Origin of the sequence: Saccharothrix sabaoui (assembly GCF_051756985.1) — a bacterium.
In the GTDB taxonomy this organism is placed as follows: domain Bacteria; phylum Actinomycetota; class Actinomycetes; order Mycobacteriales; family Pseudonocardiaceae; genus Actinosynnema.
Genome location: NZ_JBPKJK010000050.1, coordinates 1 through 55,367 on the forward strand (window position 1 = coordinate 1; position 55,367 = coordinate 55,367).

Consider the following 55,367-nt stretch of genomic DNA (forward strand, 5'->3'; position numbering starts at 1 on the left):
GAGGCTTTCACCTCACACGCTTTCGAGGCGTGCTCCTTCGGCCGCTCGGACACGCCACCGCCGAGAACAATACAAGACCGCGGACCGTGCCCCAAACGGGGGGTCCGCAGCGCTCCTGCCTGCGGGAACGGGGCCGTGGCGGCGAGGGGCCGGCTCAGCGGTCGGCGAAGAACGACTCCATCAGGGCGGCGCACCTCGCCTCCAGGACGCCGCCGACGACCTCGGGGCGGTGGTTGAGCCTGCGGTCGCGCACGACGTCCCACAGGGAGCCCGCCGCGCCCGTGCGCGGCTCCCAGGCGCCGAACACGACGCGCGACACGCGGGCCAGGACCAGGGCGCCCGCGCACATCGTGCACGGCTCCACGGTCACCGCGAGGGTGCAGCCGAGCAGGCGCCAGCCGTCGCCGAGGACGGCGGCGGCGGCGCGCAGGGCCAGCACCTCGGCGTGGGCGGTCGGGTCGCCCAGCGCCTCGCGGGCGTTGCAGGCACGCGCCAGTTCGCGACCGTCCGGGCCGTACACGACGGCGCCGATGGGGATGTCGCCCGTCGCGGGCGCCTCGGCGGCGACCGCCAGGGCGGCCTCCACGGCGGCCTCGTCGAACGGGGTGTGCGCGGTCACGCCTGGATGGTGTCCAGGAGCTTGGTGAACTCGTCGCCGAAGCCGCAGCGCTGCGCGATCATCTGCAGCTGCTCGTCCGGGTACAGGTCGACCTCGTCCACGATCACCTGGAGCTCGTGCTGGGGCATCCCGACGTCGGCGAGCACCGCGAGGTCGCCCTCCGGCCACAGCTCCTCGTCCTCCTCGTCCGGGGGGTCGACCCGGAGGAGGTCGAGGACGTCCGCCGCGATGTCGTAGTCCAGGGCGGCGGCCGCGTCCGACAGCAGCAGCGAGACGCCGCCCGGGACGGGGCGCAGGACGATGAAGAACTCGTCGTCCACGGCCAGCAGCCCGAACACGGCACCTGTCGAGCGCAGTTGGCGCAGTTCCGTGATCGCCGCGTCGAGCTCCGACAGCGCCGAGCTGTCCATCCTGCTGCACCGCCAACGGCCGTCCTCCCGGACAACCGCGACAGCGAAGCCGTTGACCGGCTCCTGGTGTGCCATGTGCACACCGTAGGGCCAGGCGCACGCACCCGGTAGCACGGGGGCCTCGGCCGCGGGCGGCCGGGTGCGCGCGGTGCCACCATCGTGGGATGAGCACAACTCCACCCATCGCCAGGACGACCTCTTCCGATCCCCGGTTCACCGGGTTGGTGGAGGCCGCGCGCTCGTTGCAGCCCAGGACGGTGGCGTTGCGGCGGCAGGTGCACCGGCACCCCGAGCAGGGCCTGGCCCTGCCCGCGACCCAGTCCGCGGTGCGGCACGCGCTGGCCGGCCTGCCGCTGGAGGTCACCACGGGCCGGTCGTGCAGCTCGGTCACGGCGGTGCTGCGCGGCGACCGGCCCGGCCCGACGGTGCTGCTGCGCGGCGACATGGACGCACTGCCCCTGCGGGAGGAGACGGGCCTGCCGTACGCCTCCGAGGTCGACGGTGCCATGCACGCCTGCGGGCACGACACCCACGTGGCGATGCTGGCCTCCGCCGCGCGGCTGCTGTCCGCGCGGCGCGACGCGCTGGCCGGGCAGGTGGTGTTCATGTTCCAGCCCGGTGAGGAGGGCCACCACGGCGCGCGGCACATGCTGGACGAGGGCGTGCTGGACGCCGCGGGCACGCGGGTGGAGAAGGCGTTCGCCCTGCACATCAGCTCGACGTTGCAGTCCGGCGTCGTCGTCTCCCGCCCCGGCCCGACGATGGCCTCGGCGGACACCTTCCACGTCACCGTGACCGGGCGGGGCGGGCACGGCGGCATGCCGCACGACGCGATCGACCCCGTGCCGGCCGCCGCCGCGCTGGTCGGCGCGCTCCAGGCGCTCGTGGCGCGGCGGATCAGCGTGCACCAGCCGGCCGTGGTCACGGTCGCCCGGGTCGTCGCGGGGACGACCACGAACATCATCCCGGAGACCGCCCTGGTGGAGGGCACGATCCGGACGCTGTCGGAGGACACGAGGGCGTTCGTGGGCCGCGAGCTGCCCGAGGTGGCCCGGCACGTGGCGGCCGCGCACGGCTGCACGGCCGAGGTGACCGTCGTGCCCGGCTACCCGGTCACGGTCAACGACGCCGAGGTGGGCCCGCACGTCCTGGACGTCACGACGGCGGCGCTCGGCGCGCGCTGGGCCGCGCCCATGGAGGACCCGCTGATGGGCGCGGAGGACTTCTCCTACGTCCTCCAGGAGGTGCCGGGGGCCATCTCGTTCCTGGGCGCCTGCCCGCGCGGGGTCGCGCTGGAGCACGCGGAGGCCAACCACTCCAGCCGCGTGCTGTTCGACGAGGCGGCGATGGAGCACGGGGTGGTCGTGTACTCGGCGTTCGCCCTCGACGCGCTCCGGTAGGGGGAGCGCGGGCAGGCGGGGCGCGGGCAGGCGGGGCGTGGTGTCCATGCCACGACCGTGCCGGAGGTCCGCGGGTGGCGCCACGGCCGGTACGCCACCTGTGGACAACTCCCGCGGGCCGTCGGCGGAGGGGTCGCGGGCCGATCGCCGGCAGGATGTGCGCCGTGCGAAACGTGTGCGTGGTCGGGCTGGGCTTGATCGGTGGTTCGGTGCTGCGCGCGGCGGCCGCCGCCGGGCGCGTGACCTGGGGCGCGACCGCCTCGGCCGACGACGCCGAGGCCGCGCGGGCGGACGGGTTCGACGTGCTGGGGCTCGCCGGCGCCCTCGACCGCGCACGCGAGCACGACGCGCTCGTCGTCGTCGCCGTTCCGCTGCCGGCTGTGGAGAACGTGCTGCGGGCGCTCCCGGAGGGGGTCCGGCTCACCGACGTGGTCAGCGTCAAGGGACCGGTCGCCGACCTCGTCGCCCGGGTCGCGCCGCACGCCCGGTACGTCGGCGGGCACCCGATGGCGGGCACCAGCGCGTCCGGCTGGGCGGCGGGCGACGCGGGGCTGTTCCGGGGCGCCGCGTGGGTGGTCGCCGCCGAGGACGGCGCGGACCCGGACGTGGTCGCCGACGTCACCGGGCTGGCCCTGGCCACCGGGGCGCACGTGGTGCCGACGTCGGCGGCCGAGCACGACGCCGCCGTGGCCCGGATCTCGCACCTGCCGCACGTGCTCGCCGCCGTGCTGGCCAGCGTCGGCGCGGACGGCGGACCGCTGGCCCTCTCCCTGGCGGCGGGTTCGTTCGGCGACGGCACGCGGGTCGCGGGCAGCCGGCCCGAGCTGGTCCGGGCGATGTGCGAGGGCAACCGGGGGGCGCTGCTGGTGGCCGTCGACGACGCCCTGGGCAGGCTCGGCGCGGCGCGCGGCAGCCTGGCCTCCACCGGCGGCCTGGCCAAGACCATCGAGGCCGGTCACACCGCGCGCCGGGTCCTCGACGACCGGCCGGAGCCGACCGGCGCGACGACCGTCGACCTGACCTCGCCCGGCGCCCTGGCGGCCCTGCGCGACCTGGGCGCGCGCGGCGGGCGGGTCGTCGGGTTGGACGGCACGACCGCGCACGCGCGCACCCCGTAGGAGCGGGCGGTGGGGCGCGGCAGGCTGATCGCCGTCGTCGGCGGCCTGGCCCTCGTGGTCGGGGCGGTCGCGGTGCTGCGCGCCGAGTCCGCTCCCCCGCCGCCGCCCGCCTTCGACCGCGTGCTGGACGACCGCGTCGAGCACCTCCCGGACGACCTGCCGCTCCGGACGCCCACCGACCTGGTGCTCACCGCGGTGGACGCGACGAGCCTGCGGGTGGCCTGGACGCCGGGCGACCGGCTGGGGCGCGGCGGGTTCGCGGTCTCCTGGAACGGCCTGGAGCGCCTGGTCCAGGGCACCGAGACGGAGCTGGTCGGGCTCGACGCGGATGCCGAGGTGGCCGTCGAGGTGCGCGCCCTGGACAGGATGGGCAACCGCTCCGGGCCCGCGACCGCGCGGGCGGTGCCGGGGTCGGCGCACGACGAGACCGCGCACGAGCCCCTGGTCGCGCCGGTCGACGTGTTCGACGGCCCGGCGGCGCTGGACCCGCGCCGCTGGCGGGTGTTCGACGGCGGGGTCGACTGCCTGAGCCTGGGTCCGCTCAACGGCCCGAGGCTGGAGGTCACCTGCGCCGAGCTGGACCTCCAGTCCAACGTGCCGGTGCGGCTCGGCGCCCCGGCCGGGGACGGCGCGGTGGGCCGGGTCGTGCTCACCTCGGACGGCCCGGTGGGTGAGCCGGGCGAGGCCGGCGAGCTGCTGGTGGCGCTGCTGCCCGCGCCGTTCCAGGACCTCGGGCACCTCGCCGAGCCCTACCCGCCCGGCTCGGTGGTCCTGCGCGTCACACCGCTCGGGGCGGCGTTCGCGGTGGGCGCGGGCGTGCCGGCGACGCAGCGGGTGGTGCCGGTCGGGACCGCGCCGAAGGCCCCCACGCCGGGTGTCCGGCACCGCTGGGAGCTGCGCGTGCTGCCCGACGCCGTGGTGGCGCTGCGCGACGGCGAGGTGGTGGCCGCAGCTTCGGTGGCGGTGCCGTGGACGGTGGTCGCGCCCCGGCTGGCGTTCCGGCACGCGCGGCACACGCGCGTCGACTCGTTCGGCGTCGGCGTCGGCGGTGTCGGTGGCGGTGTCGGTGGTGGCGTGCCGGGTAGCCCGTCCCCCGCCTCCGTGGTGCAGCTCGGGCCGGCCGCGCCGGAGGGCGACGCGGTGTCCCCGGGCAACGTCGCCACGCAGCGGCTGGAGCGCGCCTCGTCGGTGCGCGTGGTGGCCGAGGTGGTCGCCGGGCGGGACGGGCCGGTCACCGTGGAGCTGGGGTCGCGGAGCGCGACCGCCTCGTCCGCGCCGGGGGTGGGCGGGGACGGGGCCACGCTCGTCTACGCCGACTTCCCGCTGCCCTGGCCCGAGCGGAACCCGCGGGTGCGGCTGCGCGCGCCGGGCGGCATCACGGTCTCCTCCGCGCACCTCGTCGTCGCCGACGACCCGGACGCGGACCGACCGCTGCCCCGGCTCGTCGACCGCGGCGCGCCCCCGGCGGAGGTGCCGAGGCCGTCGCTGTCGGTCGTGCACGAGTCCGGCCCGCCCGACCGGGTCCCGTCCGGCGGCGCGGTGCGGGTGGTGGTCGACCTGGTCGAACCGCGGGGCCGCGAGGTCGCCGCCGTGCGGGGCCTGGAGCTGGACCTCGACGGCGAACGGGTCGTCGCGCTGCCCACGAACGGGTCGGCGGGCGGGCGGCACGAGTTCACCGTCGACCTCGCCGACGTGCCCAGCGGCGGGCACGCGGTGGCGGTGCGCGTGCTCCCGGTGGACGAGGGGCGCGGCGTGCGGTCGGCGGAGCGGTCGTTCGAGATCCGGCCCCTGTAGGTCTCGGCTCCGCAACGACCTGGTGACCCCGATCACCGGGCCGCCTAGCTTGGCGCCATGGACCGTCGCCGGATCGCGCTCGTCGCCGCGGGTGTGGTGCTGTTCGCCGGGGTGGTCGCGGTGCTGCGGACCACCGACGACGGGGGGTCGCCCGGGGCGACGGCCACGTCCGCGCCGCCCCCGACCTCGCTCGCGCCGTTCGCCGCGGACGGCGTGCTGGTGCCCGACCCCGGCGACCCGCCCGCCACGCCCACCGCGCTGACCGTGTCGTCCGGGCCGCGGCGGTTGCAGCTGAGGTGGAGCGGCGACGCGCCCGGCTACGAGGTGCGGTGGGGTGACGGGCGGGCGAAGTTCGTCACCGACCTCGTGACGCAGCTCGACGGGCTGACCGACGGGGAGGAGTACCGGGTCGAGGTGTTCGCGGTGGACGCGCACGGCCGGCGCTCGGCGCCCGCGCGGTCCTCCGGCACGCCGCGCGGCACGGTCGACGACCACGAGCTGGTGGACCGGTTCGACCAGCCGGACGCGCCCGACCCGACGCGGTGGCGGCTGGCGTCGCGCGGCAACTGCGCGCGGGCCACGCCCGGCCGGGGCGACGACGGGCAGCGGCTGGTGGTGAGCAGCAACTGCGCCGCGTCGCCCGCCACGCTGCGGTCGCGGACCCCGTTCCGGCTCGACGACGGCTCCGGGCGGCTGGTCGTGGAGACCGACGCGCCCGGCCCCGACGGCGAGCTGCTGCTCGACCTCGTGCCCGGCCCGGTGTCGCTGGTCAGCGGGGACGTCCTGCCGCCGGGCGCGGTGCGGCTGCGGGTGGCGACCGGCAACGGCTCGACGTCCGTGCGGGTGCTCACCGCCGACGGCGCGGCGACGACCGCGGTCCGCGAGGTGCCCGCCCTGGAGGCCGGGATCAGCCACCGGTGGGAGCTCGGGCTGGGGCGCGGCGGCACGCGGGTCGTGCTGGACGGCGTCGAGGTCGCGACCAGCCCGGCCGTGCCGACCTGGACCGAGGCGACGGCGCTGGTGTCCGTGTCCGGGCCGACCGGGCAGCGGGCGGCGTTCAGCCTGGTCGCGTTCGACGCGGCCCCGGCGTCCCCGCCGCCGCTGGTGCCGGGACCGCGGGTGGAGGTCGTGGTCGCGGCCGAGGCGCCCACGACCTGGTCGCAGGCCGCGCTGCCCGGTGTGACGGGCGGTCAGCTGCGGATGGCGGTGCTGCACTCCGACGAGTCGCCGCAGGCGCCGCGGCTCACCCTGTCGGTGGCGGGCGTGGCGGTACCGCTGCGCCCCGCCGTGGAGGGCGCGCCGTGGCGGCCGGGCGTGGCCTACGCGGTCGTCGCCGACCTGCCGGCGGAGGCGTTGAGGGGGACCGGCGGCGAGCTGTACGCGACCCTGGTGACCGCGACGCGGATGCAGGTGTCGCACGTCGACCTGGAGCTGACCGGCACCGCGACCGGCGCGCCGCCGACCACCGGGTCGCTGCCCCTGGCCAGGCTGGAGCTCAAGCCGGCCCGCGTCACCGGCACCGTGCTCGACGCGAGCGGCACGGTCGTGCCCGAGGGCGCGGCGGTGCGGCGCGGGCGGCTGGTGCTCGACCTGCTGCTGTCGGGCCGGCCCGGTGAGCCGCTGGCCGGCCTGGCCGGGTTCAGCGTGCGCGTCGACGACGAGCGGGTGGCCGTGGTGCCCACCGCCGCCGACGGACCCGGGATCGCCGGGGAGTACCGGTTCGCGCTGAACACGAGCAGGTTGTCGCTCGGGCCGCACATGATCGAGGTGCGGCTGTTCGGCACCGCCACCGGGACCAACCCCACCTCGGCGTTCATCCCCTTCTTCCTCGGCCAGTGAGAGTATTGGGTGCATGCCGCGCCCACTGCTGCTCGACGCCGCCCGCACCCCGTTCGGCCGTTACCGCGGCGGGTTGTCCGGCGTCCGGGTGGACGACCTCGCCGCGCTGCCGATCGTCGAGCTGCTGCGGCGGCACCCGGCCGTGGACCCGGCGCGGATCGACGACGTGCTGCTGGGCAACACCAACGGGGCCGGCGAGGAGAACCGGAACGTCGGGCGGATGGCCGCGCTGCTGGCCGGGCTGCCGACGTCCGTGCCGGGGGTGACCGTCAACCGGCTGTGCGCCTCCGGCGGCGAGGCGATCGTGCAGGCCGCGCGGGCGCTGGCGCTCGGTGACGCGTCGCTGCTGGTGGCGGGCGGCGTGGAGGGGATGACGCGGGCCCCGTTCGTGGTGCCGCGACCGGACCGGCCGTTCCCCGACCGGCTCGAACCCGTGTCGACGGTGCTGGGCTGGCGGCTGGTGAACCCGCGGATGAGGGCCGAGTGGACCGTGCCGCTGGGGCGGGCGGCCGAGGACGTCGCCGCGGGGCTCGGCATCACGCGCGAGCAGATGGACGCCTTCGCGCTGCGGTCGCACCGGCGGGCCTCGGCGGCGTGGGACGCGGGGGTGCACGACGGGTTCGTGTTCCCGGTGCGGCTGCCCGACGACCCGCCCGTGCGGCGCGACGAGTCCGTGCGGCCGGAGACCACGGCGGACCGGCTGGCGAAGCTGAAGCCCGCGTTCTCCGAGGACGGGCCGGTGACGGCGGGCAACTCGTCGCCGCTCGGCGACGGCGCGGCGGCCGTGCTCATGGGCACCGAGGACGTGGCGGCGGAGCTGGGCGTCGAGCCGCTGGGCGAGTTCCTGGGTTCGGCGGTGACCGCGGACGACCCCCGGCACTTCACCGTGGCCCCGGTCGCGGCGGTCCGCAAGCTGCTGGGGCGGCTGCGGGTCGCGGCGGCCGAGGTCGATTTGTGGGAGGTCAACGAGGCGTTCGCGGCGATGGCGCTGTCCGTGCTGCACCACCTGCCCGAGGTGGACCCGGAGAAGGTGAACGTGCACGGCGGGGCGATCGCGTACGGCCACCCGCTGGGCGCCTCCCTGCCGCGGGTCGTGGTCGACCTGTGCCGCCACCTGCGGGCGCGCGGCGGTGGTCTCGGCGTGGCGGCGGCGTGCGTGGGGGTGGGTCAGGGCATGGCGATCGCGGTGCGCGTGTAGATCACCTGGTCGAGGGACGGCGTCGGCGGCGGCGGGTTGGTAGGTTCTTCCTCAGCCGAGGCCGCTAGGCCGAGGAAGTGAGCCCTGGTAGGCCCGTCGGACGGCGGGAGCCAGGGCTTCGCGCTGTGACGACCGCGCGAACGGCTCCCACCACCCACGACGCGGACTCGCCGCGCGCACCCGTGCCCTCGCGAAGAGGGCCGACGTCGACGAGCCCGCCCGTGGAGTCGTCGACACGAGCAGGTGGTCGGCGCGGCGGGACTCGTCCACGAAGACGTGTGTGCTCACCCGACCATCGTTGCGCCACCCGCGCACGCGCAAGCGATTGCGCACCCGATGTGGTGATCAGGACCGGGGAACGGGACCGCTGGTCAGATCCGGTACGAGATGCGCGGGTAGTCGACGACCAGGCCCGCCCGGTCGACCGTGATGTCCTGCTGGAACTCGCCGTGCGTGAAGGACACCACCGAGCGGTCCTCGCCGATCGACACCGTGCGGTAGGTCTGGCGCACCAGCTGGACCGACAGGTCGGGCAGCGTCACGTAGACCACCGGGACCTCGTGCTCGCCCTCCTCCGCCTGGAGGTTGAGGCGGCGGATCGGGATCGCGTTGAACAGGACCGCGAACTGCACGTCCACGTCCACCGCGCCCTCGAAGTCGGCCTGCTCGGCGCCCTGGCCGTGGTCGACCAGCCAGCCGCCCTCGGACGAGCGGCTGATCGAGACGTGCCGCTCCTCGGACACCGTCGCGGTGCGCAGCAGGACCCGCTTCACGGCGCCGGTCTCGCCGACCGACACCTCGTACGAGCCGCTGAACTGCTCGGCCGGACCGGCGGTGACCAGGCGGCCCGAGGCGCGGAGCTTGCACTCCGAGAGGAGCAGGCGCACCTGCTCCAGCCTGGGCACGTCGTAGCCCTGCCAGGTCGTCATGTGTGCGGCAGGAGAACGGGTCTCACCGGTCGTGGCGGCCCGCTCAGCCGTGTTGGACGAGTTCACGCTCCACCCGGAAGGATGTCCTTGGCCTTCTCGGCCACCGATTTGACCTGGTCCTCGTGGCCGAACCTGCCGGCGATGAACCCGGCGGCCTGGTCGATGCCCGCGTCCACCGCCCCGTGGTTCTGCTCCAGCAGCTCGGACGCCTTGTTCTTGATCTCGTCGAAGTTCATGGTGCTCCTTCGCACTCCAGTCGCAGGCTACCCGAACCGCCCCCGCGGCCCCAGCGGCAAACGGCACGGCCCCCTCGGTGAGCACCGAGGGGGCCGTTCCGGGAGGTGCTCGTCAGGCGGTGCGCTTGCGGCGCACGACCAGCAGGGCGGCCGCACCGGCGCCCAGCAGGCCGATGCCGATCAGCAGCGGCACGAAGATCGACGCGCCGGTGTTGGCCAGGTCGTCGTCGCTGCCGCCGCCGGACGCCACGGCCGTGGTCGTGGTGGTCGGCGCGGTGGTGGTCGTGGTCTCGGTGGTCGTGGTGGTGGTCGGCGCGGCGGTCGTGGTGGTCACGACGACGCCCTCGACCCACTTGGCCTTCGCCTCGGTCTCGACCTGGACCTCGGTCGGCTTGGCGACCACGACGGACTGGGTCTTGAGGTTCGGGTCGACCGACACGAACAGGCGACCGTGCTGGAGCTGGGCGTTCGCCTTGACGGAGACCTTGGCCTCACCGGGCTCGACGCCCTGGTCGACCTTGACGAAGAACTCGACGACCTTCGTCTCGGCCTGCGCCGTGAAACCGCCGTCGGCGGGCTTCAGCGGGGTGCCGTCCTTGTCGGTGAGCGTGACGCCCTGCGGGAGGTCGGCCTCCAGCACGACGGACTCGGCGGTGGTGGCGATGCTGAACGGGCCGATCAGCTCGCCCGCCTTGCCGGCCAGCTCCTCCGGCGTGATCTCCAGGGTCGGCGTGGGCTGCTGCTCGATGCCCGAGTTCTTCGCGCCGATCAGGTACTCGTAGACCGCGCGGACGTCCTCGTCGACCTCGGCGTCGCCGTGCTTGGTCGCGGCCTCGCCGGGCTTCAGCTCGGCGCCGTCGCTGAGGTTCCAGATCGCGGCCTGGGTGCCGGCGATGGCCTCGCGCTCGTCGATGTCGCGGCCGGTGGCCTCGGACAGCACCGAGGTCTCGCGCAGCGGGTAGCTGTTGTGCAGGACCCAGTTGATCTTCGACGCGTTCTGCTCGAACTTCGTCTCGGGGTTCGGGTGCTGGTCCCACGGCACCTCGTGCAGCGGCGTGCCGTCCTGGAGCGTGGTCGGCAGCTCGACGCAGTACGCCTTGACGACGGTCTTCTCACCGTTCTCGATGACGTAGAGCGGGATGAGGTTCGCGTCGAACCACTCGCGCTCCTCGTCCTTGAGGCCCAGCTCGATGCCCTCTTCGTGGTACTTGCCGAAGTCCGGGTCGTCGCGCTCGACCGGGACGATCTTCACCGGGTCCGCGACGGCGGGGAGCGCGGCGGTCAACATGACCAGCGAGGCGCCGAGGACCGCGGCCCCGAGGCGCTTGGGAGTCAACCGGGATGCCATGTGTCTCCTTGAGGCTCGCGAGGGTAGCCCGTTGGTGTGGTTCAAGGCGGCGGCTGCCGAACCGGTGGAACGCCTCCGCACGGGGTTCCGACACCGGATCGACAGAATCGCCGGAACACTATCCGATCGGGCGTCACTCGTTCAGGCAAGGGTTTAGCCCTGTCGGACAAGGCTCCCACCAGCGCGAACAGTACCGGCACTTCCACTGTGGATGATCCACGGGTTCGACACCGCGTCGAGAACCGCTGCGGAAGTCCGTTTCGGGACAAGGCGAAACGCCCTGGAGCACCCCTGTGGACAACTCGGTTTCCGCAGTTCAGCGGATGCGTCCACAGAAGACGCGGGATTCCCCGGATTCCCGTTTCGACGCCACACCGTTGCCGAACGGTGATCTAGGCGACCAGGGCGGCGGCCGGCGCGACCGGCCGGATGTCCCCCACGCGCAAGGACGTCCCGGGCAGGCACAGGTCCTTCGCCGCCGGCGGCTCGCCGGTCAGCATCCACCGCACCAGGGCGGCGAGCTGGAACGAGATCAGCGGCGGCACGGCGTCGCCCAGGTGCCGGTAGGCGTTGCCGATGACCGACACGTCGAACCGGAACTTGCGCGGGAACCCCTGGAGCAGGGCCATCTCCCGCACGGTGCACAGCCGGTGCTGCTCGGGGTGGGCGTACCGCCCGTTGCCGACGTGCCCGCACTCGCGCTTGATCGTGCGCGCGGGCTCGTCCCACCACATGCGCCCGTACACGTCGGGGTGCGACCCCCACTTGCCCTCTTCGATGATCTTGCGCTGCGCCGGGTTCAGCAGCAGCTCGGCGGCCGAGCCGACGAGGTCGCCCCACGACCCGCCGTCCGCCGGGATGGCCCGCATCCGGTCCAGCGACCGGTCCCGGCGGAACGACGGCGACACGTGCACCTCGTCCTCCGGGTGCGCCTCGCCCGCCTCGACGAACGGCAGCTTGCCGATCGCCCGCCGCACGGTCACCGCGCCCGGCTTGACCTCGAACCCGGCCCACAGGTCCTCCAGCGTGCGCAGCGCCACGCCCTTGTCGACCGCGACGACCATGGCGCGCTCGCGCAGCTGGGGCAGCCCGAACCGGGACAGCATGTGGGTGGACGCGTCGACCTCGTAGCCCAGCTCCAGCAGCTGCTCGGCCAGCCCGTCGAGGTGGTGGCGCTGCTTGCCCTTCACCAGCTCGCGGGCGTTCTCCAGCAGCAGCACGCGCGGCCGGAACTCGGCCACGTACGCCGCGACCCGGCCGACGAGCGAGTTGCGCGGGTCGTCGCGCAGGTGGTTGTTCGGCGAGATGCGGGTGAACCCGGAGCACGGCGGGCAGGCCACGAGCACGTCCAGCTCGCCGCGGGCCAGGCCCCAGACCTGCCGCAGCACGGACGGGTCGAGCCGGCCGAGGTCCACCTGGAGCGGGTCGACGCCGATGTTGTCCCGGTAGATCCCGTTGCAGCGCAACGACCCGAGCCGGGACGACGGCTTGCCGATCTGCGCGTCCGCCGCGCCGACGATGGTGAAGTCGCGGTGCGCCTGGAAGCCCAGGCTCATGCCACCGGCACCGGAGAACAGGTCGACGACCTTGAAGCGGGGTCCGCGCACCAGGTGATCGTACGGTGACGGGGTGGTTCACCCGCGAGTGATCCCGGCGGTACCAGGTTCGCGAAATCGCGTAGCTTGCGCGGCATGGAGCTCCCACCTGCCTGGCAACGGCCGGACCCGTTGCGCGGTCTGGAAGACGTGCCGTGGTCCGTCCTGTCCCACGGCACGGGTGTCGACGAGCTGCTGCGCAACGCCGCGGACGGTGAGCGGGCCGTGCGCGAGGCGGCGTGCAGGGAACTGGTCGAGCGGCTGCTCGTCGAGGACACGGTGTCCGAGGCGAGCGCCTGGGCCGTGCCGTTCCTGGTCGAGATGGGTGCGAGCTACCGGGTGCCCGCGACGAGCCGCGATCGGGTGATCTTCTTGCTGGCGGCGCTGGCCCTGGCGAGCGCCGGGTTCACCGACGACGGCAAGCGCACCCGCCGCCGCTGGAACGCCTCGGGCCGCGAGCTGCCCCGGCTGCCGCCGGACTGGATCACGCAGACGCGCTACGAGGTGGCCAAGGGCGCGCCCAAGGTGTTCGAGACGCTGGGGGGCGCGGAGGTGGCGTGCTCGATGGCGCTGGCCATCGCGGTGCCGGAGGTCGTGCCCGCGCACGTGGTGGAGGTGGCGGAGGCCATCGCGTCCGACGACCGCTCACCGCGGCTGCTCGCGCAGGCGGCCCGGGTGGCGCGGCACGTGGTGAGCGGGGAACCCGTGACGCCGCTGCTGCTGCGCACGACCGCGCAGGGCCACATGGAGCTGCTGCGCGCCTACCGGACCAAGAGCTACCCGCCCAACCAGCCGTTCGAGGTGACCCTCCAGCTCATGGGGTACCGGTACGCCTTCCTGGCCGCGTACGGCGACCAGGAAGGCGTCACGACTACGCCGTGACGGCGTCGAGCTCCACCACGGGGGCGGCCGGCTGCTCGTCGTCGACCGGCACGGCCGGCTCCAGCGGGCCGAGCGCCGTGCCCCACTCCTGGTCGGCGAGCGCGAACGCGGCCACCGTCAGCGCCACCACCGGGCGGCCCGGCGGCAGCTGCTCGGCCGCGAAGTCCAGCTCCAGCCGCGCGCCCAGCGGCGACGGGCGCAGCCGCAGCACGCCGTGCGGCGCCTCGTCGGGGTGCGCGAACCGGCACGACCACTCGGTGAACACGATCGGGCGTTCCACGACCTCGTCCTGGTCGACCGCGCGCACGTTCGCGCCGACCGTCCCGTGCCGGTAGCCGTCGGCCGCGCCGACCAGCAGCTCCTCGAACTCGATGGACGACACGCCCAGGTCGTGCCCGGCGACCAGGGCGACCTGCACGAGCGACAGCGGCAGCTGCGGCAGCGCGTCCTCGAAGCACACCATCGCCCCGCCGTAGCGGGTGTTGATCTCGGTCGGCAGGAAGCCGTCGGCGGTGGCGATGCCGTCCAGGGTGAACGTGCCGCGGTAGTCGACGGTCTCGCGCAGCCGCTCGCCGACGCGGCGGGCCAGGTTGCGCATCTCCTCGCGGATGCGGGTGGGCGGGTCGTAGTACGACGCGCAGCCCGCGTAGAGGAACCGGGCCTGGCCGGCGCGGCGCGGCACGACCATCTCGATCGGCCGCAGCACCGCCGTGCCGTCGGGGAACACGATGCCGTGCACGCTGACCGGGATGCCCTCCAGGAACGGCATCACGCGGACGAAGTGGCACTTGGGGGCGAACTTCTCGAACGCCTCCAGCGCCTCGGCGCGGTCGCGGACGCGGCGCACGAAGTTCGCGCCGCCGTTGATCGCCGGGCCGTCGCCGGACCACACGACGCCCGCGCCGCGGTCCAGCTCCAGCGTGGCCGCCCACAGGGCCTCGAAGTCGAGGTCGAGCACGACGGCGGGCGCGCGGGGCGCGGACAGCTCGTCCCACAGCGCGTCGATCGTCGTCTTGTTCTCCAGTTCCACCCATTCGGGGCGGCGGGCGTTGAGCACGGGCCGGCCCGCGAACTCCGGGGTGTGCACGTACGGGGTGCTGATCACCAGCGCCTCGCCGCGCGGGTCGAAGTCGGAGAGGACCTCGCGGACCATCCGGTTGGGCGAGGTCAGCAGCCGGGTGAGCCGGTTCTGCTCGACCGCGACGAAGCCGCCCGCGATGCCGAGCGGCACCCAGCGCGCCACCTCGGAGTCGTGCAGGGGGGCGTGGTCGTCCGTCGACAGCACGAGCGTGTGACGAGCGCCGAGCTGGTGCAGCTCGCTCGCGCGTCTGCTCAGCCGGCTGCCGCCCGCGAGCACGACCAAGCGGTCGCCGAACAGGGTGCCGAGGCGCTCGTGGAGCGCGGAAAGGACGTGATCCATCGCCGAGAACTCGCTTTATGAGAAGCAGACGAGACGACCGGCGAGCGCCGGGTGCCACGCACTGTAGAGGCACCCGGCGGGAACGGCCCAGCACGGTCCGGCAACGACCGGATGAAAGCTTCCGATGGGTTCAGGCGGTGGCGCGCGAGATCATCGAGCGGCGTCGCGGAGCACCTGGTCGACCCGGCCCAGGAAGGCGCGGGCGCCCGGCGGCGCGGGGAACGGGAGGGTCAGGCCGACCAGCGTGTCGTCCAGCGACGACGGGGCCGCGGCGACGATCAGCGCGGCGGTCTCGAGGAAGTGCTGCCGCTTCGCCTCGCGCACGGCGTACTCCGCGAGCACGACCTCGATGCTCGTGTGCATGGCTGGGTACGGGTAACTCACATGGGGAGTATCGGCCCCACCGGTCCACACCTTTAGGGTCAATTTCCACCTGACCCGTGACCGTCGACGGAGCAGCCCCGTGCTGGGATGACACCCGTGCGGGTGCTGGTCACAGGATCTTCGGGGTATGTCGGACGGGTGGTCGCGGCGGAGCTGCGGACCGCCGGCCACGACTGCGTGCCGTTCGCGGGCGACGTGCGGACGGGGTCCGCGGCCGGGGTGGACGCCGTCGTGCACCTCGCCGGGCTGGCCCGCGTGCGCGAGTCGTTCGACGACCCGTCGCGGTACTTCGACGTGAACGTCGGCGGGACGGTGGCCCTGCTGCGCTCCGCCTCGCCGGGGACGCGGTTCGTGCTGGCGTCCACGGCCGCGGTGTACGGCGGGGGCGGGGGCGGCGTGCTGACCGAGGACTCCCCGCGCGCGCCCGCGAACCCGTACTCGGCGTCGAAGGCCGCCGCGGAGGACGCGGTGACGTGGACCGCGCGGTCCGGCCGGGTGTCCGCGGTGGTGCTGCGGCTGTTCAACGTCGCGGGCGGCGGCGACCGCGACGACACCCGCCTGGTCACCAGGGCGTGCGGGGCGGCGTCCGGGCGGCTGCCGGCGCTGGAGGTCTACGGCGACGGGACGGCGGTGCGCGACTTCGTGCACGTGCGGGACGTGGCGCGGGCGTTCGCGGTGGCCGTCGACAGCCCCGGCGAGGGCTGCGCGGTGCTCAACGTGGGCGCGACGCCCGCGAGCGTGGCCGACGTGCTGGCCGCCGCGGAGCGGGTGACCGGCCGCCCGGTGCCGGTCGTGCGGCGGCCCGCCAACCCCGGCGAGGTGCGCGAGCTGCGCGCGGGCACCTCGGCGCTGCGGGCGCTCGGGTGGCGGCCGGCGCACTCGGACCTGGACGACCTGGTGCGCGACCAGTGGGCGGCGGAGGTCAGCCGGCGCGGCGCTTCGGCACCCTGATCCGGTCCAGGTCGGCGGCCACGTGGATGGTGCCGCCGAACACCTCGGCCGCCTCGTCGTGGAACGCCCTCGGGTCGTGGTAGCGCTGGGAGAAGTGCGTGAGGACGAGGGTGCGGACGCCGGACTCGGCGGCGACCCGGGCGGCCTGCCGGGCGGTCAGGTGGCCGTGCTCGGTGGCCAAGTGCTCGTCGGCGTGCAGGAACGTCGACTCGATGACCAGCATGTCCGCGCCGTCGGCCAGCTCGAACGCGCCGTCGCACAGCCTGGTGTCCATGACGAACGCGAACCGCTGGCCCCGGCGGGGCACGCTCACCTCGTCCAGCAGCGGCGGCTTCAGCGCGCGGACCGCCGGGCCGCTGATGCCGCGCGCCGCCAGCAGTTCGGGCACCATCGTGCGGCCGTCGTCCTCGACCAGGCGGTAGCCGTAGGCGGGCAGCGAGTGGTCGAGCCGGCGGGCTTCGAGCGTGCCGAACGGTCCGGCGGCGATCACCCCCGGACCGGTGACGGGGTGCTCGCGGACGTCGACGGTGTCGTGGAACGACGTGGCGTGCCGCAGCCGGGCGAAGAACTCGGCGCCCTCGGCCGGGTAGTGGGCGTGCACGGGGTGCCGCGCGCCGTCCAGCGACAGGCGCTGCACGACGCCCGGCACGCCCAGGCAGTGGTCGCCGTGCAGGTGTGTGACGAACAACCTGGTCACGTCGCTCGCCGCGACACCCGCGCGCAGCATCTGCCGCTGGGTGCCCTCGCCGGGGTCGAACAGGAAGCCCTCGGCGCCCCACCGCAGCAGGTAGCCGTTGTGGTTGCGGGTGCGGGTGGGCACCTGGCTCGCGGTGCCGAGCACGACCAGCTCTCGTGGTGACACGTGGCAGAGTCTGCGGCATGGAGAGCTTGCGGGCTGTGTCGTCGTGGCCGGTGGAGACCGCGGCGGTGGCCGTGGTGCGCGCGGACGGGGAGGTGCTGGGCGAGCACGGCCCGGTGGACCACCGCTTCCCCCTGGCGTCGGTGACGAAGCTGCTGACCTCGTACGCGGTGCTGGTCGCGGTCGAGGAGGGCGCGGTGGAGTGGGACCAGCAGGCCGGGCCCGCGACCGTGCGCCACCTGATCACGCACACCTCGGGGCTGGCGTTCGACTCGGACGACGTGCAGGCCGCGCCGGGGACGAAGCGGATCTACTCCAACACCGGGTTCCGGGTGCTGGCCGACTTCGTGGAGGGGGCCACCTCGATCCCGTTCGCCACCTACCTGCACGAGGCCGTGTTCGCGCCGCTGGGCATGGCGTCGACGAGCCTCGACGGCCACGCGGGCGCGGGCGGCACGTCGACGGTGTCCGACCTGGTCCGGTTCGCGGCCGAGGTGCAGTCGCCGAAGCTGGTGTCGGCCGAGCTGGTGGCCGAGGCGACGGCGGTGGTGTTCCCGGGGCTGCGCGGCGTGCTGCCCGGGTTCGGGGTGCAGGCGGAGAACGACTGGGGCCTCGGGTTCGAGATCAGGGCGGGCAAGTCGCCGCACTGGACGGGGTCGCTCAGCTCGCCGCGCACGGTCGGCCACTTCGGGCAGAGCGGCACGTTCGCGTGGATCGACCCGGACGCGGGCGCGGCGTGCGTGGCGCTGACCGACCGGAAGTTCGGCGAGTGGGCGGTGGGCGCGTGGCCCGCGTTCACCGACGGGGTGCTGGCGGAGCTGGGGCGGGGGCACGGCTGACGCACGGCGTCCGCCGGGTGGTTGCGCTGAGCTTCCGCACCGGCGTCACCGGGTCGGTGGTGGGCGGCAACTTCGTCCGCAACGCCGGTGACGACGGCCCGGCCACGTGGGCGACCTCGTCGCCGACCCGGTGCGCGAGGGCAGCGCGATCCAGCTCGGCTCGCCGGTGACGACCCGGGGGCTGTGCCCGCGCACGGCACAGCCCCCGGACCACGGCGTGACGACCGCCCGGCCGCGCACGCGGCCCCGCCGCACGTCCTCGACGGCGCGTGCGACCTCGGTGAGCGGGTGGGTCCGGTCGAGCACGGGCGTGACCCTGCCGGCTTCGACGAGCCCGCGCAGCGCGACCAGGTCGTCGAGGCGGTCCCGGTGCACCAGGGGCCTCGCCCGGAGGCCGAGGAGCGGCCCCTCCGGCTCGGCGATCTGCACGGCGTACGTGCCGACGCAGCCCCGTCGCGTCGGTGATCAGCGCCCTCACCCGTCCTCCTCCGGGTACTGGAACACGTCGCCGAGCGGCACCCCGAAAACGCGGGCGATCAGGAAGGCCGTCTCCAGGGACGGCGAGTACCTGCCCTGCTCGATGGCGATGACCGTCTGGCGCGTGACGTCGACCCGCCTGGCCAGCTCGGCCTGGGTCATCTCCCCGTGCGCGAACCGCAGCGCCCGGATCGAGTTGGTGATCCTGGTCGGCTTGCCCACTCAGAACCCCCGCCGGTGGGCCACGAGCTCCGCCGGGGCGCCCACCACCGCCCGGGTCGCGAAGACGGCGCAGATCGCGTGGGCGATCCGGGAGTGCGGCGCCTCCGCCGGCGCCGGCGGGAGCACCGTGCCGAACCGGGTGCCTTTGTCCTCGTACGACATCGACCCCTCCCCGCGTCAGCTGTTCTCGACACGGCCAGTGTCAGGCGCGGCGGACACCATGTCAAAAATGTTTGACATGGCCTAGGCTTCGCGGGATGAGCGTGGTGACCATCCGCCGGTTCCGCTGGACGACCCGCCCCGGCCCCGACGGCTACCCCGTCGTCGACGAGGTCGAGGCGGTCGGGCCGCACGCGCGGCTGCCGGTCAACATCGCCGAACTGGTCTACGTCAACGCGATGGCGCCCGCCGCGCCCGCCCGGGTCAGGTACGACACCCGCGTCAACGAGCTGCGCCTGCTCCAGAACCACCTCGGCACCGACCCCACCCGGCGGCTCACCCTGCGGCAGGACGACTTCCGCGCCGGCTCGATGCACATCCGGCGGTTCGTGAGCGAGACGTTCGGGCTGGGCATGCTCACCGCGGCGGTCCAGTCCGCCTACGAGTGGACCGCGGGCGCGGACGCCCTGAGCGGCTTCGACGCGCTGCCCATGACGCTCGCCGCGTCGTCGCGGAAGAACGGCGTGCGCCCCGACCTGCTGTTCCGCGCGCCGGGCGTGCTGCTCGCCGGGGAGGCGCGCGGCCGGTCGAGCAACCCGCCGCGGTCGACCAGGCTCCAGCGGGAGCGGTTGAACCGGCTCCTGCCGTGGGCGCACCTGCACGACCACCCGCTCGTCATGACGTGGGCGTACCTGACCGGCGGCGGCGTCACCGCGGACTTCTTCGTGCCGCGCGACCAGGTCGACTGGCTGTCCGGCCCGATCGGGCACGGGGACGCGGACGCGCTGCCGGCCATCGCGCACCCCGTCGCGGCGGTGCGGGAGGAGGTCGACGTGACCGGGCGGCCGAGCCCGGACCGGACGTCGCCGGTCAGCCTGTTCGAGGTCGGCGGCGCGACCCTGCGCGGCATCGAGGAGCAGCTCTTCGAGTCCGCCCCGGTCGACGGCGCCGTCGTGGCGAGCCGCCCCGCGCGGGGCCGCTGGGTGCAGCTCGACCCGGTGGACCCGTCACGCGGCTCGCTGCTGCTCGCCCTGCTCGACGAACCGCTCACCCCGGCCGAGTCCACCGCCGCCGCGCGCCGGTGGCGCGAGCGGGACGGCAACGGCCTCGCGGTGACGGCGCACCACCGGGTCGTGGTCGCCGTGACCGAGGACCGCCGGGGCCAGCCGTGGGACCTGGTCGCGGACTAGGCCGTGCCCGGCGGGAACCGCGGCGGGCGTTCCCGCCGCGGCCCCCGGGTGGCCGGGCTCAACGCCCGGCGGGCACCGGCGCGTCCGGGCACTCCGCGTCGGGGGGCACGTTCGCGTACTCGTTGCCGTGGAAGTAGACGGCGCTGGACCACAGGTCGCCGTTGTCCTCGTCGGCGTCGTCCACCTGCAACCAGACGTCGTTGGTGATACCGGCGTCGGTCACCCGCTCACCGCGCACCCAGCACTCGACCTTCCTGCTCTGCCCCGCCACCAATGACCCCGCCCGCGCGCACGTCGACGCGGGGCAGGTGCGGATGTTGACGTCGTGCCACGCCGTGACCGTGTAGAGCGCGCCGCGCGCGCCGACCTCGGTCCGCGCCGTCGCCGGACCGGCACCGGCGAGCAGTGCGGCGACGACCAGCGCCCCCGCGGCGGTCGGCTTGACGATCCCCATGCGTTCCTCCCGGTGATCGGTGTCGATCAGTGGGTTACACGCCCCGACCGCCTCCGGGGTTGCTCGCCCCCCGGGGTTGCCCGACACCGCCGACGAACAGGTCGCGGTCGCCAATGCACCAGAGGTCCCGTGGAATTCCACGGGACCTCTGGGTTGGTGCGCTCGGCAGGATTCGAACCTGCAACCTTCTGATCCGTAGTCAGATGCTCTATCCGTTGAGCTACGAGCGCATCGTTCTTCAGTTGTCACCCAACCGAGGCCGGGTGTTGCGGAGGCTCCGGGATTTGAACCCGGGATGGGGGGTTACCCCAAACCGCATTAGCAGTGCGGCGCCATAGACCAGACTAGGCGAAGCCTCCCGGCGGAACCCCTCGGCTACGACGCATAGATTACACAGGTCTTCCGGCGGATAGCAAAACGCCCCCCTCCTTGCGGCATACGTGCTGGTCACGGCACGTGCGACGGGCGGCGGGGGGCGCTGTTGGGGTGGTCAGCGGGGAAGATCGTGACGTTCGTCTCGCGCCATGGTCAGGAATGGGTCCAGGGACGCCGGGTTGCGCAGGGCGTCGAGGCTCACGGCGCGTTCGGGCGGGGTGCCCGCGAGGATCTTCTTGACCGGCACCTCGCACTTCTTGCCGTTGAGCGTCCTCGGCACCTCGTCGACGGTGACGAAGCGGTTCGGCACGTGGCGCGGGGACAGGTTGGCGCGCAGGTCGCGGCGCAGGGCGGGTTCGACGTCGGCCAGGTCGACGCCGTCCTCCAGGACCAGGAAGCAGAGGAGCTCGCCGTCCGCCCGGCCGGCGCCGGAGGTGTCGATCACGAGCGAGTCGGCGATGCCCTCGACGCCCTCGACGACCCGGTAGAACTCGCTGGTGCCCATGCGGACCCCGCCCCGGTTGAGGGTGGAGTCGCTGCGGCCGTAGATGACGGCCGAGCCGCGCGGGGTGATCCTGATCCAGTCGCCGTGCCGCCACACGCCGTCGAACGTCGAGAAGTAGGCGTCGTGCAGCTTCGAGCCGTCCTCGTCGCCCCAGAAGAAGACCGGCATGGACGGCATGGGCGCGGTGATGACGAGTTCGCCCACCTCGTCGACCACGGGGGCGCCGGACTCGGAGTAGGACGCGACGGCGGCGCCCAGGGCGCGGCACGACAGCTCGCCCAGCCAGACGGGCAGGTCGGGGGCGGCGGCGACGAAGGCGGTGCACAGGTCGGTGCCGCCGGACACCGAGGCGATCTGCACGTCGGGGCCGACGGCCGACGCGATCCAGCGGAAGCCCTCGGGGGTGAGGGGCGCGCCGGTGGAGCCGACGACGCGGAGCGCCGACAGGTCGTGGCGGGCGGCGGGCTCCAGCTCTTCCTTGAGGCACGACTGGACGTACGGGGCGGAGGTGCCGAAGTAGGTCACCCGGTGCCGCTCGGCCAGGTCCCACAGCACGTCGAGGTCCGGGTGCGCGGGGCTGCCGTCGAACAGGACGACGGTGGACCCGACGAGCAGGCCGGAGACGAGGAAGTTCCACATCATCCAGCCGGTGGTGGTGAACCAGAGGAACCGGTCGCCGGGACCGAGGTCGCTGTGCAGCGCCAGCATCTTCAGGTGCTCCACGACGATGCCGCCGTGGCCCTGCACGATGCCCTTCGGCAGGCCGGTGGTGCCGGACGAGTACAGCACCCAGAGGGGGTGGTCGAACGGGACCGGGGTGAAGGCGAGGGGCGCGTCGGCGAACGTCGCCAGCAGGGAGTCCCAGGCCACGACGCCGGGCAGGGTGCCGCCGCCGACGTAGTCGACCAGCACGGTGGCGGCCAGGGACGGGATCTCCGCGCGCAGCCGCTCCACGGTGGGCCGCACGTCGAACGCGCGCCCGTTGTACCGGTAGCCGTCGACGGCCACGAGCACCTTGGGCTCGACCTGGGCGAACCGGTCCACGACCGCCCGCGCGCCGAAGTCCGGCGAGCACGAGGACCAGGTGGCGCCGAGGGACGCGGCGGCCAGGAAGGCGACGAGGGCCTCCGGCGAGTTCGGCACGAGGGCGACGACGCGGTCGCCCGCGCCGACGCCGAGCGACTCGAACCCGGCGCGGGCGGCGGCCACGCGGGCGCGCAGCTCGCCGTACGTCAGCCGGGACGAGAGCCCGTCCTCGCGCTCGAACAGCACCGCGAGGGCGTCGTCCGGGCCCTTGAGGGCGTGCTCGGCGTAGTTCAGCGTGGCGCCGGGGAACCAGGACGCCCCGGGCATCACGGGGGCCTCCAGGACCCGCGTGGGCGCGTCGTGGAACGTCACCCCGGTGAACTCGGCGACGGCGCCCCAGAAGCCCTCCAGGTCGGAGGTGGACCACGCCCACAGCGACGGGTAGTCGGGGAACTCCAGGCCCTTGTCGATGGACAGCCAGGAGCGGAACGCGGCCATCCGGCTGCCCGCGACCCGGTCGGGGTCCGGGCGCCACAGGACTTCCGCCTCGCCGGCGGCGGTGCCGGCACGCATCTCGGTCATACCTGAGTTCCTAGCCGATGGAGCGGCGCGGAACCACAGTCGTCATCCACACACCGGGTCACGCCCGGCCGGCGCTCGCCACCAGTCCCTCGACCGCGGAGATCAGCCGGGGCGCGTCGGTGGGGGCCACGACCAGCCACGCGTCGTCCCGCCGCACCAGGTAGCGGCCCTCGCGGCTGTCCAACCAGGACACGACCGCGCCCGTCGGGTGCAGGTAGCCGGCGCGGTTGCGGGCGATGACGCCGACCTGCCCGCCGCCGCTGCGCGAGACCACGGCGCGCATCAGGGTGTTCGCCTCCGGCTCGCGCAGGCCGACGCCGCGCAGCACGTCGAGGAACCCCTCGCTGCCGTCGGACTCGCCCGCCCGGCCCGCGGCCAGGTAGTCGTCCCAGCGCACGTTGACGGACCGGCCGGTGCCGGGCGGCGCGGGCGGCAGGGTGTTGACCGTGGTGGCGGCGAGGGCGGTGGGCCGGAAGCCGGTCACCTGCACCTGGTCGCCGAGCCGGCCCGCGAACGCGCCGTGCCACGCGGCGGTGGCCAGGCCGCGCGCCCGGGCGCCGCGCAGGGTGAAGAAGACCTCCAGGCCGACCTCGAACTCGGCGAGGCCGCGCAGGTACCCGTACAGCTCCTCGTCGGGCCGCTGGACGGTGCCGTAGCCCCGCGACGCGAGGTCGCGGGACGCCGACTCGACCAGGCGGGCGCGCTCGGCCTGGGTGTGCCCGAAGTGCCTGGTGCCGAGCGGTACCGGGTGGGCGTCGCGGTGGACGGCCTGCCAGAGCAGGAAGAACTCCACTTCGCTGAGCCGGAAGATGCGCTCGGTCACAGGCCGATCACCGGGGGTGCTGCCTTGTTGTCCAGCCCGAACACGTTCTCGTCGTCCTCCAGGTAGTTCGGGCGGTTGTGGTCGCGCTCACCGCCGACGCCACCACCGGCGACGGGCGGCGGGGCCGCCATGGGTGCCGCGCCGATCATGCCCGCCTGCGGCGTGACGGACTTCGGCGCCTGGAACGTGCTGGTCACGCTGCCGGGGGTGCCGGAGCCGGAGCCGCGGTCACCGCCGAGGGTGCCGCTGGTGGTGCCGGGCGCGCTGAGCGGGCTGCCCGCGCCGCCGCCGCCACCGCCGACCGGGCCGACGGGGACCGGCCCGCCGCCGCGCCCGCCGCCGTAGCCGCCGCGCGCGCCCGCGAACCCGCCGCGGCCGAACGCCTGCTGCCCGCCGCCGGGGCGCTGCTGGTTGCCCTGCTGCTGGTGCTGCTGCTGGTTGTTGACCGCGACGGGACCGCCGGTGGCGACGCCGTCCTGCGCGGACGGGGCGGTGACCGGACCGCCGGTCACCACCACGGGCGGCGGCGGGGGCGGCGCGACGGGGTTGACCGGCGGCGCGAACGAGGGCACGGTCCGGTCGACCGCGTAGGAGTTCTGCTGGAACAGCGCCATGACCTCGGCGGCCTGCCGGTGGCCCGCGTCGGCGGCGACGACCGAGTCGACCGCGGGCGCGGCGATGGTGTCGATGCCGACGAACGCGCCGGTCCCGTGCTGACCGCCGAGGCGCGGGGTGCCGATGCCCCGCTCGGTGGGCGTCAGCGCGTCGTGGCCCACCGGCGCGGCGACCTCGTTGACGAACGGCGAGCGCGTCGTGGCGACGGGGGTCGGGGTGGCCACCGGGGTCGCGACGGGGGTCCCGGTCGCGCCCTCGACCGGCGTGACGGCCGGCGGGGCGGGCGCGGGCGGCGGCATCATCTCGCGCGCCGTCTGCACGTGCTCGATCTCGGTGGCGATGCACTTGGCCACGTTGTCGGCGTGCTCGCTGGTGTTCAGCGCCCACTTCTCGACCGACTCCAGCGCCTCGCGGGCGCGGTCGGCCGTGCCGCCCTCCCACGCCTGGGCGGACCGGCTGATGGCCAGGGCCAGCAGCTCCTGCACCTCGCCGAGCGCCTTGCCGACGGTCGCCCAGTCGGCCTGGGCGCTGCCCGCGGCCTTGAGGTCGACGCCGGTGTTGACCATCTCCCACAGCTGCTGGTGGCTGTAGGTCATCCAGTCGACCTTCTGGCCGAGGTCGGTCGGCTTCTCGCGACCGCCCTCGTGGCCGCCACCGCCGTGACCGCCGTGGTGACCACCACCGTGACCACCGCCGCCGTGCCCCTGGCCGTGGCCGCCGTTGTGGTTGCCGTTGTGGTTGCCGTTGTGGCCACCACCGCCGTGGCCGCCGTTGCCGCCACCGTGGTGACCGCCGCCGTGACCGCCGTGCTTGTTGTCGCCCATCAGCCCTTAGCCTCCCCCGCGGCACCGAAGGCGTCCGCCGCCTCGTCGTCGGCCTCCTCCAGGTTGCGCGCGGCCTCGCGGATGGTCTCCTCGACCTCGAAGAGGACCTGCATGAAGTCGCCGATCACGTTGACCGCCGACTCCTCGTTGCCCACCGCGACCTCGCGGAGCCGCCTGCTGATCGCGTCGCTCACCCAGTTGTTGCCGAACTTCAGCTCGACGTCGAGGTTGTTGACCGCCCTGCTGTGCACGGTGTCGACCAGGCCGCGCGCCTGCGAGATCAGCTTGAGCAGGTCGTCGACGCCCTGCTTGTCCAGGTCGAGCTGGACGGCGCCCTTGTCCACCGCGTCGAGCGCGACGTTGGCCTTGTCGAGGTCGGTCTGCGCGGCCTTCGCGAAGCTCTCCGCGACCACCGGCGCGGCCACCGGTCCGGCGGTCGCCGGCAGCGTCACGGGCGCGGGCAGCGTCACGGTCGCGCCGGGGTCGGCGACCGGGGCGGCCGGCGCGGGTGGTGCGACCGGCGCGGGTAGTGGTACCGCGGACGGCGTGAAACCCGGCGGGACCTGCACCGTCGGTGCACCCGCCGTCAGGTTGACCGTGTTCCCGTCGCTCATCAACTACCCCCTGCACTGCGATTCGCCGCAGCCGTACCGCGCGTTAGCCACCGGCGACCGAATCAGGCGTTCCGGACGCTCCCCTTAGATGTACCGGGAAGGCCGTTCGGTTCCAAGCCTCCGACAAGACCCTTAACGCAGGTGCGAGTCGAACCAGTTCAACGCCCGCTGCCACGCCTCCGCGCTCGCCTCGGGCGTGGTGTCGAAGCGGTGGCTGGTGCGGGCGAACCGGACGACGTCGGTGGCCACCGGCGCCGCCGCCGCCGCGTCGCGCAGCTTGTCCACGTCGCTGACCGGGATCTCGGCGTCGTCGTCGCCGTAGAGGCCCAGCCAGGGGCACGTCAGCTCCTCCGCGACCTCCACCAGCGACGGGAGGCCGGCCGAGAGCGGTTCGAGGATGCCGCCGCCACCCACGGTGACCGCCGCGCCGATGGTTCGGCTTCCCGCAACGACCATCGCGACCGATCCGCCCAGGTCGAAGCCCATGACACCCATGCGGTCCGGGCTCACGCCGCGTTGCCCCAGCCAGACGAACGCGACGTCGGTGTCCGCCAGCACGTCCTCGCCCGACAGGCCGCTGACCTTGGCCGGGGCCTCGTCGCCGGACACCTCGTCGTAGAGGTGCGGCGCGACCGCCAGCCACCCCTCCTCGGCCAGCGTGCCCACCAGACCCCGGACGGTGTCGGTCACGCCGCGTGCCTCGTGCAGCACGACGAGGCCGCCGCGGACGGCGTTCTCCGGCTCGGCGACGGTCAGCGTCAGCTCGCGGCCGTCGGTGAGGGAGATCGTCTCGGTGCGGGTAGGTGTCATGCGGCAACCCTTCCACGTGGGGGTGAACGCCAGTCAACGTGAGCTGCCGGACGGCGGGTGTGCCCATCGGGCCCCAACAGGGGTTACCGTGCGGCAGAACCCCGAAGGGAGCCCTTGGATGACCGTGCGAACCCGTGCCGACCTCGTGTCCTTGCCCAGCTACGTCCCCGGCAAAACCATCCCCGGCGCGATCAAGCTGGCCAGCAACGAGGTGTCGGCCGGACCGCTGCCCAGCGTGGTGCGGGCGATCGCGGACGCGGCCACCGCCGTGAACCGCTACCCCGACACCGCCGCCACCGACCTCGTGGCGCGCCTGGCGGGCAAGCTGGGCGTGCCCGTCGACCGGGTGGCGGTGGGCTGCGGCTCCGTCACGCTGTGCCAGCAGCTCGTGCAGGCCACCTGCACCGAGGCCGACGAGGTGGTGTTCGCCTGGCGCTCGTTCGAGGCCTACCCCCTCGTCACCGCGGTCGTGGGCGCGAAGCAGACCAGGGTGCCGCTGACCGCGGGCCACGGGCTGGACCTGGACGCGATGGCCGACGCGATCACCCCGGCCACGCGGCTGGTGTTCGTGTGCAACCCGAACAACCCGACCGGCACCGCGCTGACCGAGGCGGAGATCGAGCGGTTCGTCGAGCGGGTGCCGTCGGACGTGCTGGTGGTGCTCGACGAGGCGTACAAGGAGTTCGTCGACCGCGCGGACGTGCCGGACGGCGTGGAGCTGGCCAAGCGGATGTGGGCGGCGGGCCGGGACAACGTGGCCGTGCTGCGCACCTTCTCCAAGGCGTACGGCCTGGCCGGGCTGCGCGTCGGGTACGCGGTGGCCTCGCCCGCGGTGGCCGACACGCTGCGCAAGGTCTACGTGCCGTTCAGCGTGAACGCGCTGGCGCAGGTGGCGGCGCTCGCGTCGCTGGACGCCGAGGACGAGCTGATGGAGCGCTGCCGGGCGGTCGTGGCGGAGCGGGCGCGGGTGCGCGACGCGCTGGTGGCCGCCGGGTTCGAGGTGCCCGAGTCGCAGGCGAACTTCGTGTGGTTGCCGCTGGGCGAGCGCACGGAGGCGTTCAACGAGCACTGCCTCGGGCACAAGGTGGTGGTGCGGGCGTTCGCGGGCGACGGCGCGCGGGTGACGGTCGGCGAGCCCGCGGAGAACGACGCGTTCCTCGCGGCGGCGCGCTCGTTCGCGGGCTAGCGCGCCAGGATCTGCACGATGGCCACGACTCCCACCACCACGATCACCGCGCGCAGCGCGGCTGGTGGGAGTCGGCGGCCGACCTTGGCGCCGATCTGGCCGCCGACGACCGAGCCGAGGGCGAGCAGCAGCACGGCGAGCCACGCCACGTCGGCGATGAAGATGAACAGGATGCCCGCGACGAGGTTCACGAACGCGGTCAGCACGTTCTTCAGGGCGTTCATCCGCTGGATGTGCTCGCTCATCAGCACGCCCATCAGGCCCATCACCAGCACGCCCTGGGCGGCGCCGAAGTAGCCGCCGTAGATGCCCGCGAGGAACACGCCGACCCACAGGGCGACGCCGCCGTGCTCCTGGCGCTCGCGCTCGGCGAGCTTGCGGTTGAGCCACGGCTGGGCGATCACCAGCACGAGGGCGACGGCGATCAGCACCGGGACGATCGCGGAGAACGCGTCCTCGGGCAGCACCACCAGCAGCACGGCCCCGACGACCGCGCCGAGGACCGACGCGGGCAGCAGCCGCTTGACCCGGCCGGCCTGGCCGACCAGCTCGCGCCGGTAGCCCCACGCGCCGCTGAGCGAGCCGGGCACGAGGCCGAGGCTGTTGGAGACGTTCGCCACGACGGGCGGGTAGCCGACGGCGAGCAGGACCGGGAACGTGACGAGGGTGCCGGACCCGACCACGGTGTTGATGCCGCCGGCGAAGACCCCGGCCAGGACGACGAGGATCGCCTCCAGCGTCGTCACAAGCCCACTCTCCCCTGCTCTCGCGGTCGTCAGCGGACGCTAACACCGCGTCGGGCGGGGCGCGGTGTGGGAATCCCGACACCGGCCCGGCCCCCTCGGCCGTCCCCGCGGGTCGTCGGCCCCGGCCGCGGACCGCTCACCGGGCGGGGGTGTCGCGGAACCTCCTCAGCACGTGCGCGTCGGACAGCCCGGTGCCGGTGACCAGCGGTCCGAGGTCTCCGTCCACGACGTACTCGCCGTGCGGGGAACGGGTGACCGTCGTGGGTTCGTCGTCCGGCCACGGCGCGGTGCGCGCGGTCGTGCGGGCGGTGCGCCAGCCGTCGGCGGACCGCAGCACGGTGACCGCCGCCTCGCCCGGCGCGGCCAGCGCGTTGGTGACGACGACGAGCGAGCCGTCCGGGCGGAGCGCGATGCCGTCGCCGCCGACCAGCGCGCGGTCGGTGGCCACCTCGGTGACCAGCCCGGCGCGGGACACCGCGAACAGGGCGCCGGTGTCGTAGCGGACGGTCAGCAGGAAACCCGCCGGGTGCCAGGCGATGCCGTTGAGGCCGATGGTGCCGCTGCCGAACCTCGGGTCGCGGACGAGGACGCGCGCCCGGCCCCGGCGGTCCACCGCGTACAGCGCGTCGGACGACGGGTCGGTCACGTAGGCGGTGCCGGCCGGGTCGACGGCGACGTCGTTGGCGCTGTGCCGGCCGGGGCCGATGGCGAGGTCGACGACGTGCAGCGGGCGGCCCGTGGCGAGGTCGAACACGCCGAGGCCGGACGACCGGTAGGTGGTGGCCGGCGTGGAGCGCGCGCCCAGGCCGATGTCCGCGTGGGCGACGTAGAGGCGACCGCCGGCGACGTGGACGCCGAACGCGGACACCATGCGGGGGTCGCTCACCAGGGTGCGGGTGGTGCCGCGCCCGACGACCTCGACGGTGCCCCGATGGGTCGAGCCGAGCAGGAACGCGTGCCGCAGCGGGTCCCAGGCGATGCCCTCGGGGTGCAGCGCGGCCGAGCGGCCGGTGACGACGTCCGGTGACGGGTGCGCCCGCACGGGTGCCGCGAGCGCGACCAGCACGAGCAGGGAGGAAATCAGGAGACGCATGGTGCTCCGTTCACGTGTATGAGTACGTGCACGAAGTTAGATCAGACCTCTGATACTCGTCAACGCGCTTTACGATCGGCGCATGGGCATGCCGTTGGAGGAGCGCCTGGGCGGCGACGTGAAGCGGGTCGAGCACGAGCTGATGCTGCTCAAGCAGCAGGCCGTGCGGCCCGCGGGCCTGACCGCGGCGCAGTACGCGGCGCTGCTGGTGCTGACCGACCACCCCGGCGTGTCCGCCGCGGAGCTGGCCCGCCGCTGCCGCGTGACGCCGCAGACGATGACCACGGTCCTGCGCAACCTGGAGTCGGCGGAGCTGATCGCCCGCGTGCCGCACGAGGTGCACCGCAACGTGCTGGAGACCCGCCTGACCGAGGCCGGCCGGCGGGCGTTCGAGGTCGCGGACGAGCGCGCGTCGGCGATCGAGCGGCGGCTCGCCGACGAGTTCACCGAGGAGGAGCGCGCCACGCTGCGCGCGCTCCTCGCCCGCTGCTCGAAGGTGCTGACCGAGGGGTAGGCGGATCGGCCCGGGGTGAGCGCCGCCGGGTCGGCCCGGGTCGTCGGTGCCGGGTCAGCCCAGGTTGTCGGTGCCGAACGTGTCGCAGCGCGCCGGGTCGCCGCTCTCGTAGCCGGTCGTGTACCACTTCTGGCGCTGCGCCGACGAGCCGTGCGTGAACTGGGTCGTGTCGACCCGGCCGCCGCCCAGCTCGCTCTGGATGTAGTCGTCGCCGATGCGCGCCGCCGCGTCCAGCGCCGCGTTCACGTCGTCCTGGGTGATGCCGCTGATCAGCGGCTTGCCGGAGGCCGTGGGCACGGACTGCGCGTGGTTCGCCCAGGCGCCCGCGTAGCAGTCGGCCTGGAGTTCCAGCCGCACCGAACCCGACGTCGGGCCGGACTCCTGGCCGACGCGGTCGGACGTGCCGAGCATGTTCTGCACGTGGTGGCCGTACTCGTGGGCCAGGATGTACGCCTCGACGAACGGGCCGCCCTCGGCGCCGAACTTCTGCCGGAGCTCCTGGTAGAAGGTCAGGTCGATGTAGACCTGGGCGTCGGCCGGGCAGTAGAACGGCCCGGTGGCCGACGTCGCGTTGCCGCAGCGGGTCTGCACGCCGCCGGAGAAGAAGTTGGTCTGCGCCTGCTGGTAGGTGCGGCCGGACCGCGCGAACTGGTCGGTCCAGTAGCCCTGGATCGAGTTGATGAAGGCGACCGCCCGGCAGTCCGCCTCGCGGTTGGCGTCCGCGCCGGTCTTGCACTTCTCCTTGATGGCCTCGGACCCGACCTGCTGGTCCTGGCCGACGTCGCCGAACCCGGAACCGGAGGGCAGCGGGATGCCGCCGCCACCGCCGAGCTGCGAGAGCACGAAGTACAGGATCAGGCCCACGATGCCCAGGCCACCGCCGCCCAGGGCGACGCGTCCACCGACGCCGCGCTGGTCGTTGACCTGTGACGTGTCGAGCTCGGCGTCCTCGTTGAACTGCACCGCGTCCTCCAACCAAGGGGGGCCCACTGGAGCCGCACAACAGCAGGCCCCGGGTGCGGGGCCCGACGTCGGGGCACCGCACCCGGGTTTTCCCACTAGTGGAAGCGACGAAACCGCTGGTGACGAGGTGGCGTGGACCTCGGTCGGCGCCGACGGTGGAGACTGCGCCTGGACAACCCGGGTCAACAGCGTCAAGCACGTCGAGGCTGCCTGCGGCAGCGCGTGCCCGGACCCTCGTCGACCGCTGTGGTCACGTGCGGGACGGTCTGGCCCGTTCCGCCCGCGGGGTCGCGGTCGTGCGCGGATCGTCACTGCGAGGACTTGTCTGCACCGCACCACCTACCCCTTCCGGGCGTGCCGCCGGCGGTGCTGCTGAGGTGTCCGCCGGTGGCAGGTCCTGTTCCGAGCATGCGCTTGATCGGCCCCGGCCGCAACCCCTCGGCAACGCCCTGAACTGGTGAAACGGAATTCACCGTGGGTGTTCGTACGGCGGGTGCCCGGGTGGCGGGTGCTCGCGCGGTGGGCGCCCCTTCACGTCCGGGACGCCCACCGCGCGCGTCGTCACGGCGTGGTGGTGATGCGGTCCAGCGCCGGCGGGACGGTGCCCTGGTTCGCGGTCAGGTAGGCCGCGAACGCGTCCAGGTCGATGCCGCCACCGGTGATCGCGGTGCCGCCGGTGAAGGCGCTGAAGCCGTCACCGCCGCCCTGGAGGAAGCTGTTGATCGTCACTCGGTAGCTCGCGGCCGGGTCGAGCGGCGCGCCGTTGAGCACGACGTTCGACACCTTCGAGCCGATCGGGGCGGACGCCGACCAGGAGTAGGTCAGGCCCTTCGACGGCTGGAGCACGATCTGCCGCGTCGCGCCGTTGACGACCTGCCACTGCTGCTCCAGCGCGGCCTTGACCTGCACACCGGTCAGCGTGACCGTCTGGAGGATGTTGCCGAACGGCTGCACGGTGAACGCCTCGCCGTAGGTGACGACGCCGTTGCCCTCGCCCGCGGGCGAGGAGGCGTACGTCAGGTCGGCGCGCACGCCACCCGGGTTCATCAGCGCGAGGACCGCGCCGTTGCCCCGCGTCGCGGCGAGCTGCGAGTCCGCGATCAGGTTGCCCAGCGGCGACTCGCCCGCCGGGTTCTGCGCGCGCGGGACGTCCGCCGCGATCGTGCCCACCGGGCGGTTCGCGATCGGGCCGGACTTCGACTTGGCCAGGTCGATGATCGACTGGATCTCCGGGTCCGGGGTGACGTCCTTGGTGACGACCCTGTTGCGCGCCACCGTGGCGCTCCGCACGACCTCGCGGGTCCGCTTGTCGATCTTCAGGTCGACGACGGACAGCTCGCGGCCGAACGCCAGGCCCTCGATGAACGGGCGCGGGTTGCCGGCCGGGTCGGTGACCGTGCAGTTGTAGTGCTGGTGGCTGTGGCCGGAGAAGATCGCGTCGATCTTCGGGCTGACCCGCTCGGCGATCGAGCGGCCGGGGCCGCCCTCGACCGTGCGGCAGTCGTCCGGGCCGCCGCCGCTCGTGCTGTCGCCCTGGTGGATCAGCAGCACGATCGACTTCACGCCGAGCCAGTTCAGCAGGTCCGCGTACCGGTTGGCGGCGGCGACCTCGTCGCCGAACTGCAGCTCCTTGATGCCGTTCGGGTCGACCAGGATCGGCACGTCCTTCAGCGGCATGCCGATGAAGCCGATCGGGACGCCGTCGCGGAACTCGACCCAGAACGGCGGCAGGGCCGGCAGGCCGTTCTTGGCGAGCGTGACGTTGGCGCCGAGGATCGGGAAGTCCGCGCCCTTGTAGGTGTCGGTGAACTGGCAGCCGTCGACGGGGTGGCACCCGCCCTTCTGCACGCGCAGCAGTTCCCGGTAGCCCTCGTCGAACTCGTGGTTGCCGGCGGCGGTGGTGTCCATGCCGACCTGGTTGAGGACCTGGATCGTCGGCTCGTCGTGGAACAGCGCCGACACGATCGGCGAGGCGCCGATCAGGTCGCCCTGGCCGACGATGACCGAGTTCTTCACCTCGGCCTGGAGCTTCTTGATGTGCGTCGCGTTGTACGCGGCGCCACCGGCCTCGACCACGGTGCCGTCCGACAGCGTGACCCGGCCCGACGAGCCGGTCGGGGGCTCGATGTTGCCGTGCAGGTCGTTGATGCCGATCAGCCGGACGTCCACCGTGCGTGACGGCTTGTTGTCGGCCTGTGCGGGGGATTGCGCGACGGTGACCGCCAGTGCGGCGGCGGCGGTCACCGCGAGCGCGACCGTGCGGCGTGCGGTGCGACTCGACGGGGTCATGTGGGGGTCCTCCCTGGCTGCGCCCCGGTAGGAGGGCGCACTACGGCGGAGGAGTTTGCCTCCCGGAAGCGGCGTGCACCAGACGTCCGGGTGGATCGTCCGTTAACGGAGATGTGCGCGGCATAGCCTGGTGGGGTGACCGATCACGAACCGCGTTGGTTGGATGACGGGGAGATGCGCGCGTGGCGCAACTACGTGGTGGGGGCGGCCATGCTCGCCGACCGCCTGCACCGCGAACTCCAGGACCGCCACGGGCTCTCGCTGGCCGACTACGAGGTCCTGGTGCGCCTGTCCGAACGCCCCCGCAAGCGGATGCGGATGTCGCAGCTGGCGGATGACGTGGCGTCGTCCAAGAGCCGCGTCTCCCACCAGGTCGCGAGGATGGAGCGGGACGGCCTCCTGCGGCGGCGCGAGTGCCCGGAAGACGGTCGGGGCGTGTTCGCCGAGCTGACCGACCAGGGCATGGCCCTGCTGGAGCGCGCCGCGCCCACCCACGTCGAGGGCGTGCGGACGCACATGATCGACCTGCTGCCGAGGGCGGACCAGGAGGTGGTGGCGAAGGTCTTCGACCGGGTCATCACGCACCTGAGGTCGGTGGACGGGTAGCCTGCTGCGGCACACCGGGAAGCGTGGCAGAGCGGCCGAATGCACCCGCCTTGAAAGCGGGAGACGGGCAACCGTCCGGGGGTTCAAATCCCTCCGCTTCCGCAGGTCGGAGGGGGTGCGGCGGGTCTCCCGGGACCGGCCGCGCCCCCTCTCGCGGTAGTGGGTGCGTGAGCGGGTCCGTTCGTCGTGGGCCTGCACTGCCGCACACCCGGGTCCTCGCGATGACGAAGAACCAGGCCGGCCCGGTGTTCGAGGACGCCCGGCGCGCGGCGAGGGCCGGCCCTCTCGGAGGAGGACCGGCCCTCGTGGTGAAACCCCTAGGGTCAGGCGGTTTCGGCGTGCGTGTGGTGCTCGACGTGCAGGGCGCGCGTCTTGGCCGCCGCGCGGACGTCGGCGCGCTTGGCGCGTGACGGGACGCCGTTCACGTCCTCCGTGCTGATGGCGTACGACGCGGTGACCCAGGCGAGGGCGTCGGAGTTCCGGTCGAGGGCCTTGCGGTCCACGTTGCCGAGGTTGTCGCCCGGACCGTGGTAGTTCGGGTCGTACGCGACACCGGCGGTGCCGCCCCACTTCGCCACCTGGGCCTCGGTCTTGAGGACCTCGGCACCGGTGAACAGGCCGCCGGCGGGGATGCCGTTCGCGATGAACTCGCCGTAGTCCGAGCGGCCCGTGAAGTCGGTGCCCTCGGTGGCGATCTTCTTCTCGGTCTCCAGGTAGTCGACGAACGCCTGCTCGATCTGCCCGGAGCCGTACGGACCCGCACCGGCGCCGACGGCGTCGGAGTCGTCGCCGTCGTAGACGAAGTAGCCCGCGTTCGGCGAGCCGATCATGTCGAAGTTCAGGTACAGCGCGATGTCCAGCTGCTGCTCGAACGACAGCGACCGCACGTACTCCGTCGAGCCGACGAGGCCCAGCTCCTCCGCGCCCCACCAGCCGAAGCGCACCGCGTTCTCCACCTTCGGCTTGCCGCCGAGCTGGAGCGCGGTCTCCAGCAGACCGGCCGAGCCGGTGCCGTTGTCGTTGATGCCCGCGCCGTTCTCGACGCTGTCGAGGTGGGCGCCGGCGAACACGACGTTGTCCTTGCGGCCGGTCTTGGTCTGCGCGATGACGTTGCGCGAGATCCGGTCCTCCTCGTGGTACCGGAGGTCGACCGTCACCGGCTGGCCGGCGCGGCCCGCGAGGGCGGTGCCGTCGGCCTGGGTCACGCCGCCGGTCGGCACGACGCCGGGCGCGCCGAGCGTCACGCCGGACAGCTTGGCGTCCGGCACGTTGTTGGCGATGACCACGGCGATGGCGCCCGCGGCGGCGGCGTTGCGGTGCTTGATGTCGAACGTGCACGCGCCGCGGCGGATCAGGGCGATCGAGCCGGTGAAGTCCTGGCCCGCGAAGTCGGTCGCCTCGCAGCCCGGGGTGCCGTCCTCGGGGACGACGCGCAGCGGGCCGGTGACGCCGCCCGCGGGCGTCTGCGGCGAGAACTCCAGCGGGATGTTCTCGTACGTCGTGGTGCCGACCTTGGCCACGGCCGCGTCGGTGATCTGCACCGGGTAGGTGAACTCCGGCGTGGACACGTCGAAGCCGGCGCCGCGCAGCTTGCCCGCGACGTAGTCGACGCTCGCGTCGTAGCCGGGCGTGCCGGCCGCGCGGTTGCCGTCGTTGCGGTCGGCGATGCGCTGGAACGCGATCAGGTGGCGGTTGACCCCTTCCAGCGTGACGTTCTTGGTGAGCTTCTTGGCCAACTGGGGCCCGTCGAGCCCGGACGGTGCCGCACCCGCGGTCGGCACGGCGACCAGTGCGAGGGACGCGGACGCGGCCAGCACGGCCGCCCGTCGGATCCCGGTTCTACCTGACATGATCGAGTTCCCCTTCACTCGGTTGCCGAACCCTCACAAAGCAACCCCGTGAAAGCAATCCGTCAATCGACGGGTTCTCGCCCTGTGAGCAGGGGCAAGCACGGCGTGACGCCTTTCACGTCGAGCCGCCAGTCGGGTCGGCGGAACTCCTCGGCCGTCACCACCAGCCGGGTCTGCCGGGCCGCTTCGCCCCGGCGCACCTGCCGGAACGTGCCGTCCGGGCGGTACCCGAGCCGGCGGCTCACGCCGTGCGACCGCAGGTTGTCGTCGAACGCGCTCGACCGAGCGACCAGCGCGCCGAGGTGGTCGAAGGCGAACAGCAGCACGGCCGCGCGCATCTCGGTGCCGTACCCCCTGCCCTGGTGCGCCATCTCCAGCCACGACCCGCTGGTCACCTCGCGCAGCACGGCGAAGTCGTCGGCGCCCAGGCCCTGCGTGCCGATGACCCGGCCGTCCAGCCGCACCAGGAAGTTCAGCGTCCAGCTCGCGGCGGACAGCCTCGCCCGCGCGCCCCAGTAGTGCTGGAGCGTGGCGATCCCCAGCCGTTCCCGGGGCGCGTCGGTCCAGCCCACGCCGAACGGCATGTAACCCGGCGGGTGGATGCCGCGCAGGGTCGCGTCGACCAGTTCGCGCAGGCCGGCGTCGTCGTCGGGCCGCAGTTCGAGGCGCGGCGTGCGGAGTACCAGGTCCGCGAAGGGCCAGTGGTCCATGCCCGTGGATGGTGACGATCTCGCGGGTGCGGCGCGACCGGATTAACGTCGGCGGCATGCGCGCGATCACCATTCGTGAACCCGGCGGCCCCGACGTGCTCGTGTGGGGAGAGGTTCGGGACCCCGAACCCGGTCCCGGCGAGGTCTTGCTCCGGGTGGCGGCGACCGCCGTGAACCGGGCCGACCTGCTCCAGCGGCAGGGCCACTACCCACCGCCGAAGGGCACGTCGGACGTGCTCGGGCTGGAGTGCTCGGGCACGGTGGAGGCGGTCGGCGAGGGCGTCGGGGGGTGGGCCGTCGGCGACGAGGTGTGCGCGCTGCTCGCCGGCGGCGGGTACGCGGAGCGGGTCGTCGTGCCGGCCGCGCAGCTTCTGCCGGTGCCCGGCGGCGTCGACCTCGTCACGGCCGCGTCGCTGCCCGAGGTGGCGTGCACGGTGTGGTCGAACGTCGTGATGCTGGGCGGCCTGGAGGCGGGCGGGACGTTCCTGGTGCACGGCGGCGCGGGCGGGATCGGCACGCACGCGATCCAGGTGGCCAAGGCGCTGGGCGCGCGGGTCGCGGTGACGGCGGGGTCGTCGGCCAGGTTGGCGCGGTGCGCGGAGCTGGGCGCGGACGTGCTGGTGAACTACCGCGAGCAGGACTTCGTCGAGGTGGTCGGCGCGGCGGACGTGGTGCTGGACAACATGGGCGCCGCGTACCTGGGGCGCAACGTCGACGTGCTCGCGCCGGACGGGCACCTGGTGGTGATCGGCATGCAGGGCGGCGTGAAGGGCGAGCTGAACATCGGCAAGCTGCTGGCGAAGCGCGGGTCGATCAGCGGGACGGGCCTGCGGTTCCGGCCGGTGGAGGGGCGCAACGGCAAGGGGCGGATCGTGGCCGAGGTGCGGGAGCACCTGTGGCCGATGATCGCGGACGGCCGGGTGAAGCCGGTGGTGGACCGCGTGCTGCCGATCGAGCGGGCGGCGGACGCGCACCGTGCGCTGGAGGACGGCGAGGTGTTCGGCAAGGTGGTGCTGGAGGTCTGACCCGAGGGTCGCGAACGCAGGACTCGCCGGTCATGAGCGTCGGACTCGCGGGTCGCGAACGCAGGACTCGCGGGTCGCGAACGCATGACTCGCGGGGCGGGAGCGCAGGACTCGCGGGACGCGAACGCAGGACTCGCGGGGGCGTCGGGGGCGCGGTCAGTTCAGGGCGGTGGCGGTGGCCAGGGAGGTGCGGGGGGTGGGGCGGAAGCGCAGGGAGAACTCCTCCGCCCACCTGACCAGCACGGTCTGCTCGCCCGGGCGCTCGGCGTCGTCCACCAGGACCGCCGCGCCCGGCGCCAGCACGCCCCGGAAGACCGGGAGGGCCGGGTAGCGGGCGTCGCCGAGCAGGGGGCCGTCCACCAGCAGCAGGTCGACGAGGCCGTAGCGCTCCACGTAGTACGACACCTCGTCGTGCACCAGCTGCGGGTCGTACCAGTGGGCGCTGCCGAGCGCCGCCGGGTGCGGGGCCAGCGGGGCGTGGACGACGCGCGCCACGTGGCCCAGGCCCTCCCGGCGGAGCTGGCTGGCCACGAACGCGGCGGTGCGCTCGTCGTGCTCCACCGACAGCAGGTGGCCGAAGCCGCGCCGCGCCAGGAGGCGGGCCAGGACGACCGACGACGCGCCGCTGCCGCACTCGACGAGGACCGTGCGCGAGCCGAGGAGGACCTCGTCGACGACGGCGGCCAGGGCGGCGGGGCGCAGCTCGTGCGCGGTGTTCGGCAGGTACTCCGACATCAGCGGGGCCAGGCGGTGGAGTGCGGCTACGTCGGCCAGTTCGCGCGACAGCAGGTCGTCCAAGCCCGGCCTCCACCTCACCCCAGCTCGGCGACCGCCCGCACGAGCTCGTCCACCTCGACCGCGTTCGTGTAGTGCGCGAGCCCGACGCGGATCGCCCCGCCGACCTCGCCCACCCCCAGCACCGAGAAGACGCCGTGCTGCCCGGAGTCCGCGAACGCGCAGACCCCTCGCTCGGACAGGTGCTCGACGCCGTCGGTCGCCTTCACCCCGGCCACCGTGAACGCCAGCGCCGGCACGCGCCGCATGGCGTCCCCGATCACCATGACGTGACGGAGCGACCGCAGTTCGTTGATGAGGTTAGCCAGCAGACCCGCCTGGTAAGCCTTGACCGAACCCAGGGACGTGAGCAAGCGCTCCCTTCGGGGACCCACCGCCGCGTCGTCCAGCCCGGCCAGGTACTCCACCGAGGCGACGAGGCCCGCCAGCAGCGGGTAGGCGTGGGGGCCGAGCTCCAGCCGCTCGGGGCCGCGCGCGCCGGGTTCGACGGCGACCGACGGCAGCAGGTCGAGCATCGACGGGTCGCGGAACACCAGGGCGCCGACCGGCGGGCCGCCCCAGTTGTTGGCCGACACGGCGACCACGTCGGCGCCCATCGACCGGATGTCGAGCGGCACGAACGGCGCGGCCGAGGAGGCGTCGACGACGACCAGGGCGTCGGCGCGGCGGGCGGACTCGGCGATCTTGCGCAGGTCCGGCCGGGTGCCGACGGACCCGGACGCGGCGGTCACCGCGACCAGCTTGCACCGGGGCGTGACCAGGTCGTCGTACTGCCAGGCGGGCAGCTCGCACGTCTCGATGTCGACCTCGGCCCAGCGCACGACGCTGCCGGTGCGCTGCGCGGCCCGCTGCCACGGGTTGATGTTGGTCGGGTGGTCCAGCCGGGACACGACGACCTCGTCGCCGAGGAACCAGCCGTCGGACAGGGCTTCGGCGAGCCGCTGGAGCAGCACCGCGGAGCTGGGTCCGAGGACGACGCCGGCCGGGTCGGCGCCGACCAGGTCGGCCACGGCCCGCCGGGCCGCGTCGACGATGGCCTCGGCGCGTTGCGAGGCGGGGAATATGCCACCCGGCCCGGAGACGGGTGCGCGCAGCGCGGTGGAGACGGCCGTGGCCACCTGTTCGGGTACTTGCATCCCCGCAGGAGCGTCCAGATGAACCCAGCCGTCGCCGAGCGCGGGGAAGAGGCCGCGGACTCGTGCGACGTCGAACGCCATGCCGCACACCGTACGGAGGACGCCTGCGGGCGCGACAGCAGGGGCCGGGGGTCCGGTGCCCGATCCGCGACCCGGTTCGGCGGCGACCACCTGATCGGGCCAGGATGGTGGGCATGAACGAGGCGGAGAACGAGCGGCACGTGGTGGTGGTCGGTCCGGACGGCACCCCGGTGGGCGCCGCGCGCGTGCCGGCCGGCGGCGAGCCGGGCGGCCAGGACGTGACGGACCTGGTGGAGCAGCCGGCGAAGGTCATGCGGATCGGCACGATGATCAAGCAGCTGCTGGAGGAGGTGCGCGCCGCCCCCCTGGACGAGGCCAGCCGGAACCGGCTGAAGGAGATCCACAAGCGGTCCATCGACGAGCTGGAGGACGGCCTGGCGCCGGAGCTGCGCGACGAGCTGGAGCGGCTGTCGCTGCCGTTCACGGAGGAGGGCACGCCCTCGGACGCCGAGCTGCGGATCGCGCAGGCGCAGCTGGTGGGCTGGTTGGAGGGCCTGTTCCACGGCATCCAGACGGCCCTGTTCGCCCAGCAGATGGCGGCGCGCGTGCAGCTGGAGCAGATGCGCGGCCGGGCGCTGCCGGCCGGTTCCGGCGCCGGGGAGGCCGAAGCGGGCCCGCACATCCGGGGCACGGGCCAGTACCTGTGAGCGGGGCGGGTGCGGCAGGATCGCCCGGACCCCCGTCCGCGGCGATCGGATAACAGGTGCTTTACAAGCCGGTCGCCGTGCCGGACGGTGATGGTCACCACAGCCACCACCCTCTTGACCACCGAGGAGCAGTACAGGTGCTCGACCGAGTCCTCCGCAGCCTCCAGGCCGACCGGGTCAGGCGCGGTCTCCGCGACAAACTCCTCCGCGCGGTCGCCGAGGCCGTCGCGCCCTACCACGAGGAGCAGAACCGGAGGCTCGACGCGCTCAGCGGCGAACTGGGCGCGCTCCGCGAGGACGTCCACCGGCGCTTCGACCGGATGGCCGAGATCACGGCGGGCTTCGAGCACCGCGCGCGGCGCGACCTGGTGTTCGCGGCCGAGCGGCAGGCGGCGGCGGACAGCGCCGGGTTCGTCCTGGAGAGCATGCCGACCGCACCGCACTTCCCCGACCCGCACGCGACGCTGACCCACGCGGTGTCGCTGGCGGAGGGGCCGGGCATGGCGCTGGAGTTCGGCGTCTACACGGGCACCACGCTGAAGGTCATCGCCTCGGCGCTCGCCGACAACGACGTCTACGGCTTCGACTCGTTCGTGGGGCTGCCCGAGGCGTGGCGGACCGGGTTCGACGCGGGCGCGTTCGGCGTCGAGGAGCTGCCGGACGTGCCGGGCGCCGAGCTGATCGCCGGCTGGTTCGACGACACCCTGCCGGGCTTCCTGGCCGAGCACCCCGGCGAGGTGGCGTTCCTGCACGTCGACTGCGACCTGTACTCGTCGACGAAGACCGTCCTGGACCTGGTGGGCCCCCGGCTGCGCGCGGGCAGCGTCGTGCTGTTCGACGAGTACTTCAACTACCAGGGGTGGCGCGACCACGAGTACAAGGCGTGGACGGAGTACGTCGAGCGCACCGGCACCGAGTTCCGCTACGAGGGGTACACGTTCGACCACGAGCAGGTGATCGTCCGGGTGACGAACGTCCCCGAGCCGGCGACGGGGCGGTAACCGCACCGTGACCGACCAGGGACGAGCCGCCGAGACGCCGCCGGTAGTCTCATCTCCCGTGCAACCCACCAGTACGGCTGAAAGGCCCCCAGCGCCCCCCGCGTCGAACTCCCGCACGTTTGCCCGCGCGGTCGCGGACGTGCGCGAGGGTTGGAACAACCGCGAGCTGTGGGGCCACCTCGGCTGGCAGGACATCAAGCAGCGCTACCGCCGGTCGGTCATCGGGCCCCTGTGGATCACCATTTCGATGGGCACCACGGCGCTCGCGCTCGGCCTGCTCTACTCGGCGCTGTTCGGGCAGGAGATCAGCACCTTCCTGCCGTACGTGACGGCCGGCTTCGTGATCTGGAACTTCATCGTCGGGTGCGTGACCGAGGGCACGGACGTGTTCATCGCGAACGAGGGGCTGATCAAGCACCTGCCGGCGCCGATCAGCGTGCACGTGCTGCGCCTGGTGTGGCGCCAGGTGCTGTTCTTCGCCCACAACCTCGTGGTGTACCTGGTCGTGCTCGTCATCTTCTTCCCGGAGCTGACGCACCCGTACTTCATGGAGGGCGACCCGCAGATGCACCCCGGCATCAGCTGGGGCATCCTGCTCGCCATCCCCGGGTTCCTGCTGATCGCGGTCAACGCGGTCTGGATCGCGCTGCTGTTCGGCATCATCAGCACGCGGTTCCGCGACATCCCGCCGGTGGTCCACAGCTTCATCAACCTGGTGTTCTTCATGACGCCGATCGTGTGGCACACCGGGGTGCTCAACAAGGTGGGCGCGAACGGCGACTGGCGCATCCTCATCGCCGAGCTGAACCCCCTTTACCACTTCCTGGAGATCGTCCGGGCCCCGTTGCTCGGCCACGAGCAGAGCTGGCACCACTGGGCCGTCGTCGGTGGCTTCACCGTCGTCGGCTGGGGTCTGGCTCTCCTGGCGCTGCGCAACTACCGTGCCCGCGTCTCCTACTGGGTCTGAGTGAGGCCGTAAGCAATGGTCAGCATCGACGTGTGGAACGCCTCGGTCGACTTCCCGATCTTCGACGCCAAGTCGAGGTCGCTGAAGAAGCTCGCCCTGGGCAAGGTCGGCGGCAAGATCGGCTCCGAGGGCCGTGTCCCGATAATCGAAGCGCTCCACGACATCAACATCTCGCTCAGCCACGGCGACCGGGTGGGCCTGGTCGGCCACAACGGCGCGGGCAAGTCCACGCTGCTGCGGCTGCTGGCGGGCATCTACGAGCCGACGCGCGGCAGCTCGCGCATCGTCGGCAAGGTCGCGCCCGTGTTCGACCTGGGCGTCGGCATGGACCCCGAGATCTCGGGGTACGAGAACATCATGATCCGCGGCCTCTTCCTCGGCATGGGCCGGCGGGAGATGGAGAAGCGGGTCGACGACATCGCCGAGTTCACCGAGCTGGGCGACTACCTCCAGATGCCGCTGCGCACCTACTCGACGGGTATGCGGGTGCGGCTGGCGCTGGGCGTGGTGACCTCGATCGACCCGGAGATCCTGCTGCTCGACGAGGGCATCGGCGCGGTCGACGCGGCGTTCATGGCCAAGGCGCGCGACCGGCTCAAGGACCTGGTCAAGCGCTCCGGCCTGCTGGTGTTCGCGAACCACTCGGACGAGTTCCTGGTGGAGTTCTGCGACTCGGCGATCTGGATGGACGAGGGCCGCGTGAAGATGCACGACGGTCTGCGCGAGGTGCTGACCGCCTACAAGGGCCGCGACCCCTACGAGCACCTGAGCCAGGAGACCCTGGACCGGGTGGGCCAGTCGCGGGTCCTGAGCGGGAACGGTGGCGAGTAGGCCGTGAGCGCACTGCCGAAGGGGTCGGTCGTGGGGGTCGTCGTGACCCGCCACCGGCGTGAACTGCTGGCCGACTCGCTCAAGGTGCTGGCGTCGCAGACCAGGCCGCTGGACCACCTGGTGGTCGTGGACAACGGACCGGACCAGCCCGTCGACGACCTCGTCGCGCAGTGCCCGATCCCGACGACGTACCTGGCCTCGCACCGCAACCTCGGCGGCGCCGGCGGGTTCGCGCTCGGGATGCTGCACGCGCTGTCGCTGGGCGCCGACTGGCTGTGGCTCGCCGACGACGACGGCCGCCCCGCGGACGAGACCGTGCTGGCCGTCCTGCTGGACGTGGCCGAGAAGCGGAAGCTGGCGGCGGTCTCGCCGGTCGTGTCGAACATCGACCGGCCGGAGAAGCTGGCGTTCCCGCTGCGGCGCGGCCTGACCTGGAAGCGCCGCACCGAGGACCTCGGCACGGACTTCCTGCCGGGCATCGCGTCGCTGTTCAACGGCGCCCTGTTCCGCGCCTCCACGATCGACGTCATCGGCGTGCCGGACTACCGGCTGTTCTTCCGCGGCGACGAGGTGGAGATCCACCGCCGGATGGTGCGCACCGGCCTGCCCTTCGGCACCTGCCTGAAGGTCGCCTACCTGCACCCGGACGGCTCGGACGAGTTCAAGCCGATGCTGGGCGGCCGGTTCCACGCCCAGGACCCGGAGAACGCGGTCAAGCGTTACTACACCTACCGCAACCGCGGCTACCTGCTCTCCCAGCCGGGGATGCGCAAGCTGGGGCTGCTGGAGCTGGCCCGGTTCGGGCTGTACTTCCTCGGCGTGCGGCGCGACCCGAAGGCGTTCGTCGAGTGGCTCAAGCTGGTCCGCCTCGGGCAGCGGGAACGCTTCTTCCGCAAGTGACGCCGGTGTCGCCGGCAGTGGTTCCGCTTTCCGGGGAATCGCTGCCGGCGAACCCGTCTTGCCCCGCCGTGACGACACCGGTGGACTGGGCGCATGAACTCGTCGGAAGCGCGCAGGACGGCGACCCTGGTGCTGCACCTCGCCGCCAACCCCAACCCCATCTCGATCAAGGTCCCGGACGACGAGGTCGCCGACCTGGGGTCGAGGCTCGTCCAGGTCGTGCGCAACGGGCACACGCACGCGGTGCGGACGGCGGACGGCCGGGACTTCGTGGTGAACTTCGCGCACGTCGTCGCGGCGCATTTCGTGTAATCTGATTCCCCAGAGGACGCATGACCCCCCACGCGGGTTGCTTCCCATTCCTCAAAGAAAACTGAAAGCCGGCTCAGAGGTTTTTTTGAGCAGGCGGTGCCATTCTTGTGTTGTCAGCGGGGAGGAACTCCGCGGCAGGGGAACAACGCAGGGGGAAGCACCACCATGAACATCTGGACCACCGCTCGCAGAACCGCCGTCGTCGCCGCCGTCAGCGCACCGCTCGCCCTCGCGGCGACCCCGGCGTTCGCCGAGGAGGGGGTGGCCGCGCAGGACGCGGGCACCACCATCTCCGGCGTCGCCTGGCTCGACCAGGACAGCGACGGCGTCCGGGACGCCGGGGAGCCCGGCTTCGCGGGGCACACCATGTACCTGGTCGACTCCGACACCGCCGTCCAGACCGACGCCACCGGCCGCTACACCTTCACCGGCCTGGTGGCCGGGCTGAGCTACCGGGTCGGCTCGATGGACCGCTCGCTGCTCGACGGCCACGGCCGGTCCCCGATGAAGGGGTGGCTGCCCGGCGGCTCGGACTTCGACGCGGCCACCGGCCAGGCCACCTTCCTCGCCGGCGAGCAGAACGCCGACAGCGGCCTGGTCCTGGCCCGCAACGACTACCGCACGTCGCAGATCATCGTGCACCCGGCGGGCGGCGGCGCGCCGAAGGACACCTACCAGGTCGGCGACGTGGTCGACATCGTCGGCAGCACCTACTTCAACGGCAACGCCAACGACCAGTTCGGCGGCAAGCTGACGCTGCCGGCGGGCCTGCGGAAGGTCGAGCGGCTGGGCGGCATGCCCGTCTACATGGCCGAGGACGCGCCGAACGAGGTCACCGGCTTCTTCCACGACCGCCGCTCCCCCGGCCTGATCGAGTTCCTCGGCGCCCGCGTGGTCGTCGAGCAGCCCGTCGACGCGGCCGACATCACGCTGGAGGTGTGGGACGGCGTGTTCGGCGCCTCCGACCCGGACCTCGCGAACAACACCATGTCGCAGTCCTTCAGCGCCGTCGCGGCCCCGGTGACCGAGCCCACCACCGAGCCGACCACGCCGGAGCCGACGACCGGGCCCACGACCGGGCCGACGACGACCGAGCCCGCCCCGACGACCACCACGACCGCGCCCGCCGTCGTGCCGGTCGCGAGGAACAGCGCGCCGCTCGCCGACACCGGCGCCTCGGCGCTGGGCCTGATCGGCCTGGGCGGCAGCATGCTGGCCGGCGGTGGCGGCGCCCTGTGGGCCGCGCGCCGCAAGCGGGTCTGACCCGCGCGGGGGGACGTGCGGTGCCGGGTCAGGGGGCCGGTGCCGCACCTCCCGGCGCGGCGGGGGGACCGCAACCCCCGCGCGCCGGGTCACCGGGGGCCGGTGGGCCGCGATGGTCCCGCGGGGCACGGGGACCCCGGTGAACGCGAACGCCCGGTCGGAGGGGGAGACTCCGGCCGGGCGTTCCGCACGTCGTGGGGACGGTCAGTCGAGCGAGCCGTCCAGCGCCTTGCCCTCGGTCAGGTGCGGGGCGATCCGGTTGTCGAACGCGGTGAGCGCCGACCCGATCGCCATGTGCATGTCGAGGTACTTGTAGGTGCCGAGCCGGCCGCCGAACAGCACGTTGCGCTCCGCGGCCTCCTGCTTGGCCAGCTCGCGGTAGCGCTCCAGCTTCGCCCGGTCCTCGGCGGTGTTGATCGGGTAGTACGGCTCGTCGTCCTTCTCCGCGGCCCGGGAGAACTCGCGCACGATGACCGTCTTGTCCGTCGGGTAGGTGTCCCGCTCCGGGTGGAAGTGCCGGAACTCGTGGATGCGGGTGTAGGGCACGTCCGCGTCGTTGTAGTTCATCACCGGGGTGCCCTGGAAGTCGCCGATGGGCAGGACCTCCTGCTCGAAGTCCAGCGTGCGCCAGCCCAGCCAGCCCTCGCTGTAGTCGAAGTAGCGGTCCAGCGGGCCGGTGTAGACGACCGGCGTGCCGGCCGGGACCTCGTCGCGGATGTCGAAGAAGTCCGTGTCCAGCCGCACCTCGATGTTCGGGTGGTCGGCCATCTTCTCCAGCCACGCGGTGTACCCGTCGACGGGCAGGCCCTCGTAGGTGTCGTTGAAGTACCGGTTGTCGAAGGTGTAGCGCACCGGCAGGCGGCTGATGACCGCCGCGGGCAGCTCCTTCGGGTCGGTCTGCCACTGCTTGGCGGTGTAGTCGCGCACGAACGCCTCGTAGAGGGGGCGGCCGATGAGCGAGATCGCCTTCTCCTCCAGGTTCTTCGCGTCCTTGGAGTCGATCTCCGAGGCGTGCTCCGCGACCCACGCGCGGGCGTCCTCGGGCGAGAGGTAGCGGCCGACGAACTGCGAGATCAGCCCGAGCCCCATCGGGAACTGGTAAGCCTGGCCGTCGTGCATCGCGAACACGCGGTGCTGGTACCCGGTGAAGTCGGTGAACCGGTTGACGTAGTCCCACACGCGCTTGTTGGACGTGTGGAACAGGTGCGCGCCGTAGCGGTGCACCTCGATGCCGGTCTCCGGCTCGGCTTCCGAGTAGGCGTTCCCGCCGATGTGGTGGCGGCGCTCCACGACCAGCACGCGCTTGTCCAACTGGGACGCGGTGCGTTCGGCGATCGTCAGGCCGTAGAACCCGGAACCGACGACGATCAGATCAAATCCAGCGAGGCTCACGCCGAGCAAGCGTACGGCAGTGACCGCCCGTGACGCGGACGCCCCCTGGGCGCGCGAAAAGGGCCGCGCCGGCGAACGACGCGGCCCTTTCCAGGCACAGCAACGAAAACGATCAGAGCACGGAGCGCGGCATGTCGGGCTTCGGGTTGAACTTGACGCCCTCGACGACCTTCTTGAACAGCTTCGCGCGCAGGCCCAGCGGCACGTGGCCCTGCTTGAGGCCCTGGTGCACGCGCAGCACGAACTTCGCGAACGCCACCGGGTTCTCGTGGTGCAGCCGGAACGACGCCTCGTTGCGCGCGCCGTACTCGAACTTCCACATGTTCGACGCGTTCACGTCGCTGAAGTTCACGCCGCGGTTCACGCCGAGGTCGTGCACGACGACGCTGGACAGCACCTGCACGCCGGGGCCGGACGCGCGGCTCAGCCGCAGCGTGTACTCTTGGTCGTCGAACCAGATGAAGTACTCGCGCAGCGGCAGGCCGTGCTTGGTGAGCGCCCAGCGCGGGAACAGCACCGAGACGAACGAGCAGTGCTGCACGAGCACCGACTCCTGGCCCTTGGAGATGAGCCGGCCCCAGTCCCAGGTGGTGACCGGGTTGTTCATCTCGCAGATGCTGCCGTCGACCCACTTGACCAGCGAGCACGCGAAGGGCAGCTGCATGCCCATCGTCTCCTCGGCCTTGGCCAGGCCGGTGAGCAGCGCCTCCAGCGCGTCCGGGTTGGCGTAGCAGTCGTCGTCCATGATCCAGACGAAGTCCGCGCCCAGCTCGTACGCCTTGTTCATGCCGGTGGCGAAACCGCCCGCGCCGCCGGTGTTCTCCTCCAGCCGGAGCAGCACCACGCCGTCGGTGCCCTCGTAGCGCCTCAGCACCTCGTCCGTGCCGTCGGTGGACGCGTTGTCCACGATCACCAGCAGGTCGGGCTTCTGCGTCTGCGCCAGCACGTGGTCCAGAACCGTGGGGAGCTTGTCCTTGCGGTTGTAGGTCACCACAACGGCGGCAACGGTGCTCACGGGAGCCATCCTTCGTAGGTTTCGCGGACCCAGGTCCGGGCGTCGGGCAGCTTGGCGAACGCGGCGGCCTTGGCGGCCTGCTCGTCCAGCCACGCCTTGCGCTGCTCCGGCGAGGCGATCATCGTGCGGATGCGCTCGGCCGCGGTGGAGATGAACGGGTAGGGGTGGCGCGGCACGAGCAGGTCGTCCGCGATGAGGGACGCCTGGGACCCCACGTCGGTGGACACGACGGGGACGCCGGCGGCGGTCGCCTCGAACGAGGTGAGCGTGAGGCCCTCGTTGTCCGAGGACACGACGAGCACGTCGGCGTCGGCGAGGGTGCGGGACACCGGCTGCTCCGAGGTCCGCAGCTCCAGCACCGACGACAGGCCGAGCCTGCCGACGAGCCCGTGCACCTCGCCGGACAGCTCGCCGTCGCCGTGGACGATGAACCGCACGTCGCCCGGCGCGGAGTCCTTGAGGGCCGCGGCGAGCTGGAGGAACAGGTAGGGGCGCTTCTGCTGGGTGAACCGGCCGACGAACGCGACCGTGAACGGCCCGCCCTGCCTGGTCGCGGGCGCCTGGGCGATGCCCCCGGTGGTCAGGTTGGCCAGCGTGGCCAGCTTGACCCGCGCCGGGTCCACGCCGTGCTTGCCGATCAGGTAGTCGCGCAGCATCGGCGAGATGACGTGGTGGGTGTCGATGACGTTGGTCATCCGCACCGAGATGTCCACGAACCCGCCGGTCCGCCACTCGACGATGTGCAGGGTGTCGATCACCGGGATGTCCGGCCGGACCGACTTGAGCCACGGCAGCCGGCCGGCCAGCCACGCGCTGTGGTGCAGGTGGATGCCCCGCACGTCGAACGTGGTCAGCACGCCGTTGAGGAACGCCGCCTCGTGCTCGGGCTGCACCGGCCTGGTGAGGGGGACGACGACGGCGCCCTCCAGCTCGGGCCGGGTGATCCACGGGTGCGTGGACGGCTGGTCGGTGACGACGATCGGCACGAAGCCGGCGTCCTTGGCCAGCTGGATGGTCTCCAGCGCGAACCGCTCCGCGCCGCCCAGCTCCAGCCAGTGCACGCCGAACAGGATGGCCGGGACCGTGCCCGCCTCGGTGGCGCTGGCGCCGCGCGTGATGCGGACCGGCGCCTTCCGCGGCACGTCGCGCTTGCGGTAGCGGCGCTCGGTGAGGTCGGTGCGGGCCTGGCGCAGGACGTCGAACGGCACCGGGGCGAAGAACCGCACGCCGCGCCGGACCTTGCCGAGCAGGCCGGGCAGCTGGTGGTAGGCCGACGCCGTCTCCGGCTCGCCGCCCAGGTCGATCGCCAGGTCGACGAGGCCGTCGGCGTCGTTCGTCTCGCGGGTGGTGTGGACGTTGCTGCGCACGACGAGCGAACCGACGACCTCGCGGTCGTCGCTCCACTCGATGCTGCGGACGTCCTCGTCCGTCAGTGAGGGCATCGCGCCGCGCGGACCGCGCAGCACGGTGAACCGGAAGGTCCTGCCGGGTTCGGCGAGCGCGTGGAAGTTGGCCGCGCCCTCGACGAGACGCCGCTCGCGGTCGTCAAGCAGCGTGGGGTCGCCGTCAAGTCCTAGGCCGCTCGCGTCGATCAGTTCGAAGATCTCCGGCGGCCGCGGGTTCTCAAGGTTGTCCGTCACGTCTCTCGTGGTGGGTCGGGTCGGCGCTCGCCGCGAACGGGAGCCGAGCGGTCGAATGGTACCCACCCGGCGCGGCGCGCCGGTGGGGCCGTGCGGATTGCGTGCTGCCGCGCACCCCCACGGCGGGACGGGCCACTGTCGTCGCGCACGTGGCCACCCCTCCGCGCGGCGCGCTCCGCTCTTTCTATCACCCGATCAGGAATCGTGATGCCCGGCCCGCGCCCGCCCGCCGCGGCGTCAGCGGCCGGCGTCCGTCGTCGCGGTCCGCACCACGTCCTCCTGGCCGGCGATCTCGTAGACCACCGCGCCCTCGTTGCGGAACACCTCGGTGAAGTTCTTGATGCCGTCGAGCCCCACGAGGCCGGGGGTGGTGCGGAGGTTGCCGCGCACGAAGCCCTTGCCGACGATGACGTACCTGATCTTCAGCTCGTCCAGGTCCTCGCGGACCCTCGGGTCGGTGTTGAGGTCGTTGAGGTGGTTCACCAGGAACGTGTTCGGGGTGCCCTGGGGGGCGCCGTTGAACGTCCACACGATCGGCTCGACGCCGGCCACCGCGTAGAGCCAGGCGGACCCGTCGAACACGTCGTTCGCCACCCGCTCGCCCGGTTGGACCCGCTCGCCCAGCCAGTGGTAGGCGGCCACCTCGGCGTCGCTGACGGTCGCCCCGTTCTGGTAGGCCACGGACAGCCGGGTGCTGTTGCGGCCGATGTAGGCGCCGCTGATGACCGAGATGAACAGGAAGAACGCCAGGCTCGCCGCGACCGGCGCCCACGGCGAGCGGCCGAGCGCGGGCACCCGCGCGCCGACCTTGTCGACCGCCCACGTGCCGAAGGCGACCACGGCCACGCCGAACCCGATGGCGCCGGGCAGCGCCAGCATGACGGCGAGCCGCCAGTGGTCGTTGTAGAAGTAGCCGGTGAGGGTCTGGATGAGCGGCGACTCCAGCGACACCGTGGCGGCGTAGAGCAGGCCGAACGCGAACCAGACGCCGACCATCCACACCATCACCCGCCGCTTGAGCATGACGACCATGCCGAACAGCGCGGGCAGGCCGAGCCACCACTGCGGGAAGGCGACCACGCCGGAGAACGTCAGCATCTGGCCGAAGGCGGCGGCGGGGGTCGCCTCGGAGGCCCACACCGACTCGGACACCCCGGCCGCCGCGGCCATCGACGGCAGCAGCAGCGGCACGGCGGTCACGAGCCCCACCACGGCGGTCGCGGCGAGGGTCGGCCACGCGCGCTTCCAGTCGATCGGCACGAACCGGAACAGGCAGGCCAGCAGGATGATCAGCATCAGGCCGGCCAGCAGGAACACGAGGCTCGGCTGGAGGCCGACCAGGGCCGCGACGGACACCGCGAACGCGACCGGTCCGATGATGCCGCGCGGCTTGACCAGGTAGGTGACCAGGGCCAGCACGGCGGGCAGCAGGGCGATGCCCGCGACGTAGGGCCACAGCGGGCCGCGCCACATCGAGTCGTACGGGAAGGGCGTGAACCAGGTCGACACGGCCGCCGCGGGGGCCACCACCCGGGCCGGGAGCTTCCAGGCCAGGCCCATCGCGGCGATGCCGACCGGCCACACCAGCACCGTGGCCAGCGCGCCGGAGTTGAGCACCTGGGGCATGGTGATGCCGAACTGGTCGAGCAGCAGCGCCAGGAACTGGTGGTAGGTCGGCGGGTAGTAGAAGTGCGCGGTGTCGGGCAGGTTGTTGATCGTGCCCGCGGTGGAGACCAGGGACGTCTGGTGCTCGGCGAACCAGCGCACCAGGTTGCCGTGGTGCGGGGCGTCCCAGTCCTGGGCGAGCCGGTTGAGGCTGCTGATGCCGCGCAGGAACGTGACCGCGCCGACCGCGAGGCCGATGGCGACACCCGCGCCCACGACGAGGTGGCCACGGGTGGAGACGCGCGGTTCGTCGTCGTCGACGCGCGCCGGCCACCGGCGGTTCACCAGCCAGGCGACGGCGAACAGCGCCAGCGAGGCGATCAGCACCCACACCGCGAACGTCGACAGCGTCCAGGCGATGCCCAGTTCGCCGAGCACCAGACCGCCGATCGCGACCAGGCCGTAGGTCAGCGCGGGCGCCGCCGCGGCGAGGACCCACCCCCGCAGGCGGACGGCCGCGCCGAACAGCAGGCCGGGGATCCAGAGCAGCAGCAACACCAGCAGCGCAGCACTCATCGCGATAGCAACCCGTCGGTTCGGCGTCGGAGCAGGTCGGCTCCAGGACCGCGCGGTACTTCGGCGCCGGGTCCCGGGCCACCGCGACGGCAGACTACCTGTGCCGCACCCCTCGCCGACGACGGGTTGGCCGGGGCGACGCCGTACAGTGGGGCCGCCCGATCCCGCGCCGGAGAGGATTTTCGTGACGGCGGCCGACACGCCCCCCACCCGTCGCCCGAGGCCCGGCGAGCAGGGTGAGCAGGACGGCCCGCCGTCCGCGTCCCCGTCGCGGCTCGCCGGCCTGCGCGCCCTGGCCGCGACCGGCGTCCGGCAGTCCGCCGTGGCGATCGACCAGTTGTTGTTCAGCGCCATCACGTTCGCCGTGCAGATGGTCGCCGCGCCGGTGTCGACCGACGCCGAGTTCGGCGTGTTCTCGCTGGTCGCGATCGTGCAGATCGGCCAGTGGTACCTCAGCCGCGCGCTCGCCGCGGAACCGCTGCTGGTGTCGAAGACCGTCGGCGACGACCGGGCGCGGCAGGGGGCGGCGGCCACCTCGCTGGCGCTCGGGCTGCTGGTCGGCGTGGGCTGCCTCGCGGTCGGGCTGGCGCTCGACGGCCCGGCCCGCACGCTGGTGCTCGTCCAGGCGCTGGCCTCGCCGTTCGCCGGGCTGCTCGACCACGCCCGGTACGTCGCCTACGCGCGGGGCGCCGCGGTCAAGGCGCTCGGCCTCAACGCGGCGTGGCTGCTGCTGTTCCTCGGCGGCGTCGGCGGCGTGGCGCTGGTCGGCGCGCTGGGCGCGTCCTCGACGTACCTGGTGTGGGCGCTGGGCTGCGTGCCGGTGGCGGTCGCGGCGGTGCTGCTGACCGGTTCGCCGTTCGCGTTCGGCGCGGTGCGGTCGTGGCTGCGCGACCGGCGGGACCTGCTGCCCGGGTTCCTGATCGACGCGGTGTACCTGACCGCGGGCACGTGGGCGACGTTCGGCGTGACCGCGCTGGTGACCGGCATCGACGGCCTGGGCCTGCTGCGCAAGGCGCTGGTGCCGGTGACCGCGCTGACCGTGCTGTTCATCGGCATCAGCAACGCGCTGCTGGCGCACCTGGCGGGCCGCCCGGCGCGCGAGGTGGTGCGGGCCCCGATGCTGGTCAGCGCCGGGGCGGCGGCGGTGAGCGCGGTGTTCGCGCTGCTCGCGCTGGTCGCGCCCGCCGACCTGATGACGGCCGCGCTGGGCACGCCGTGGGACGGGCTGCGGCCCGTGGTGCTGCTGCTGCTCGCCTACGCGTTCCTGCTGGCCACCGGGCAGACCGCGCTGGTCGCGGCGAAGGCCAGCGGCCGGGCGTGGCTGGGGCCGCGGGTGCGCACCGTCCAGTTCGTCTCGGAGGTCGCGCTGGTCGCGGTGCTGGGCCTGTGGCTCGGCGTCGTCGGCGTGGCGCTGGGCATGACCACCGCGTGGCTGGTCGCCGCCGTGCTCGCCTGGGCCGGCGTCCTCCGGCACCGGGACAGGGCTTAGGTTCGTCCCGTGCACCTGGTCGACATGCCCGCCTACTACCCACCGCACAAGGGTGGCGTCGAGGCTTACGCCCACGAGCTCCACCGGCGACTGCTGGAGGCCGACCCGGACCTCCGGATCACGGTGTTCACCTCGGCCGTCGGGGCCCCGGCCGGCGAGGAGCGGCTCGGTGACCGCTGGACGGTCGTGCGCTGGCCCGGCTTCGAGCTCATCTCCCACTACCCCGTGCCGAACCCCGGCTTCACGAGGCGCCTGCGCGCGCTGTGCGGCCCGGACACCGTGCTGATGACGCACACCCGGTTCTACTGGCCGCACGTGTGGGCCGCGCTGTTCGCGAAGCGGGCGGGGCTGCGCCGGCTGCACGTCGAGCACGGCTCCACGCCGGTGCAGAGCGGCAACGGCTTCGTCCGGTTCGCGGCCGCCGTCGTCGACCGGGTGACCAGCCAACCCGTGCTGCGGTGGGCCGAGCAGGTGGTGGCCGTGTCCGGCGCGGCGGCGGTGTTCGCCCGGCAGCTGGCCGGGCGGGACGCCCGCGTGCTGCACCGCGGCATCGACCTGCCCGAGGAGCTGGTCGGCCACCCGTCGGCCGAGCCCGCCACCGCGTGCTTCGTCGGCCGGCTCATCAACGGCAAGGGCGTCGCCGACCTGGTGGACGCGACCGCCGAGCTGCACCGCCGGGGCGTGCCGCTGCGGCTGCGGCTGTGCGGTGACGGCCCGGCCGCCGCCGACCTGCGCGCGCGGGTGTCCTCGGCGGGCCTGGGCGACCACGTGGAGTTCCTCGGCGCGGTCGACCACGACACGGCGCTGCGCGAGATGGCGGCGGCGACGGTGTTCGTGAACCCGAGCTGGACCGAGGGCCTGCCCACCACCGTGCTGGAGGCGTCGGCCATCGGCTGCGCCGTGGTGGCGACGGACGTCGGCGGCACGGCCGAGATCGTGGACGACGGGGTCACCGGGTGGCTCGTGCCCGCCAAGGACCCCAGGGCGCTCGCCAGGGCGCTGGAAGACGCCCTCACGTCCCCCGACCGGGTGACGCGGGCGGCGAAGCTGCGCGAGACGACCCGTGCCCGTTTCTCCTGGGACCGGGCCATCGCGGAATTCTCCGCCATGCTGGTCGGCGACGGCCGGCGCGGTGCGGCGCGCTAGCCTGTTCGGGTATAACCCCCCATCCGACTCACTCGCCAGGGAGGCCGCCGTGGCGGACCAGTCCGACGTTTGGCTGGTCGTGCCCGTCTACAACGAAGCGCAGGTGATCGGCGACGTGGTGCGCAACGCGCTCCAGACGTTCCCGAACATCGTGTGCGTCGACGACGGTAGCCGGGACGGCTCAGCCGACGCGATCCGCGCGTCCGGCGCGCACCTGGTGCAGCACCCGGTGAACCTGGGTCAGGGCGCGGCGCTCCAGACGGGCGTCGAGTACGCCCGCCGGCAGGAGGGGGCCGAGTACTTCGTGACGTTCGACGCCGACGGCCAGCACCAGGTCGTGGACGTGCTGCGGATGCTGGAGCGGCTGCGCGCCGAACCGGTCGACATCATCGTCGGCACCCGGTTCAAGGGCGACGCCTCGCACATCCCGCTGCTCAAGCGCGTCGTGCTGCGGACCGTGGTGACCGTCAGCCCCCGGCTGCGCAAGCTGAAGCTGTCGGACGCCCACAACGGGCTGCGGGTGTTCAACAAGAAGGTCGCGGACGAGGTCCGCATCACGCTGAACGGCATGGGCCACGCCTCCGAGATCGTCGAGATGATCGCCCAGAAGGGCTGGCGCGTCTCCGAGGAGCAGGTCGAGATCCTCTACACCGAGTACTCGATGTCCAAGGGCCAGTCGCTCATCAACGGCGTGAACATCCTGTTCGACACGGCTCTCAAGACGGGGTCCAGGCGCTGACATGCTGATCCAGTTCCTGCTCATCGCCGCGGTCGTCGTGCTGCTGGTGTTCTTCCTCAAGCACCACGGCACCACGAAGACCGCCGCGAGCGTGAAGATCGGCTTCGTGCTGTTCCTGGTGCTGGCGGCGGTCGCCGTCGTCCAGCCCGCGGCGGTGTCGAGGCTCGCCGAGCTCGTCGGCGTCGGCCGCGGCACCGACCTGCTGCTCTACGCGCTGATCGTGGCGTTCGGCTTCGCCACGATCAACACCTACCTGCGCTTCAAGGAGCTGGAGCTGCGCTACGCCCGGCTGGCGCGGGCCATCGCCCTGCGCAACGCCGAGGCGCCCGAGATCGAGGACGCCGAGAAGCCGG

At 73.1% G+C, this 55,367-nt stretch carries 54 protein-coding genes and 3 tRNA genes; 25 read left to right on the forward strand and 32 right to left on the reverse strand.

What is annotated here, in order from left to right; all coding sequences use genetic code 11:
* Positions 1 to 154 precede the first annotated feature (154 nt).
* Both ACR807_RS17650 and ACR807_RS17655 read right to left on the reverse strand, forming a co-directional pair.
* Positions 155 to 619 carry a nucleoside deaminase gene (locus ACR807_RS17650; protein ID WP_438922417.1) on the reverse strand — a complete coding sequence of 155 codons (465 nt, stop codon included), beginning with the start codon at positions 617 to 619 and terminating at the stop codon, positions 155 to 157.
* Positions 616 to 1,104, reverse strand: coding sequence for a tRNA adenosine deaminase-associated protein (locus ACR807_RS17655; protein ID WP_438922418.1), 489 nt, complete (start codon positions 1,102 to 1,104; stop codon positions 616 to 618). The genes ACR807_RS17650 and ACR807_RS17655 overlap by 4 nt, the downstream gene beginning before the upstream one ends.
* A gap of 89 nt (positions 1,105 to 1,193) precedes the next feature.
* On the opposite strand from ACR807_RS17655, the gene ACR807_RS17660 reads away from it, so the two are divergent.
* From ACR807_RS17660 to ACR807_RS17680, 5 genes are all read left to right on the forward strand, one after another.
* Complete coding sequence (locus ACR807_RS17660) at positions 1,194 to 2,429, forward strand: M20 metallopeptidase family protein (protein ID WP_438922419.1); 1,236 nt, start codon at positions 1,194 to 1,196, stop codon at positions 2,427 to 2,429.
* Between the two features lie 164 nt (positions 2,430 to 2,593).
* Positions 2,594 to 3,547, forward strand: a complete 954-nt coding sequence (locus tag ACR807_RS17665; RefSeq protein WP_438922420.1) for a prephenate dehydrogenase — start codon at positions 2,594 to 2,596, stop codon at positions 3,545 to 3,547.
* A gap of 9 nt (positions 3,548 to 3,556) precedes the next feature.
* A complete protein-coding gene (locus ACR807_RS17670; protein ID WP_438922421.1) occupies positions 3,557 to 5,341 on the forward strand; it encodes a hypothetical protein in 1,785 nt (594 codons plus the stop codon).
* A 57-nt stretch (positions 5,342 to 5,398) separates the two neighbouring features.
* Positions 5,399 to 7,180 carry a hypothetical protein gene (locus ACR807_RS17675; RefSeq protein ID WP_438922422.1) on the forward strand — a complete coding sequence of 594 codons (1,782 nt, stop codon included), beginning with the start codon at positions 5,399 to 5,401 and terminating at the stop codon, positions 7,178 to 7,180.
* A 13-nt stretch (positions 7,181 to 7,193) separates the two neighbouring features.
* Positions 7,194 to 8,378 carry a thiolase family protein gene (locus ACR807_RS17680; protein ID WP_438922423.1) on the forward strand — a complete coding sequence of 395 codons (1,185 nt, stop codon included), beginning with the start codon at positions 7,194 to 7,196 and terminating at the stop codon, positions 8,376 to 8,378.
* Between the two features lie 371 nt (positions 8,379 to 8,749).
* On the opposite strand, the gene ACR807_RS17685 is transcribed toward ACR807_RS17680, so the two are convergent.
* The 4 genes from ACR807_RS17685 to ACR807_RS17700 all read right to left on the reverse strand — a co-directional run bounded on the left by ACR807_RS17685 (position 8,750) and on the right by ACR807_RS17700 (position 12,498).
* Positions 8,750 to 9,307, reverse strand: coding sequence for a putative glycolipid-binding domain-containing protein (locus ACR807_RS17685; RefSeq protein ID WP_438922424.1), 558 nt, complete (start codon positions 9,305 to 9,307; stop codon positions 8,750 to 8,752).
* A 62-nt stretch (positions 9,308 to 9,369) separates the two neighbouring features.
* Positions 9,370 to 9,543 carry an antitoxin gene (locus ACR807_RS17690; protein WP_438922425.1) on the reverse strand — a complete coding sequence of 58 codons (174 nt, stop codon included), beginning with the start codon at positions 9,541 to 9,543 and terminating at the stop codon, positions 9,370 to 9,372.
* 112 nt (positions 9,544 to 9,655) lie between these two features.
* A complete protein-coding gene (locus tag ACR807_RS17695) occupies positions 9,656 to 10,891 on the reverse strand; it encodes a thioester domain-containing protein (protein ID WP_438922426.1) in 1,236 nt (411 codons plus the stop codon).
* Between the two features lie 392 nt (positions 10,892 to 11,283).
* Positions 11,284 to 12,498: a DNA cytosine methyltransferase gene (locus ACR807_RS17700; protein ID WP_438922427.1), complete on the reverse strand. Its 1,215-nt coding sequence runs from the start codon at positions 12,496 to 12,498 to the stop codon at positions 11,284 to 11,286.
* Between the two features lie 84 nt (positions 12,499 to 12,582).
* On the opposite strand from ACR807_RS17700, the gene ACR807_RS17705 reads away from it, so the two are divergent.
* Complete coding sequence (locus ACR807_RS17705; protein ID WP_438922428.1) at positions 12,583 to 13,368, forward strand: hypothetical protein; 786 nt, start codon at positions 12,583 to 12,585, stop codon at positions 13,366 to 13,368.
* On the opposite strand, the gene ACR807_RS17710 is transcribed toward ACR807_RS17705, so the two are convergent.
* Both ACR807_RS17710 and ACR807_RS17715 read right to left on the reverse strand, forming a co-directional pair.
* The gene (locus ACR807_RS17710) at positions 13,358 to 14,788 is read right to left on the reverse strand and encodes a hypothetical protein (RefSeq protein WP_438922429.1); all 1,431 of its coding nucleotides are present in this window, start codon (positions 14,786 to 14,788) and stop codon (positions 13,358 to 13,360) included. The genes ACR807_RS17705 and ACR807_RS17710 overlap by 11 nt on opposite strands.
* A gap of 150 nt (positions 14,789 to 14,938) precedes the next feature.
* Positions 14,939 to 15,151 (reverse strand): hypothetical protein, encoded by a 213-nt coding sequence (locus ACR807_RS17715; protein WP_438922430.1) that lies wholly within the window; start codon positions 15,149 to 15,151, stop codon positions 14,939 to 14,941.
* A 108-nt stretch (positions 15,152 to 15,259) separates the two neighbouring features.
* On the opposite strand from ACR807_RS17715, the gene ACR807_RS17720 reads away from it, so the two are divergent.
* Positions 15,260 to 16,123, forward strand: coding sequence for an NAD-dependent epimerase/dehydratase family protein (locus tag ACR807_RS17720; protein ID WP_438922431.1), 864 nt, complete (start codon positions 15,260 to 15,262; stop codon positions 16,121 to 16,123).
* Here the strand turns inward: ACR807_RS17720 and ACR807_RS17725 are convergent.
* Positions 16,095 to 16,985, reverse strand: a complete 891-nt coding sequence (locus tag ACR807_RS17725) for a ribonuclease Z (protein ID WP_438922432.1) — start codon at positions 16,983 to 16,985, stop codon at positions 16,095 to 16,097. The two genes, ACR807_RS17720 and ACR807_RS17725, sit on opposite strands and share 29 nt — an antisense overlap.
* A 17-nt stretch (positions 16,986 to 17,002) precedes the next feature.
* Here ACR807_RS17725 and ACR807_RS17730 point away from each other — a divergent pair, with 17 nt between their 5' ends.
* The gene (locus ACR807_RS17730) at positions 17,003 to 17,821 is read left to right on the forward strand and encodes a serine hydrolase domain-containing protein (protein WP_438922433.1); all 819 of its coding nucleotides are present in this window, start codon (positions 17,003 to 17,005) and stop codon (positions 17,819 to 17,821) included.
* Positions 17,822 to 17,866: 45 nt separating this feature from the next.
* Here ACR807_RS17730 and ACR807_RS17735 read toward each other — a convergent pair whose 3' ends face one another.
* The 3 genes from ACR807_RS17735 to ACR807_RS17745 are packed head-to-tail and all read right to left on the reverse strand — an operon-like array spanning position 17,867 to position 18,682.
* A complete protein-coding gene (locus tag ACR807_RS17735; protein WP_438922434.1) occupies positions 17,867 to 18,250 on the reverse strand; it encodes a zinc-binding dehydrogenase in 384 nt (127 codons plus the stop codon).
* A 45-nt stretch (positions 18,251 to 18,295) separates the two neighbouring features.
* Positions 18,296 to 18,520 (reverse strand): helix-turn-helix transcriptional regulator, encoded by a 225-nt coding sequence (locus ACR807_RS17740; RefSeq protein ID WP_438922435.1) that lies wholly within the window; start codon positions 18,518 to 18,520, stop codon positions 18,296 to 18,298.
* The gene (locus tag ACR807_RS17745) at positions 18,521 to 18,682 is read right to left on the reverse strand and encodes a hypothetical protein (protein ID WP_438922436.1); all 162 of its coding nucleotides are present in this window, start codon (positions 18,680 to 18,682) and stop codon (positions 18,521 to 18,523) included. It lies immediately after the preceding gene.
* A gap of 95 nt (positions 18,683 to 18,777) precedes the next feature.
* Here ACR807_RS17745 and ACR807_RS17750 point away from each other — a divergent pair, with 95 nt between their 5' ends.
* A complete protein-coding gene (locus ACR807_RS17750; RefSeq protein ID WP_438922437.1) occupies positions 18,778 to 19,869 on the forward strand; it encodes a hypothetical protein in 1,092 nt (363 codons plus the stop codon).
* A 58-nt stretch (positions 19,870 to 19,927) separates the two neighbouring features.
* Here the strand turns inward: ACR807_RS17750 and ACR807_RS17755 are convergent, their stop codons facing one another.
* The 8 genes from ACR807_RS17755 to ACR807_RS17790 form a co-directional block, all read right to left on the reverse strand.
* A complete protein-coding gene (locus ACR807_RS17755) occupies positions 19,928 to 20,323 on the reverse strand; it encodes a hypothetical protein (RefSeq protein ID WP_438922438.1) in 396 nt (131 codons plus the stop codon).
* A 154-nt stretch (positions 20,324 to 20,477) separates the two neighbouring features.
* A tRNA-Arg gene (locus ACR807_RS17760) sits at positions 20,478 to 20,553 on the reverse strand.
* 39 nt (positions 20,554 to 20,592) lie between these two features.
* A tRNA-Ser gene (locus ACR807_RS17765) sits at positions 20,593 to 20,682 on the reverse strand.
* Positions 20,683 to 20,813: 131 nt separating this feature from the next.
* Positions 20,814 to 22,811 (reverse strand): acetoacetate--CoA ligase, encoded by a 1,998-nt coding sequence (locus tag ACR807_RS17770; RefSeq protein WP_438922439.1) that lies wholly within the window; start codon positions 22,809 to 22,811, stop codon positions 20,814 to 20,816.
* Positions 22,812 to 22,869: 58 nt separating this feature from the next.
* The gene (locus ACR807_RS17775; protein WP_438922440.1) at positions 22,870 to 23,634 is read right to left on the reverse strand and encodes an ESX secretion-associated protein EspG; all 765 of its coding nucleotides are present in this window, start codon (positions 23,632 to 23,634) and stop codon (positions 22,870 to 22,872) included.
* Positions 23,631 to 25,073 (reverse strand): hypothetical protein, encoded by a 1,443-nt coding sequence (locus tag ACR807_RS17780; protein ID WP_438922441.1) that lies wholly within the window; start codon positions 25,071 to 25,073, stop codon positions 23,631 to 23,633. The genes ACR807_RS17775 and ACR807_RS17780 overlap by 4 nt, the downstream gene beginning before the upstream one ends.
* Positions 25,073 to 25,687, reverse strand: coding sequence for a hypothetical protein (locus ACR807_RS17785; RefSeq protein WP_438922442.1), 615 nt, complete (start codon positions 25,685 to 25,687; stop codon positions 25,073 to 25,075). The genes ACR807_RS17780 and ACR807_RS17785 overlap by 1 nt, the downstream gene beginning before the upstream one ends.
* A gap of 132 nt (positions 25,688 to 25,819) precedes the next feature.
* Positions 25,820 to 26,497 carry a dienelactone hydrolase family protein gene (locus ACR807_RS17790; RefSeq protein WP_438922443.1) on the reverse strand — a complete coding sequence of 226 codons (678 nt, stop codon included), beginning with the start codon at positions 26,495 to 26,497 and terminating at the stop codon, positions 25,820 to 25,822.
* 118 nt (positions 26,498 to 26,615) lie between these two features.
* Between ACR807_RS17790 and hisC the strand changes: the two genes are divergently transcribed.
* Positions 26,616 to 27,683 carry a histidinol-phosphate transaminase gene (hisC, locus tag ACR807_RS17795; RefSeq protein ID WP_438922444.1) on the forward strand — a complete coding sequence of 356 codons (1,068 nt, stop codon included), beginning with the start codon at positions 26,616 to 26,618 and terminating at the stop codon, positions 27,681 to 27,683.
* On the opposite strand, the gene ACR807_RS17800 is transcribed toward hisC, so the two are convergent.
* Positions 27,680 to 28,429: a sulfite exporter TauE/SafE family protein gene (locus tag ACR807_RS17800; RefSeq protein WP_438922445.1), complete on the reverse strand. Its 750-nt coding sequence runs from the start codon at positions 28,427 to 28,429 to the stop codon at positions 27,680 to 27,682. The genes hisC and ACR807_RS17800 overlap by 4 nt on opposite strands.
* A 136-nt stretch (positions 28,430 to 28,565) precedes the next feature.
* Entirely contained in the window at positions 28,566 to 29,522 is a 957-nt protein-coding gene (locus tag ACR807_RS17805; RefSeq protein WP_438922446.1) for a hypothetical protein, read from the reverse strand.
* An 82-nt stretch (positions 29,523 to 29,604) separates the two neighbouring features.
* Between ACR807_RS17805 and ACR807_RS17810 the strand changes: the two genes are divergently transcribed.
* The gene (locus ACR807_RS17810) at positions 29,605 to 30,036 is read left to right on the forward strand and encodes a MarR family winged helix-turn-helix transcriptional regulator (protein WP_438922447.1); all 432 of its coding nucleotides are present in this window, start codon (positions 29,605 to 29,607) and stop codon (positions 30,034 to 30,036) included.
* A 54-nt stretch (positions 30,037 to 30,090) separates the two neighbouring features.
* Here the strand turns inward: ACR807_RS17810 and ypfJ are convergent, their stop codons facing one another.
* Together ypfJ and ACR807_RS17820 are read right to left on the reverse strand one after the other, a co-directional pair.
* On the reverse strand, positions 30,091 to 30,999 hold the full coding sequence (gene ypfJ / locus ACR807_RS17815; RefSeq protein ID WP_438922448.1) for a KPN_02809 family neutral zinc metallopeptidase: 909 nt from the start codon (positions 30,997 to 30,999) through the stop codon (positions 30,091 to 30,093).
* Between the two features lie 561 nt (positions 31,000 to 31,560).
* Positions 31,561 to 33,288 (reverse strand): bifunctional metallophosphatase/5'-nucleotidase, encoded by a 1,728-nt coding sequence (locus ACR807_RS17820; RefSeq protein WP_438922449.1) that lies wholly within the window; start codon positions 33,286 to 33,288, stop codon positions 31,561 to 31,563.
* A gap of 135 nt (positions 33,289 to 33,423) precedes the next feature.
* Here ACR807_RS17820 and ACR807_RS17825 point away from each other — a divergent pair, with 135 nt between their 5' ends.
* A complete protein-coding gene (locus ACR807_RS17825) occupies positions 33,424 to 33,894 on the forward strand; it encodes a MarR family winged helix-turn-helix transcriptional regulator (protein ID WP_438922450.1) in 471 nt (156 codons plus the stop codon).
* 17 nt (positions 33,895 to 33,911) lie between these two features.
* A tRNA-Ser gene (locus ACR807_RS17830) sits at positions 33,912 to 33,996 on the forward strand.
* A 221-nt stretch (positions 33,997 to 34,217) separates the two neighbouring features.
* On the opposite strand, the gene ACR807_RS17835 is transcribed toward ACR807_RS17830, so the two are convergent.
* Both ACR807_RS17835 and ACR807_RS17840 read right to left on the reverse strand, forming a co-directional pair.
* A complete protein-coding gene (locus ACR807_RS17835; RefSeq protein WP_438922451.1) occupies positions 34,218 to 35,744 on the reverse strand; it encodes a M28 family metallopeptidase in 1,527 nt (508 codons plus the stop codon).
* Between the two features lie 62 nt (positions 35,745 to 35,806).
* On the reverse strand, positions 35,807 to 36,454 hold the full coding sequence (locus ACR807_RS17840; protein WP_438922452.1) for a GNAT family N-acetyltransferase: 648 nt from the start codon (positions 36,452 to 36,454) through the stop codon (positions 35,807 to 35,809).
* Positions 36,455 to 36,510: 56 nt separating this feature from the next.
* On the opposite strand from ACR807_RS17840, the gene ACR807_RS17845 reads away from it, so the two are divergent.
* Positions 36,511 to 37,479, forward strand: coding sequence for an NAD(P)H-quinone oxidoreductase (locus ACR807_RS17845; protein ID WP_438922453.1), 969 nt, complete (start codon positions 36,511 to 36,513; stop codon positions 37,477 to 37,479).
* Between the two features lie 156 nt (positions 37,480 to 37,635).
* Here the strand turns inward: ACR807_RS17845 and ACR807_RS17850 are convergent, their stop codons facing one another.
* On the reverse strand, positions 37,636 to 38,277 hold the full coding sequence (locus ACR807_RS17850) for a class I SAM-dependent methyltransferase (RefSeq protein WP_438922454.1): 642 nt from the start codon (positions 38,275 to 38,277) through the stop codon (positions 37,636 to 37,638).
* 14 nt (positions 38,278 to 38,291) lie between these two features.
* Complete coding sequence (locus ACR807_RS17855) at positions 38,292 to 39,491, reverse strand: cysteine desulfurase-like protein (RefSeq protein WP_438922455.1); 1,200 nt, start codon at positions 39,489 to 39,491, stop codon at positions 38,292 to 38,294.
* A 113-nt stretch (positions 39,492 to 39,604) separates the two neighbouring features.
* Here ACR807_RS17855 and ACR807_RS17860 point away from each other — a divergent pair, with 113 nt between their 5' ends.
* The 7 genes from ACR807_RS17860 to ACR807_RS17890 all read left to right on the forward strand — a co-directional run bounded on the left by ACR807_RS17860 (position 39,605) and on the right by ACR807_RS17890 (position 45,412).
* Positions 39,605 to 40,138, forward strand: coding sequence for a bacterial proteasome activator family protein (locus ACR807_RS17860; protein ID WP_438922456.1), 534 nt, complete (start codon positions 39,605 to 39,607; stop codon positions 40,136 to 40,138).
* A gap of 137 nt (positions 40,139 to 40,275) precedes the next feature.
* Positions 40,276 to 41,139, forward strand: a complete 864-nt coding sequence (locus ACR807_RS17865) for a class I SAM-dependent methyltransferase (protein WP_438922457.1) — start codon at positions 40,276 to 40,278, stop codon at positions 41,137 to 41,139.
* 58 nt (positions 41,140 to 41,197) lie between these two features.
* On the forward strand, positions 41,198 to 42,106 hold the full coding sequence (gene wzm / locus ACR807_RS17870) for a galactan export ABC transporter permease subunit Wzm/RfbD (protein ID WP_438922458.1): 909 nt from the start codon (positions 41,198 to 41,200) through the stop codon (positions 42,104 to 42,106).
* A gap of 15 nt (positions 42,107 to 42,121) precedes the next feature.
* Positions 42,122 to 42,937, forward strand: coding sequence for a galactan export ABC transporter ATP-binding subunit Wzt/RfbE (gene wzt / locus ACR807_RS17875; RefSeq protein WP_438922459.1), 816 nt, complete (start codon positions 42,122 to 42,124; stop codon positions 42,935 to 42,937).
* Positions 42,938 to 42,940: 3 nt separating this feature from the next.
* Entirely contained in the window at positions 42,941 to 43,837 is an 897-nt protein-coding gene (gene glfT1 / locus ACR807_RS17880) for a galactofuranosyltransferase GlfT1 (protein ID WP_438922460.1), read from the forward strand.
* Positions 43,838 to 43,930: 93 nt separating this feature from the next.
* Positions 43,931 to 44,149 carry a hypothetical protein gene (locus ACR807_RS17885; protein ID WP_438922461.1) on the forward strand — a complete coding sequence of 73 codons (219 nt, stop codon included), beginning with the start codon at positions 43,931 to 43,933 and terminating at the stop codon, positions 44,147 to 44,149.
* 165 nt (positions 44,150 to 44,314) lie between these two features.
* Complete coding sequence (locus ACR807_RS17890; RefSeq protein ID WP_438922462.1) at positions 44,315 to 45,412, forward strand: SdrD B-like domain-containing protein; 1,098 nt, start codon at positions 44,315 to 44,317, stop codon at positions 45,410 to 45,412.
* A gap of 204 nt (positions 45,413 to 45,616) precedes the next feature.
* Here ACR807_RS17890 and glf read toward each other — a convergent pair whose 3' ends face one another.
* From glf to ACR807_RS17910, 4 genes are all read right to left on the reverse strand, one after another.
* The gene (glf, locus tag ACR807_RS17895; RefSeq protein ID WP_438922463.1) at positions 45,617 to 46,804 is read right to left on the reverse strand and encodes a UDP-galactopyranose mutase; all 1,188 of its coding nucleotides are present in this window, start codon (positions 46,802 to 46,804) and stop codon (positions 45,617 to 45,619) included.
* A gap of 112 nt (positions 46,805 to 46,916) precedes the next feature.
* Complete coding sequence (locus ACR807_RS17900) at positions 46,917 to 47,819, reverse strand: glycosyltransferase family 2 protein (RefSeq protein ID WP_438922464.1); 903 nt, start codon at positions 47,817 to 47,819, stop codon at positions 46,917 to 46,919.
* Positions 47,816 to 49,459 carry a glycosyltransferase gene (locus ACR807_RS17905; protein WP_438922465.1) on the reverse strand — a complete coding sequence of 548 codons (1,644 nt, stop codon included), beginning with the start codon at positions 49,457 to 49,459 and terminating at the stop codon, positions 47,816 to 47,818. Before ACR807_RS17905 ends, ACR807_RS17900 begins: the two co-directional genes overlap by 4 nt.
* A 237-nt stretch (positions 49,460 to 49,696) precedes the next feature.
* Entirely contained in the window at positions 49,697 to 51,640 is a 1,944-nt protein-coding gene (locus tag ACR807_RS17910; protein WP_438922466.1) for a DUF6541 family protein, read from the reverse strand.
* 184 nt (positions 51,641 to 51,824) lie between these two features.
* Here ACR807_RS17910 and ACR807_RS17915 point away from each other — a divergent pair, with 184 nt between their 5' ends.
* From ACR807_RS17915 to ACR807_RS17930, 4 genes are all read left to right on the forward strand, one after another.
* Positions 51,825 to 53,129 (forward strand): MATE family efflux transporter, encoded by a 1,305-nt coding sequence (locus ACR807_RS17915; RefSeq protein WP_438922467.1) that lies wholly within the window; start codon positions 51,825 to 51,827, stop codon positions 53,127 to 53,129.
* A gap of 9 nt (positions 53,130 to 53,138) precedes the next feature.
* Entirely contained in the window at positions 53,139 to 54,275 is a 1,137-nt protein-coding gene (locus tag ACR807_RS17920; RefSeq protein ID WP_438922468.1) for a glycosyltransferase family 4 protein, read from the forward strand.
* A gap of 49 nt (positions 54,276 to 54,324) precedes the next feature.
* Complete coding sequence (ppgS, locus tag ACR807_RS17925; protein WP_438922469.1) at positions 54,325 to 55,014, forward strand: polyprenyl-phospho-N-acetylgalactosaminyl synthase PpgS; 690 nt, start codon at positions 54,325 to 54,327, stop codon at positions 55,012 to 55,014.
* A 1-nt stretch (position 55,015) separates the two neighbouring features.
* On the forward strand, positions 55,016 to 55,367 hold a 352-nt coding region (locus ACR807_RS17930), incomplete at its 3' end, for a DUF2304 domain-containing protein (protein WP_438922470.1).

What these genes read in the sequence shown, in the direction of transcription:
- ACR807_RS17695 (WP_438922426.1), bottom strand. Translation starts at nt 10,891, where the DNA reads ATGGCATCCCGGTTGACTCCCAAGCGCCTCGGGGCCGCGGTCCTCGGC.
- ACR807_RS17750 (WP_438922437.1), top strand. Translation starts at nt 18,778, where the DNA reads ATGAGCGTGGTGACCATCCGCCGGTTCCGCTGGACGACCCGCCCCGGC.
- ACR807_RS17685 (WP_438922424.1), bottom strand. Translation starts at nt 9,307, where the DNA reads ATGACGACCTGGCAGGGCTACGACGTGCCCAGGCTGGAGCAGGTGCGC.
- ACR807_RS17680 (WP_438922423.1), top strand. Translation starts at nt 7,194, where the DNA reads ATGCCGCGCCCACTGCTGCTCGACGCCGCCCGCACCCCGTTCGGCCGT.
- ACR807_RS17860 (WP_438922456.1), top strand. Translation starts at nt 39,605, where the DNA reads ATGAACGAGGCGGAGAACGAGCGGCACGTGGTGGTGGTCGGTCCGGAC.
- ACR807_RS17770 (WP_438922439.1), bottom strand. Translation starts at nt 22,811, where the DNA reads ATGACCGAGATGCGTGCCGGCACCGCCGCCGGCGAGGCGGAAGTCCTG.
- ACR807_RS17720 (WP_438922431.1), top strand. Translation starts at nt 15,260, where the DNA reads ATGACACCCGTGCGGGTGCTGGTCACAGGATCTTCGGGGTATGTCGGA.
- ACR807_RS17835 (WP_438922451.1), bottom strand. Translation starts at nt 35,744, where the DNA reads ATGTCAGGTAGAACCGGGATCCGACGGGCGGCCGTGCTGGCCGCGTCC.
- ACR807_RS17790 (WP_438922443.1), bottom strand. Translation starts at nt 26,497, where the DNA reads ATGACACCTACCCGCACCGAGACGATCTCCCTCACCGACGGCCGCGAG.
- ACR807_RS17715 (WP_438922430.1), bottom strand. Translation starts at nt 15,151, where the DNA reads ATGCACACGAGCATCGAGGTCGTGCTCGCGGAGTACGCCGTGCGCGAG.
- ACR807_RS17910 (WP_438922466.1), bottom strand. Translation starts at nt 51,640, where the DNA reads ATGAGTGCTGCGCTGCTGGTGTTGCTGCTGCTCTGGATCCCCGGCCTG.
- ACR807_RS17675 (WP_438922422.1), top strand. Translation starts at nt 5,399, where the DNA reads ATGGACCGTCGCCGGATCGCGCTCGTCGCCGCGGGTGTGGTGCTGTTC.
- ACR807_RS17705 (WP_438922428.1), top strand. Translation starts at nt 12,583, where the DNA reads ATGGAGCTCCCACCTGCCTGGCAACGGCCGGACCCGTTGCGCGGTCTG.
- ACR807_RS17745 (WP_438922436.1), bottom strand. Translation starts at nt 18,682, where the DNA reads ATGTCGTACGAGGACAAAGGCACCCGGTTCGGCACGGTGCTCCCGCCG.
- ACR807_RS17780 (WP_438922441.1), bottom strand. Translation starts at nt 25,073, where the DNA reads ATGGGCGACAACAAGCACGGCGGTCACGGCGGCGGTCACCACGGTGGC.
- hisC (WP_438922444.1), top strand. Translation starts at nt 26,616, where the DNA reads ATGACCGTGCGAACCCGTGCCGACCTCGTGTCCTTGCCCAGCTACGTC.
- ACR807_RS17660 (WP_438922419.1), top strand. Translation starts at nt 1,194, where the DNA reads ATGAGCACAACTCCACCCATCGCCAGGACGACCTCTTCCGATCCCCGG.
- ACR807_RS17885 (WP_438922461.1), top strand. Translation starts at nt 43,931, where the DNA reads ATGAACTCGTCGGAAGCGCGCAGGACGGCGACCCTGGTGCTGCACCTC.
- ACR807_RS17710 (WP_438922429.1), bottom strand. Translation starts at nt 14,788, where the DNA reads ATGGATCACGTCCTTTCCGCGCTCCACGAGCGCCTCGGCACCCTGTTC.
- ACR807_RS17785 (WP_438922442.1), bottom strand. Translation starts at nt 25,687, where the DNA reads ATGAGCGACGGGAACACGGTCAACCTGACGGCGGGTGCACCGACGGTG.
- ACR807_RS17845 (WP_438922453.1), top strand. Translation starts at nt 36,511, where the DNA reads ATGCGCGCGATCACCATTCGTGAACCCGGCGGCCCCGACGTGCTCGTG.
- ACR807_RS17655 (WP_438922418.1), bottom strand. Translation starts at nt 1,104, where the DNA reads ATGGCACACCAGGAGCCGGTCAACGGCTTCGCTGTCGCGGTTGTCCGG.
- ACR807_RS17805 (WP_438922446.1), bottom strand. Translation starts at nt 29,522, where the DNA reads ATGCGTCTCCTGATTTCCTCCCTGCTCGTGCTGGTCGCGCTCGCGGCA.
- ACR807_RS17810 (WP_438922447.1), top strand. Translation starts at nt 29,605, where the DNA reads ATGGGCATGCCGTTGGAGGAGCGCCTGGGCGGCGACGTGAAGCGGGTC.
- ACR807_RS17840 (WP_438922452.1), bottom strand. Translation starts at nt 36,454, where the DNA reads ATGGACCACTGGCCCTTCGCGGACCTGGTACTCCGCACGCCGCGCCTC.
- ACR807_RS17890 (WP_438922462.1), top strand. Translation starts at nt 44,315, where the DNA reads ATGAACATCTGGACCACCGCTCGCAGAACCGCCGTCGTCGCCGCCGTC.
- ACR807_RS17820 (WP_438922449.1), bottom strand. Translation starts at nt 33,288, where the DNA reads ATGACCCCGTCGAGTCGCACCGCACGCCGCACGGTCGCGCTCGCGGTG.
- ACR807_RS17690 (WP_438922425.1), bottom strand. Translation starts at nt 9,543, where the DNA reads ATGAACTTCGACGAGATCAAGAACAAGGCGTCCGAGCTGCTGGAGCAG.
- ACR807_RS17855 (WP_438922455.1), bottom strand. Translation starts at nt 39,491, where the DNA reads ATGGCGTTCGACGTCGCACGAGTCCGCGGCCTCTTCCCCGCGCTCGGC.
- ACR807_RS17755 (WP_438922438.1), bottom strand. Translation starts at nt 20,323, where the DNA reads ATGGGGATCGTCAAGCCGACCGCCGCGGGGGCGCTGGTCGTCGCCGCA.
- ACR807_RS17730 (WP_438922433.1), top strand. Translation starts at nt 17,003, where the DNA reads ATGGAGAGCTTGCGGGCTGTGTCGTCGTGGCCGGTGGAGACCGCGGCG.
- wzt (WP_438922459.1), top strand. Translation starts at nt 42,122, where the DNA reads ATGGTCAGCATCGACGTGTGGAACGCCTCGGTCGACTTCCCGATCTTC.